Origin of the sequence: Pseudoponticoccus marisrubri (genome assembly GCF_001482405.1) — a bacterium.
GTDB classification, from domain to species: Bacteria; Pseudomonadota; Alphaproteobacteria; order Rhodobacterales; family Rhodobacteraceae; genus Pseudoponticoccus; species Pseudoponticoccus marisrubri.
The window spans coordinates 1-56700 of sequence record NZ_LPXO01000005.1 but is presented as its reverse complement, the minus strand read 5'-3'; the positions used below and the strand labels follow the sequence as shown (position 1 = coordinate 56700).

The window sequence follows — 56700 nt, the reverse complement described above, 5'->3', positions numbered from 1 at the left end:
GATGCGCTACACGGCCGGCATCACGGGCGGCACATGGATCCCCATGCTGCTGTCCGATCTGGGCGGCGGGTTGTTCGACGGCGCGCACCTGGTGCAGAATTTCGAGCTGCTGAACCCGTCGCGCACCCTGTTCCGCAAATATGCCGACCTTTACCGCGATGCCGACCATGCCGAGGCGGGTTTCCTCGAGTTCGAGCGCTGGTGGGGCGGGTTCTTCCTGCTGAACGAACCCGAGATCCGCTGGATCGTCGAGCAACTCTTCGTCGGCAACCGGGTGGTCCGGAACGAGGCCCGGATCGAGCGCGGGCGGCCGGTTGATCTCAAGGCCATCCGGGCGCCGATCATCGTCTTTGCCAGCCGGGGCGACAACATCACCCCGCCGCAGCAGGCGCTGAACTGGATCACCGAGACCTATGCCGACGTGACCGAGATCCGCATCCGCGGCCAGCGGATCGTCTACATGGTGCATGAAAAGGTCGGCCACCTTGGGATCTTCGTGTCCTCGCAGATCGCCCGGCGCGAGCATACCGAGGTCGCCTCGACCCTCAAGACGATCGAGGCGCTGGCCCCGGGCCTCTACGAGATGACGATCGAGGACATCACCGAACGCGACGGCCGGACCAGCTTCACGGTGGGGTTCACCGAACGTACGCTGGACGATATCCGCGCGCTGGATGACGGCGACGCGGATGAGCGCCCCTTTGCCGCCGTCGCCCGCGCCTCCGAGATGCAGGCGCAGATCTATGACAGCCTGCTGCGTCCCGCGATCCGGGCCAGCGTCACCGGGACCACGGCCGAGATGAGCCGCGCCCTGCATCCGCAGCGTGTCTCGCGCGCGGTGATGGCCTCGCGCAACCCGCTGATGCAGCCGGTGGCCCGGGCCGCCCGGGCTGTGGCGCAGACACGCGCCAAGGCCGCGCCGGACAACCCGTTTCTCGCCGCCGAGGCGCTGTGGGTGCAGGGGATCGAGCAAGGCATCGACATGTGGCGCGACATGCGCGACATGGCGACTGAGCTGACCTTCTTCGGGATCTGGTCCAACCCGTGGATGCGCGCCTTCGGCCGCCCGTTCGAGGCGCGCCGCACGCTCAAGTCCACCGAGGAATTGCGCGCCCTGCCGGAAGTGGCTCAGGCGCTGTTCAACATCGACCGGGGCGGCTTTGTCGAGGCGGTGATCCGCATGCTGATCCTGCTGGCCGAGAACCGCGGCAATGTGCGCCGCGACCGGCTGGAACGCTCCAGCCGGGTGCTGACGCAGGACGCGCCGTTCCGCTCGCTGGGTGCCGAACGGCGCGCGATGATCATCCATGAGCAGACCCTGATCGCCAGCTACGAGCCCGAGCAGGCCATCGCGACCCTGCCGGCGCTGCTGACCACGGCCGAGGAGCGCCGCCTGGCCGCCGCGGTGGTGCGCTTCGTGCCCGGCGCGCTGGACGAGATGTCGCCGCGCACGATGGCGCTGCTGCAGCGCTTCCACGCGGTGCTGGACCTGCCCGAGATCGACGGGGACATCACCGAGGACCCGCTGGCGCCGCCTGCCTTGCCCGGGGATCAGGGCGCGGCGACAGGCGGCGCAAGGGCAGACGCGGAACGGTGACAGGGCCGACCGCGCGGTGACGGCGAGGCAAAGCCCGACCGCCTGCGCCTTCTGCTTGCCTCGCCGGGCGGTTCGGTGTTCCATGGACCGCGACGAAGCGAAAGACCGGAAGACATGTGCACCGTCTTGGGAAGATGTCCGGGCCATCCGCATGCGAAGGCCCACGCGTGGTGGCCGCCGCCCCGGCGCGGCTGATCTGCCACGCCCTATCCCGACACACTGACCGGAGACACATATGCAACCGAGCCTCAATGCCGGGGCCGACGGGGTCGAGATCCGTTGGCCCGACGGAACCGTCGGCGAATTTCCCTATATCTGGCTGCGCGACACCGACCCCGCGGGGTTCCACCCGCAGACCGGCGAGCGGGTCTTTGACCTCACGCAGGTGCCGCTCGACATCACGCCCAATGCCACGGAGCTGACGCCCGAGGCGCTGGTCGTCACCTGGGACGCCGGGTCGGTGCCCAGCCGGTTCGACCTCGACTGGATCAAGGCGCATCGCCCCGGACAGCCGCGTCCCGATGCCGCCGATCTCGCGCCCGTCGCTTGGCGCGCCGCGCTTGGCGGGGAAGGCGTGCCGCGGCACGATGCGGACAGCATCACCGGCTCGGACGCGGCGCTGGGGGCCTGGCTGCAGGACACCAAGCGCTTCGGCCTGTCGATCGTGACCGGGCTGCGTGACAGCACCGAGGCGGGGCTGGAGGTCGCCCGGCGTGTCGGCCACCTGCGAGAGACGAATTTCGGCCTGACCTTCGAGGTCGTCTCGAAGCCCGATCCCAACAACCTCGCCTATACATCGGACGCGCTGCCGCTGCATACGGACCTGACCAACCAGGAACTGCCGCCCGGCTACCAGTTCCTGCATTGTCTCGCCAACGAGGCCGAGGGCGGCGGCTCCACCTTCTGCGACGGGCTAGCCGTGGCCGAGGATCTGCGCGCGCGCGACCCGCAGGCTTTCGAGGTGCTGTCGACCGTCACGGTGCCTTTCCGGTTCCATGACAGCGTGACGGATATCCGCTCGCGCAAGACGGTCATCGCGCTGGACAGCCGCGGCCGCGTCTCCGAGATCTGCTTCAATGCGCATCTGGCCGATATCCTCGACCTCGCGCCTGCGCAGATGACACCGTTCTACCGCGCCTATCGGCAGCTGATGGAGATGACGCGCGATCCCGCCTATGGCATCGCCCTGAAACTGTCGGGCGGAGAGATGGTGGTCTTCGACAACCGCCGGGTGCTGCACGGCAGACAGGCCTTCGACCCGTCGACCGGGTTCCGGCACCTGCATGGCTGCTATGTCGACCGGGGCGAATGGGACAGCCGCCTGCGCGTGCTCGACCGCGCAGCGCGGGGCTGACAAGCCGCCGGGTCTAGCCGTGCGCGACAGCGGTGCAGAGCCGGGCCGAGGCGGCGACGCCTTCGATCAGGGGGATCCCGGCCCGGGCCGACAGCGCCGGTTCCAGATGCGCCATGCCGGCGCATCCGAGGATGGCACAGGCCGCCGCGTCCTCGCGCGCCGCGGCGGCGATCTCTTCCGCGATGCGGTCGATCACCGCCGCGCCGCCTTCGTCGATGGTCAGCACCGGCAGCCCGCTGGCCCGGACCGAGGCGCAGACCCCGTCAAACCCCTGCTGGCGGATATTGTCCTCGATCACCGGTATCGAGACCGGCAGCGAGGTGATCACCGAGAAGCGCAGCCCCAGCAGCTGCGCCATGACAAAGCTCGCCTGTCCGATCCCGAGCACGGGGCAGCCGGCCTCTGCCCGCGCCTCGGCCAGGCCGGTATCGTCGAAACAGGCGATCACGATGGCCCGCGCCCCCTGCGCCCGGGCCACGGGCAACAGGTCCAGCAGCCCGGGGATGGCCGCATCGCCATCCTCGCGGCCCTGGATGGCCGGCGGCGCCGTGGCGTTGGTCAACCCGATGATCTCGACACCGGGCAGGGTCGCGCGCGCCGTCGCGACGATCCCCTCGGTCATGCAGGCGCTCGAATTGGGGTTGATATAGGCGAGTGTCACACGCCTTTCCCCGCATCCGACCCCAGCCGTGCCCGGCGCTTGCCCATGATCCAGGCTCCCAGCAGGAAGGCCGCGATGATCGACAGCGAAAACAGCGTGGTCAGCGTCCCCAGCGCGTAGATCACCGGCGTCGTGACATTCGTCGTCATGCCGAAAATCTCCAGCGGCAAGGTGTTGTAACTGCCCGCCGTCAGCAGCGTGCGCGCGAACTCGTCATAGCTGAGCGTGAAGCCGAACAGCGCCACCCCGATCAGTGACGGCGCGATGATCGGCAGCACGACATGGCGGATGGTCTGCCACGCGCTGGCGCCCTGGTCGCGGGCGGCCTCTTCATAGCTCTTGTCGAAGCGGTTGAAGACCGCGAACATGATCAGCAGGCCGAAAGGCAGCGTCCATGTCAGCTGCGACCCGAAGCCCGAGGTCGCCCAGTGGATCTTCAGCCCCAGCTGATTGAAGATCAGCCCCACGCCGAGCGAAATCAGAATCGACGGGATCACCAGCGAGGTGATGGCCGCGTAGAACAGAAGGCCCGAGCCGCGAAAGCGCTTGCGGAAGGCCAGCCCCGCCATGACCGAGATCACCACAGTGCTGACCATGACCATCAGCCCCAGCGCGAAGCTGCGCCGGAACGCGCCCCAGATGTCGCCCACCGCCTGCTGCTCGAACAGGTCGCGGAACCAGTAGAGCGACACGCCGTTCATCGGGAAGGTCAGCCCGCCCTGCGGCCCCTGGAAGCTCAGGATGCCGATGGTCAGGATGGGCCCGTAAAGGAACAGGACGAACAGGCCGAAAACGGCGGCAAGAACGTAGAAACTCCGGGGGCGGCGGTCCATGTCAAAGCTCCCTGCGGATGTTGACGAAACGAAGAAGAATCGCGATCACGATCAGCACGGTGCAGAGCAGCACCACGGCGGTGGCCGCGGCCGAGGGGTATTGCAGCAGCGCGATATCGTTTGAGATCAGCCGCCCGACATTGGCCCGCTGCGAGCCCGACATGAAGCGCACGGTGATGAAATCGCCCATCACCAGCGTCACGACGAAGATCGTGCCGATCATGATCCCCGGCTTGGTCAGCGGAATGACCACATGGACCAGCGTCTGGAACCCGCTAGCACCGGCATCGCGGGCCGCCTCGAGCAGGGATCTGTCGATCCGCATCATCGTGTTGAAGATCGGCACGACCATGAAGAGCGTGTAGAGATGCACAAAGGCCAGGATCACCGCGAAATCCGAGTAGAGCAGCCATTCCAGCGGCTCGTCGATCACGCCCCACGAGATCAGCGTCTGGTTGGCGATGCCGTTGCGGCCGAGAAACGGGATCCACGAGATCATGCGGATGATGTTCGAGGTCCAGAACGGGATCGTGCAGAGCAGGAACAGCGCGACCTGCATGGTCAGGCTGCGCACGTGGAAGGCCAGGAAATAGGCCACCGTGAACCCGATGGTCAGCGTCAACGCCCAGGTGATGAGCGCGTATTTGAAGGTGGCCAGGAACACCCGGTAGGTGACCGGCGAGCCGAAGAGGAACTCGTAATTGTCGAACTGGAAGGCGGGGTAGATCGAGAATTCGGTCGCGCCCCAGAAACTGACCACGACGATCATTGCGATGGGCGCGATCAGGAACCCAAGCAGCACCGCCGCCAGGGGCGCCGCCTGAACCCATCCCGCGACATGCCTGTTGGCAAAGGCCCGGATCGCCATGCTGCGTCCCCCTTTCATCTTTCCGAAAATACTCCCGGGGGGTGCGGGGGGCAGCGCCCCCCGCGGATCGGCGCCCGAAGGGCGGCGAAACCCGGCGCGTGCCCGGCTCAGGCCGCGATGAACTCGTTCCACTTGCGGACCATGTACTGGTTCTCGTCCATCACCGCGTTCCAGCAGGCCACCGCGCCCATGCGCTCCTCGAAGGAGCCGCCGTCGCGGATCTCGCCGGCCTCGGCCAGCTTGTCGCCGGTGGGCGAGGTGATAATGTCGGTGGCGGCCTTGCCCTCGAACCAGTAGCCCCACTCGTTCTCGGTCATGAAGTCCTTCGAGGTCTCGGGCACGGCCGAGTAGTAGCCCTGGCGCATCAGGTAGCCGCCGACCCAGCCCGACAGGTACCAGTTGATGTAGTCATAGGCCGCATCCAGCTCCATGCCCGACAGCGCGTTGGACAGCCCGATCCCGCCGCCCCAGGAGCGATAACCTTCCTTCAGCGGCTGGTAGACGCAGGGAATGCCGCGCGACTTGACCGCGGTGATGGCGGGCGACCACATCGACTGGATCACCACCTCGCCGCTCGCCATCAGGTTCACGCTCTCGTCGAAGGTCTTCCAGAAGGCGCGGAACTGGCCGTTGCGCTTGGCCTCGGTGAAGATCGCCATGGTCGCGTCGATCTCGTCGCGGGTCATGTTGCCCTTGTCGCCATACTGGATCTCGCCCATCGCCTCGCAGACCATGGCCATGTCCATGATGCCGATCGACGAGATGTCGAGGATCGAGGCCTTGCCCTGGAACTCGGGGTTCAGCAGCTCGGCCCAGGACTCGATCGGGCGGCCGATCAGGTCGGGGCGGATGCCCAGCGTGTCGGCGTTGTAGATCGTCGGGATCAGCGTCATCCAGTTGGTCTCGCTGTCGGCAAAGCTGCGCGCCCCCGGCTCGGGGATGAAGCCCACCGTGTGCGGGGCCGTGCCCTGCGCGATCTCGGAGTCGGGCGTCAGCTTGCCGGATTTGAAGATGCCGACGATCTTGTCGTAATTGGCGATCCGGCTGACATCCATCGCCTGCAGGTTGCCCGTCGGCCAGACCTTCTTGCAGATCCAGTACTCGATATCGGCGATGTCGAAACTGTCGGGCTGGGTCGCCGCGCGCTGCGTGACGCTGTCGGAATCCAGCGCGGTCATCTCGAGCGTGAAGCCCAGATCCTCTTTCACCTTGTTGGCGACGTCGTTGAGGTTCGACACGCCGGTGCCGAACTGGCGCAGCACGATGTCCTTGGTCTCCTGCGCCCAGAGCATCGGTGCGGGCAGCGTGGATGCCGCGAGCGCCGCACCGCCGGCCTTGAGCAGCGAACGACGCGAGTAGCCTACCTTGGGTTTTGCCATTGTCTTTGTCCTCTCTGTGGATCGGGAAAAGGGGCCGTTTCAGGTCTTCAGGCTTCGAGGCGGTGCATCCGCCCTTCGGTCCAGCTCAGCCGGACGGCCTCGCCGGGGGATTTGGGGGAGGCGAAGAACTCCCCTTCGGGCAGCAGGGCAAGCACGTCCTCGCCGGTCTCGGTCCGGGCGGTCAGCGCGACCGAGGCGCCCTGGTACTCCACCGCCGTGACGGTGGCCGGCATGCCCTCGGTGCCCAGCGTCACCGCGTCGGCCCGCAGCGTGGCCTTGCCGTCGGGCAGCGCGATCACGTTGTGTCCGCCGATGAACCGGGCCACGAACTCGGTCCGGGGGCGTGTCCAGACCTCGCGCGCGGGGCCCGCCTGCTCGATCACGGCGTCATTCATCACGACGATCTCGTCGGCCAGGGCCAGCGCCTCGTCCTGCCCATGCGTGACATGGATGAAGGTGATCCCCAGCTCGCGCTGCAGCTTCTTCAGCTCGCTGCGCATCCGGATCCGCAGGAACGGGTCCAGCGCCGAGAGCGGCTCGTCCAGCAGCAGCACCTTGGGCTCGGTCACCAGCGCGCGAGCCAGCGCCACGCGCTGCTGCTGGCCACCCGACAGCTGCGCCGGGGACCGGTCGGCCAGGTGCGTCATGTCCACCAACGAAAGCAGCTCGTCGGCCTTGGCGTGGCGGGCGGTCTTCTCGACGCCCTTCATGCGCAACGAGAACGCCACGTTGTCGCGGACCGACAGATGCGGGAACAGCGCGTAGTTCTGGAACATCATCGCGGTGCCGCGCTGCGCCGGGGGCAGGGCCGAGATGTCCTGCCCGTCCAGCAGGATCGAGCCGTCGCTGACCTCTTCATGCCCGGCGATCATCCGCAGGGTCGAGGATTTCCCGCAGCCCGACGGCCCCAGAAGGCAGACGTAATGCCCCTTCGCGAAGACGTGGTTCAGATCGCGCACGGCGACCGTGTCGCCATAGCGCTTGGTGAGATGCACAAGCTCAACATCGTATCCCGTCCGCATCGAGACCCTCTCTGACAGCTGGGATCAGACTGTGGTGGCCCGTGGTCGGTATCAGCCGTTTTGTCGTCCGGCAGCGGGTCGACCCGCGGGACTGCCCTGTTTTTCCGCAGCGGTCGCGACATGTGCCCAAGAAACGACACAGTTTCGTATACAATCCTGTTGCGAATATCTGCGCCACGGCGCGGGCTTGCCCTGCTTTCCGCGCTTTCGCTAATTCTGGGCTGTCACCACAACCAGTCGATTCGGAGTCCATGAACGAGATCGCAGCCAAGTCCTGGACCCGCGAGACGGTGGTGGCCGACCTGGAGCGCGCCATCCTCGAACATCGCCTGCCGCCCGGCACGAAACTGGGCGAGGACGATCTGAGCGACGCCTACGGGATCAGCCGAACGATCGTGCGGGCCGCCTTGCTGGCCCTGTCCCATCGCCACCTGGTCGAGCTAAGGCGCAACCGCGGCGCCTTTGTCGCGCAACCCTCGATCCGGGACGCACGGGAAGTCTTCGAGGCGCGCGCCCTGCTGGAGCCGCGCACGGCCCGCTCGGCCGCCCTGCGCATGACCGATGACAGCCTCGACATCCTGCGCGCCAATATCCGGCAGGAGCATGACGCGCTCGACGCCGGAGAGAACGACCGCGCGCTGTTCCTCTCGGGCCGCTTCCATGTCGAGATCGCGCGCATCGCGGATCAGACCACGATCGAGAGCTTCATCTCCGAGTTGATCTCGCGCTCCTCCCTGATCATCGCGCTCTACTGGCGGCGGCGCGCGGCGCTGTGCGAGACGCAGGCCCATCACGCGTTGCTGGACGCCTTCGAGCGCAAGGATGGTGACGCGGCCGAGCAACTGATGAAGAGCCACCTTCTCGACCTGCTCGCCTCGCTGGACCTGCGCCACGTGTCGCAGCCGCCGGCCTCGCTGCGCGAGGCGTTGCAGCGATGACCGGGGCGCATTTCCGCACCGCCACGCTGGCAGAGGTGGCGCAGATGCTCGACTGGGCCGCCGAGGAGGGGTGGAACCCGGGCCTCGACGATGCCGGGGCCTTCCCCGCCGCCGACCCCGAGGGGTTCTTCGTGGCCGAGATCGACGGCAGCCCGGTCGCCGCGATCTCGGTCGTCAACCATTCCGACAGTTTCGCCTTCCTCGGTCTGTACCTGTGCCAGCCCGCCTTCCGGGGCCGCGGGATCGGCCTCGCGCTGTGGCGGCATGCGCTGGCCCATGCCGGTGACAGGAGCATCGGTCTCGACGGCGTGCCCGCGCAGCAGGCCAATTATGCCCGCTCGGGCTTTGACCTCGTGTCGCGCACGCAGCGGCTGTCGGGCCGGTTCGCGCCCGAAGCGCTGACCCTGCCGCTGGCCGGGCCCGGGGACCTTGCGGCGCTTGATCGGCTGGATCGTGTTGCGAATGGCGTGACCCGCCCGCGCTTCCTGCGGGCATGGCTGACGAACGGGCCCACGCGCAAGACCGTGATCCTGCGCGAGGGGGCAACCATCACCGGCTTTGCCACGGCGCGCGCCTGTCAGCAGGGCTGCAAGATCGGCCCGATCATCGCGCCCGGGCCGTCCGAGGCCAGCTTGCTGGCCCGACAGGCCGCGGCGGCGCTGGAGCAGGCCGAGGTCACGATCGACATCCCCGAGACCGGCAAGAGCTTCGCGCAGATGCTGCAGGGCGCGGGCTTCGAACAGGGCTTCGAGACCGCCCGCATGGTCCGGGGCCGCGTGCCAAAGGCGGGGCCGCAGTTGCAGGCCGTGGCCACGCTGGAACTCGGGTGACCAGACAGATCCGGTAGCCGCGCCACGCCCCTCAGACCGGATAGACGACGCGGAACCCGGTATGGGAGGAGGAGCTATCCGGCGTGTTACCGGTGCGGGCGGCGATCCTGTAGCGGAAGCAGTAGCTGGCATGGCACAGGAAGGACCCGCCCTTGAGCAGGCGGCGCGGCTCGGTCGAGGCCGGCTGCCGCGCGGTCTTTTTCAGGGTGCGGACACGGAACGGGTCGGCCGTCCATTCCCAGACATTGCCGACCATGTTGTAGAGGCCGTAGGCATTGGCCTCGAAGCTGATCGCGGGGGCGGTGGCGGCAAAGCCGTCGGCGCCGGTGTTCAGGTGCGGGAAATTGCCCTGCCAGATATTGCAGGGCTGGAACGTGGTGTCGTCCGGCGCCCTGTCGCCCCACGGAAAGGGCACGTCGCCAAGCCCACCGCGCGCGGCATGTTCCCATTCATGCTCTTTCGGCAGCCGCCCGCCGGCCCAGCGGGCATAGGCCGAGGCATCATGCCAGGACACGTGCACCACCGGATGATCGTCCTGCCCAGGCGCGCCATGCGGGCCGGCGGGCCTGGCCCAGTGCGCCCCTTCGACCCGGCGCCACCATTCCAGCCCGTCGATGCCCAGCGTGTGGCCCTCGGTCTCGGGCAGGTGCGAGAAGAACACGAAGGACCAGCGGAAGCGCTCGGCCTCGGTGCGATAGCCGGTGGCCGCAACGAAACGGCGGAAGGCGGCGACCGTGACGGTGCCGCGCTCCCAGTCCAGCGGTTTCACGCGACGCTCGCGCAGCGGCGATTCCCCGTCCCCCTCGATGATCGGATGGGCCGTGCCGACCAGCGCCTTGCCGCCGGGCACCCGGACGCTGTCGCGCCACTCCGACGGCATGGCGGCGATCGGCACCGCGTCGGGGGCGAGAGACGTGCCAGAGCTCCCGCGGCTGGCGCAGCATGTTTTCGGCGATCCGTCCATGGTGTCCTTATCCTGCGGTGCCGCGCTGCGCGATGCGCAGCCTGTCGACAAGGTGGCGGCCGGCGTCGCGCAAATGGGCGTGCAGGGTCTCGGCCGTGGCCTCGACGTCCTGTCGCTTGATGCAGTCGATCAGCTTGCGGTGCTCGCGGAAGATCGCCTCGCGCCGGCCGATGGCGACCGGAACGCGGGTGGAGATGGCCCAGAGGATCTCCCGGTGCTGCTGCCACAGCTTGAAGGCGACGCGGTTGTAGTGATTGCCGTAGAGCGTGGTGTGGAACTGCCGGTCGAGATCGGCATGCTGCTGCTTGTCGGCAAAGTTCAGCGCCTCGATCCGGTCCTGGATGACCTCCAGCCGGTCGATATCCTCCTGGCTGGCGGTCTCGACGAAGACGCGGACGAGATAGGGCTCGAGCTGCTGGCCGACCTCGCTGACATCGCGCACGAAATCGGTGTCGATGGCGCGCACCCGCGCGCCCTGGTTCGGCACGAAATAGACCAGCCCTTCGCCGCGCAGCTGTTGCAGCGCCTCGCGCACCGGGTTGGTCGACACGCCGTAGCGCCTGGCCAGCGCGCTGACCTTGAGGCGCTCGTTATCGGCCAGGTTCCCGGCCAGGATCTCGTGGCGGATACGGGTGAAGATGGCGTTTTCGGCTTCGTCGCCGGCCTCGACACTGATCGACAGGGGAAGGTGGGAAGCCGTCATGGGGTCGCCTGTTCTGTGTCGCTGTGCCGGGCGGCACGCGATCCGCCGCGTTGGAAATCGTGTACCATTTCCGCCTGATATGAGCAAATACAAGCCACGCAACATGCAGTTTTTCTGGGCGGTGCATTGCTTTGGCCTGAGATATGAGTGCGCCTCATCCCACTGAGGTTAAGCCACGCGAACGCTGTCGTCGGTGCCGAAGGCATTGAACCGGTTCATGAGGGCAATGCGGACGTGGACTTCGGCGGTCTGGCGGTCGGGGTCTCTCGCCATGATGCGCTCGTCGAAGGCTTTCAGGCATCGCATCCTCGCTTCGATCCCGCTGATTGCATGGTAGCCTGTCCAGCGTTTTCATAACGCCCGCCCATAGTGTTAATTGGCGCGCGGCGAGTCGTTTCATGCGCGTGCCTCTGAGCAGTCATCCTTCAATAGACGCCCGTTCCTGCGGATCAGGATGATCGAAACCGCGCCGCGCTAGATGTGGGTCCTGTGGCTGCAACGCATTTAGTTGGTACCCTTCAGGGTCACTGTGCCTGACGGTTCACCCTCCGGTATCGGCCGAGCACGTCGGGCAGCACAGGACTGGCGCCTTTGCGCCGAGATCGACAAACGGGTGAACGACTTCCGCTCTCGGCCGTTTGAAGGCGCCCGGCGCTCGCCTTTGTCGATGATGTCCCGGGAAGCGGTGTAGCTTCTCGTGGCCCTCGCGCTCACTGGCGGGTCGGAGCGCGACAGTCGCGCTGTGCAGCAGGCGGGCTGCCCAAGACATCATCGCAGACTGGCGTGAGCATCTCCAGCGTCATGTAACGGCGGCGCTGGACGGTCCATTGCTCAGTCCGCTCTATCAGGATTGCCCTGCCAGTCTCCGAATCGAGGCTTTTTTGAGGAAGATCACGACGAGGCCCGTGCGTTGGCTGATCTCACCATTCGGGCGCTCGAACGGAGTCGTGGACTGCACCTTCGCGCGATGCCGGGCCGGGAAGGTCATGCAGGCCAGCACGTCTTCCTCAGCCGAATCCTTGAGCGTTGCCAGTTTCGACGGCTTGGGCCGCATCTGGTACGCCACGAGACGCCACTGGGCCTTCGCCGCCGCATGATCCGTCTGGGCCAAGGCCGTGGCTATGAAGGTGCACACCGCCCTGCGGCGGCTCTTGCCGGCATGGGCGAACGCATTGCGACGAAAGAGAACCCGGCAGCGCTGCCGGGAGGTTGCCAGAACCCGCGCTACGGTCGCTTTGATGCCCTCATCCTCATCCCTCTTGTCTTATGACTTCCCCTACTCCCGTTGTATGGTTGGGGTTGCCGCGGCGATCATACAGTCTCTCGCGGCAGCGGGGGCCGGATCGCACCCCTCTGGGTCGCAAAAGACCTTTGCCGAGTGAGGTCGCTCCGCATTTTCTTCAGACCTGAACAAATACCTAGGCGCGAGGTCCGCAAGACAAGACGAGGTGGAGGAACATGAGAATGCAAGACACGATTGGCGTAGACGTCTCGAAGGATCATCGACGGTTTTCAAACGACGCGGCCGAGCTGACGGCTCTTCGCCGATGGATGCGCGCACGACGCGACGTGCGCGTCGTGTTTGAAGTTTCCGGAGCCTGCCACCGCGACCTCGAGCGCACTTTGTCGCGCCAGAACCTGGCTTTTGCAAAGGTCAAACCAAGGCAAGCCCGCAGGTTTGCCGAGGCGGTCGGTTAGGTGGCCAAGACCGACAGGGTCGACGCCGCGATCGTGGTCCGGATGGGAACGGCGCTGGACCTCACGCCGAGCGCGGCCCTGCCTGCATACCTAACCGAACTCCAGGATCTGTTGGTGTTCCGCCTTTGCCTCATCCGGGATCGCGCTGCGGCTCAAGACGGCTAGACCGGCCCTTCTACGCCGTCTTCGCGCTCAGCGTCTAGCGCAGATCAAGCGGCAGGTCGCTTCGCTCGACCGCGCCGTGCAGACCATCACAGACGCGGACCCGGACCTGCGCGTTTGCAAAGTGTTCATGGTTTGCACCTCGGGCATCTCGACCGTCTCAGCCCCAACGATCCTCGTGGGCATGCCCGGACTCCGCGGGATGGACGGCAAGCAGACCGCAGCCTTGGCAGGTCTGGCGCCCATGCCCCGCCGGTCCAGCCGATGGCAGGGCCAGAAGCGGATACATGGGCGAAGGTCCTCCGTTCGACGCTCTCTCTCCATGCCAGCCCTTGGCGCGATCCAGTACAACCGGCCGGAAAAGGGCGTTCCGAGCAACTCATCGCCGGGGGATGCCCCGCAACGTCGCTCTCACCGCCGTCATGCGCAACTTCATCGTCACGGCGAACGCGTTTCTGCGCGACTGTCAGAAATGGTCCGAAATCCACCCTTCATCATCACGGACACTCGGGACATTGCTTCGCCACGCACTCCCAGGCAGCGAACAGGCAGATTTGTATGGCCGCATCGGTGCATATCGCGGGTCGTCCCAACTGCCCGTCACGCGGCGCGAGCCAGGTCATGTCCTTGTCGACCCAGATCAACAGCGATCCTCTGCTTCCGCAGTGATGCGTTGTAGCTGGACCAGTTGGTGGCGCGATAGCGTGAAGGAGATAGGTTGCTAATGCCATGTGCCAAACGCCATTTCCCGGGACCGAGGTGATTGAAGATTACCGGGGCATCCTCGTCGTGACCTTTGCGACCAGCGGGTTGTGATGTGTGCTTTCGACCGGCGCGCCGATGTGGGTGATGCTCCAGATGGGACCGGCGCAAGTGGGCATCCTGCTGATGTCCGAAGTGCTGGTCGGGGCGGATCCGGCGGCCGTCATCTTGGTCAGAGGAGGGTCGGACCGCTTGCGACACGCGAAAGCAACGCCGAAGTTTTCCTCATCGGCTCACAAATATCGCGTTGTCCCCGACCCGAAAGACTCCGATCGGGGCGCACACGCTGCGAGGGGTGCCGGTACCGGCGGGCGAATGCCGCCGGTTTGCCGGTGGACGCAGGTCTCAGACGACCTCGAACTCGCGCGGGTCGGGGCCGCAGCGGTCGCCGGCGTCCAGCTTGGCGATTGCCGCCATTTCCGCCTCGGTCAGCTCGAAATCCAGCACGTCGATGTTGCTGGCGAGGTGGTCGCGCTTGGTGGAGCGGGGGATCACCGAGTGGCCCAGCTGGATATGCCACCGCAGGATGACCTGGGCGGGGCTCTTGCCGGTGCGGCTGGCCGCGTCCCGGATGGCCGGCGCGTCGAAGGACTTGCCATTGCCCAGCGGGGTCCAGGCCTGGCTGACGATGCCGCGGGCCACGTTGGCGGCACGTATCTCGGCGTTCTGGAACCGCGGGTTGATCTCGACCTGGTTGACCGCGGGGGTGACGCCGGTCTCGTCGATCAGCCGGTCGAGATGATCCGGGTTGAAGTTCGACACGCCGATGGAGCGGACCTTGCCGGCGTCGCGGGCTTCGATCAGCGCGCGCCAGGTGTCGACATACCGGTCTTGCGCCGGGCAGGGCCAGTGGATCAGCACGAGGTCGAGATAGTCGAGCCCGATGCGTTTCAGGCTGCCATCGATCGCGGCGCGGGCGGCGTCATGGCCCTGGTCGGCGTTCCAGACCTTGGAGGTGACGAACAGATCGGCGCGCGGGGCGGGGGCCTGGCGGAGGCCCTCGCCCATGCTGGCCTCGTTGCCGTAGATGAAGGCACCGTCGATCAGGCGCACGCCCAGCTCGACCGCGGTCGAGACCACGCCGGGGGTGGTGGCATCGTCGATCTGCCAGACACCGATGCCAAGCTGGGGGATGCTGCGGCCATCGTTGAGGGGGAGTTGCGGGATGGCGGTCATGGTTGAGCCTTCATGTTGAGGAATGTCTCGATCAGCGGATCGGGTACCGCGCCGGGGGCGATGTAGCGCGCGCCCTCGGGCGGGGTGGGGTCAGGGGCCTGCGGGTGGTAGAGAACCTGCATCCCCGCGGCGAGACCGGCAGCGGCGCCGGTGGGGCTGTCTTCGACCACGAGGCAATCCGCCGGTGCCACACCCAGCCATTGTGCCGCGAGCAGGTAGCCATCGGGCGCGGGCTTGCCGCGGGGCACGTCGGCGCGGGTGACGACGGTGTCCAGCAGCGTGTCCAGCCCGGTGGCGCGCATGCAGAAGCGCACCTCTTCGGGGGTGGAGTTCGACACCAATGCCATCGGGACGCCCCGCGCGCCCAGCCGCTCGGCGAGGGCAGCGGCCGGCAGGCGGGCGATCGCGTGGGCATGGCGTTCGAAGTGCCGGTGCTTGAGCCCTGTCCATTCGGCCAGCGAAAGCGGTGTGCCGGTCGCTTCCCGAAGCGCGGCAAAGACCGCGTCGCCGCTCGCGCCCAGTAGACCGTCATGCAGCCCGGCGGGCACGCTCAGCCCGGCCTCGTGCAGGGCGCTGTCGAACGCGGCCTCATGCGCGGGTTCACTGTCAACAAGTGTGCCGTCCATGTCCCAGAGGATGGCACGTGTCGTTGCGGTCATGGCAGGTCGTCCAGCTCGGGGTAGAGGTCGTTGGCGCTCTGGTAAAGGCGATCAAAGACGGGGGCCATGCGATTGTAGGTGTCGGCCCAGGCCGGATCGGGCGTGACCTCCTGAGCGTAGCGCACCATGCCCCGCGCGGCAGTGGCCAGGTCGGGCGCGTCGCCGGTGGCGGTGGCCATCAGCATCGCCGCGCCCACAACGCCGCATTCCAGTTCCTCGGGGACGAGGTAGGGCACGCCGTACATGCTGGCCTTGATCTTCAGCCAGAGCGCGTTCTTCGCCCCGCCGCTGGCCGCGACGATCCGGTCCGGGCGGCCGGCATCGCCCTGCAGCCCGTCGAGCCGCCGCCTGACCGCGAAGGCGACGCCCTCGAGCACCGCGCGGTGCAGTTCGGGCAGACCATGACCGGCGGTGAGGCCGAAGAACTGCGCGCGCGATCCCGGGTGGTGCCGTTCGCCGGAGAGATAGGGCAGGAAGAAGAGCTTGTCGGCACCCGGCTTGGCGGCCTCGGCATCGGCGGCGATCTCGGCATAGCTGCGGGCATTGTCGTGGAACGCGCGGCGCGCCCAGCGGACGGCATCGCCGCCGGCATCCAGCAGGGTCATCGCGCCCCAGGTGCCGTCGGCGGCCAGCACGTTGGAGATCTCGGGGTCGATCACCGGGGCGTCATGCATCAGGGTGATGATGGTCGAGGTGCCGGTGACGTCCGATCCCATGCCGGGCGCGATCACGCCAGAGCCGGTGAGCGCCATCGGGTAATCCCCGGCGCCGACCAGCACCGGGATCTCGGCGGACAGCCCGAGCTCGGCGGCCACCTCGGGCAGCAGCGGGCCAAGAATGTCCTGCGGGGCAAGCAGCTCGGGCAACAGCCCTTGGTCCACGCCGGTCAGACTGCACATCCGCTCCGACCAGTCGCGTGTGCGGCAGTCCATCAGGAAAGACAGCGAGGCCTCGGTCATGTCCTGTGCCCGCCGCCCGGTGAGGCGGAAATTGATCCAGTCTTTCGGCATCAGGACGGTCGTGGCACGGGCCATGGCGGCGGGATCGTTCTCGGCCAGCCAAGCCAGCTTGAAGGCGGGCCAGGCGGTGGCCGGCAGGTTGGCGGTGAGGCGCAGCACCTCCTCCGCATACATGTTCGCCGTGAACGCGGCGACCTGCGGTGCGGTGCGCTTGTCGTTCCACAGCGGCACGGTTTCGCGGGCAAGCCGGCCGTCGTCATCGACCAGCACCGTGCCATGCATCTGGCCGCAGGTGCAGATCGCCGCCACGCGGGCGGCGGCATTGTCGACCTCGGCCAGCACCTTGCGCACCACGGCGCGGGTGCCGTCCCACCAATCCGCCGGGCGCTGTTCGGACCAGCCGAACTGCGGCACGATCTGCTCGTGCTCCTGGTGACAGATCGCCTGAATGCGGCCGTCGCGCGCGACAAGAGCGGCCCGCAGGCTGCCCGTGCCGACGTCGATGGCAAGGTAGAGGTCGCGGGTCGTCAAAGCCGTGCCTCGCTGTCGATGTCGAAGAAATGCGCCTTGCTCATGTCGATCTGGACCGTGCATTCCTGACCGGGTTCGGCCGGGAAGCGCGGTTCGACCTGGGCCACGACCTTTTCTTCGCCCACATGTCCCAGCACCAGCGTATGCGCGCCAAGGGGTTCCAGCGTGTCGCAGCGCAGGGTCAGCGGGGCAGGGGCGTCGCCGCCATCCATGTGCTCGGGCCGAATGCCCAGCGTGACGCGGTCACGGGCACCGATGCGGGCAAAGGTCTCGGGCGAGAGCGGGAGGCGCTGGCCGTCGAGCCAGGCGGCGCCATCGCGGGTGGCGACCTCGAAGAAGTTCATCGCGGGCGAGCCGATGAAATTGGCGACGAAGCGATTGGCGGGTTCCTCGTACAGGCGGATCGGGGCATCCACCTGCTCGATCACGCCGGCGCGCATCACCACCACGCGGTCGGCCATTGTCATGGCCTCGACCTGGTCGTGGGTCACGTAGACCGCGGTGGTGCCGAGCCGCTTCTGCAGCAGCTTGATCTCGGTCCGCATCTCGACGCGCAGCTTGGCGTCGAGGTTCGACAGCGGCTCGTCGAAGAGGAAGACCTGCGGGTGGCGCACCAGGGCGCGCCCGATGGCGACCCGTTGGCGCTGCCCGCCCGAGAGGTTCCTGGGCTTGCGGTCGAGATAGGGCTCGAGCCCCAGCAGAGCGGCGGCCTCGCCGACCCGCGCGTCGATCTCTTCCTTCGGCGTGCCATGCACCTTCATGGCGTAGCCGATGTTTTCGCGCACGCTCATATGCGGGTAGAGCGCGTAGTTCTGGAACACCATGGCGCAATCGCGCTCACCGGGGCGGGCATGGGTCAGGTCGCGGCCCGCGATGTGCACGGCGCCGGTGGTCACGCTTTCCAGCCCGGCGAGCATGCGCAGGGTGGTGGTCTTGCCGCAGCCCGAGGGGCCGACAAGCACGATGAATTCGCCCTTGTTGATGGTGAGGTCGAGCGGCGGCACGACCTCGGTCGCCCCGAAGGACTTGGTGATCCGGTCAAAAACGATATGCGGCGTGTCGGTGCTGTCGAGCATGACGCTCTCCTCGTGCTTCTGCGTCGGGGACGGCCCCGCCCGAAGGCGGGACCGATCCTGTATCAGGTCTTACTCGAGACCCATCGCCGCGCGATAGGCGGCCAGCTGGTTGTCGCGGCCGAACTCGTCGGTCAGCTTGTCCCATTCGGCGGCGATGGCATCGAGCGCCTCCTGCGGTTCAACCTGCCCGGCAATGGCCTTGGACAGCTCGATTTCCAGCACCTCGGTGTAGGAGAAGAAGCCCGGCAGCCGCAGGTCGAGCGCGACATTCTCGGCATCCAGCGACCCGCGCTGCGCGCCCAGATAGCTCTTGGCTTCTTCCGGCGTGAAGATCGCCGACCAGTTGTCGAGGTTCTCGTAGTGGCTCAGGCGATAGGGGTTCACGCCGGTATTGGCAGTGACGATGGCCTGGCCCGAGACCTCGGGGCTGGTGACTTCGGCCACGAAGGACCACGCGGCCTCCTGGTTCTCGCTGTCGCCCGGCACTGCCAGCTGCCAGCCGCCGAAGGCAAGGAACGGAGAGGCGACGGGCGTGTCGAACGTGTCCCAGCTTTCGGTTTCCGAGTTCCAGATCTCGGTCGAGCCGGGCAGGACGGCGGTGCGGACATTGCCCGCGATGGCCCCCTCGGTCGCGCCCAGCACGCCGCTGTCGGCCCAGTCGATGTTCATCGCCACGGTCCCGCCGGCATAGAGCGGCCGCACGTCGCCCGAGCCGTTGTTCAGCGCGCCCGGCGGGTTGAATTCCAGCCCGCGCTTGTAATCCTCGAGCGCCCTGAGCCAGCCCGGGTTGTTGATCTGCGCGTCCATCGTCTCGGGGTCGAAGAACATGGCGCCGGGCGTGTTGGGGTTGTTGGTATAGCTGGCCGCATGGCTGAAGAAATACCAGAACTGCTGACCGCCCCGGCGATAGGCCTCGGCGGTGCCGTAATCCACCGCGTCGGAGCCGGTGAAGAACTCGGCGATGTCATAATACTGGTCCCATGTCACCGGCGCGGCAAGCTCGTAGCCGTACTGCTCCTTGAAGGCCGCCTTGTTGGCCTCGTCCTCGAAGAGGTCGGCGCGATAGTTCAGCATGTGCATGTCGCCATCCATCGTGGCTGACTTGATCTCGCCGCCCCAGGACATCAGCCGCTCGCGGTAGACGGGGTGGATGTCCTGCCAGTCCTCGCCCTGCTGCATCTCTTCGGGCATCACCGACAGGAAGGGGGCGAAATCGGGCACCCATGCGGGGATGAAGCCGATCACGTCGAAATCGCCGGTCTGCTGGCTCATCGCGGTCAGGAACTTGGGGTAAAGCTCGGAGAAGGGGAACTCGACGATCTCGACGGTGCCGCAGGTCTTCTGCTCCCAGCTGTCGGCGGCGGTCTTCAGCGCCGAGGCGATGAAGGGACCGTTCTGCGTCGACACGGTCAGCGTGACGCCCGAGTAGTCCGGTGCGCAGGCCGCGTTGGCGAGGCTGGCAATCGGCACGAGCGCGGTTGCGAGAAGTAGGTTTTTCACAGGTTTGGTCCTCCCTGAAAGCGCCGTCACTTGATGGATCCGGCAAGGAACCCCGAACGCATCATGCGCCCGAGAAAGATGGCGACCGCGATCATCGGGATGATCGAAATCAGCGCGGCCACGGAAATTGCCCACCACTCGTCACCGCGGGACGAATTCTGCCCGGCCATGAGGATGGGAAGGGTCTGCCACTTGGACGAGGTCAGCAGCAGCGCGAATAGAAACTCGTTCCAGATGAAGGCCAGGACGATCATCGAGGTGGCGACAAGCCCGGGCTTGGACATCGGCAACACGATCTGGAAGAAGATCCGCATCCGCCCGATATTGTCGACCATTGCGGCCTCTTCGACCTCGACCGGGACATTCGAGAAGAAGTCGCGCATCAGCCACACGGCAAAGGGCAGGCCGAAGGCGGTATAGGCGGCCACGAGCCCGGGGAAGCTGTCCAGCAGACGGACGCCCACCTTGTTCATCTCGGCATAGAGCAGGAACAGCGCGAAGGCCGAGACGATGGGCGGGAACATCCGCTGCGACACGAACCAGAAGGTCACGTCGTTGTTGCCCAGGATCGGGCCGGGCAGGTTGCGGCCGTTAAGCCAGACAGAGACGGGCAGGGCGGTGACCAGGACAAGCCCCAGCGCCTGTGGCACGCCGAACCCGGCCAGCTGGTTGAGCACGGCAAAGCCGCCGATCGACAGAAGCGCGAAGGCCAGCCCGGCCAGCAGCCGGATGCGGAACTCGAAGCGCACCAGCGCATAGGCCGCCATTGCGCCAAGGAAGACCGACAGCGCGGTCGAGACCAGCGAGACGAAGATCGAGCTGAAGATCGGCCCGGCAAAGTCGCCCCGCACCCCGGCGAAGGCATCGAGAAAGGCCTGCAGCGTCGGCTGGAAATCGACGAAGGGGATATAGGTGGCCCCGCCGCTCACCGCCGCGGGCGGCTTGAAGGCGGTGACCAGCACCCACCAGAGCGGGAAGAGGCAGAAGACAAGCCAGACAAGCGCAAGGCCGAGGCCGAGGCGGCGGAAGGTGGTGCGGTCCATCACTGGTACCTCCGGATCATGCGTTGCGCCGCGGCGAGGTAGAGCGTGCCGAACAGGATCACCACGATCAGGAACAGGAAGCTGAGCGCCGAGGTCATGCCGATGTTGAATTTCTTGAAGCCCTCGTTGTAAGCGAAGAGAGTCAATGTCTCGGTCGAGGTGCCGGGGCCCCCGCCGGTCAGGACAAAGACCGTGTCGATGATCTTGAAGCCCTCGATCAGGCGGATGAACACCACGGCGACCGACAGCGGCAGCAGCATCGGGAAGGTCAGGTCGCGGAACCGGCGCCAGGTCGAGATGTTGTCGACGCGCGCGGCCTCGAACACCTCGGAGGGCAGGCCCTGCAGCCCGGCCAGCATCAGCAGCACGACGAAGGGGGTCCATTGCCAGACCTCGACCGTGATCAGCGTCGCGATGGCAAAGCTGGGTGAGGTCAGGAAGGGCAGGTTCTCCAGCCCGAACAGCGTGAAGAACTCGTTCACCGGGCCCAGCACCGGGTGGAACAGCATCCGCGCGATCAGCGCCACGCTGACCGGGGCCAGGAACATCGGCAGCAGGAAGCTCACGCGATACAGGCTGGCGCCCGGCACGTTGTGGTGCAGCGTCAGCGCAAGGGCAAAGCCGAGGACATATTGCAGCGCGACCGAGATGAAGACGATCACGGCGGTGACCTGGATCGAGCCCCAGAAGCGCGCCGAGCCCAGGATCTCGGTGTAATTGTCGAAGCCCACGAATCTCGGCGGGATCGGCGGCACGATCCTGATCGTCTGGAACGAGACGACCAGCGCGTAGATCAGCGGGAACAGGGTGATCGTCAGCACCAGCAGGAAGGCCGGCAATATGAAGGCGTACTTCACCCGATCGGGCTGTGGGGAATGGCTCATGGGGTTTGTCCTCCGTTGGCGGCCACCATGGCGGAGCTTCGGTTTTGGCGCAAGAGAAAAAAGTAGGAAAACTACCTTTGGGGTGTTTCGCGGGGTTTTCCTGCCCTGATTTGGTGCTGCGTAATTTTCTCATACGTAGTGAATCTTGTGCGCAGTGGGTGGCCGGGATGCACGAATTGAGCAATTTCTCGTAAACTCAGGCGCCTGGTTGGATCGACTGGCCGCCAGCAAGCCCGCAAAAGGTAGAAAAACTACGAATAATGATTGCGCGACAGGCTCCGGTTGTGTAGCTAGGCTACCAAATCGGAACGGGAGCCCCCAATGCACCAAACACCTACAGCGCATCGAATCGACCCCGCGACAGGGGCGATGAGCCATGCCGCCGGGCAGTACGAGAAACGCCTGCGCGACCTTGCCGGGATCTACGGCGATGCCGGGGCATTCGACCGCGCGACCGCGGCCGAGGGGGATCGCATCGTCTACCGCGTGCATGACGTCCGTCCCGCCGCAAAGCATGGCGACCTGATCTTCGGCACCACCTTCATGGAGCCCGGCCGGATCGGCGACGAGTTCTACATGACCCGCGGACATATCCACGCCACGGCCAACCGCCCCGAGACCTATTACGGCGAAAGCGGGCAGGGGGTGATGCTGCTGGAGACGCCCGAGGGCGAGACCGAGGTCATCGAGATCGGCCCCCGGACGCTGGTCTACGTGCCGCCGATGTGGATTCACCGCTCGGTCAACACGGGCTCCGAGCCGCTGGTGATGAGCTTCTGCTACCCCAGCGATTCCGGCCAGGATTACGAGATCATTGCCCGCGCCGGCGGCATGGCCAAGCGCATCGTCGCTGACGGCGAGGGATGGGCCGCGATCGACAACCCCGATTACCGCCCGCGCGATGCCGAAGAGATCGCGCGCGTCTATGCAACCACCGACTGACGGACCGTTTTCATGAGCATTTTCGACACGCTTTCCACCTATGGCGTCGTTCCGGTCATCGCCATCGACGATGCCGAAGCCGCGCTCCCGCTGGCCGACGCCCTGATCGCTGGCGGCCTGCCCGTGGCCGAGATCACCTTCCGCACCGAGGCCGCGCGCGATGTCATCGCCCGGATCGCCGCCGACCGCCCCTACATGATCGTCGGCGCCGGCACCGTGCTGACCGAGGATCAGGCCGACGCGGCGCTGGCCGCCGGCGCGCGGTTTGCCCTGTCGCCGGGGATCGACGCAGCCGTTCTGGCGCATGCCAAGCAAATCGGTCTGCCGTTCGCGCCGGGGATCATGAGCCCCTCGGAACTGCAGATCGCGCTGCGCCACGGCTGCGAGATGGTCAAGTTCTTCCCGGCCATGCCCGCGGGCGGGCCGAACATGCTGAAGAACATCGCCGCGCCCTATGCGCATACCGGCATCGGCTTCAACCCGACCGGGGGTGTCACGCCCGACAACCTGTCCGACTGGCTGGCCGTGCCGCAGGTGCGCGCGGTGGGCGGCACCTGGATCGCCAAGCGCGACGACATTGCCGCGGGCAACTGGGACGCGATCACCGAAAACGCCCGCGCCGCCGTGGCGCGCGTGCGCGAGATCCGGGGGGCGTGATGCAGCTGACCCCCGCCACCCGCCCGACTTTCTATTTCATCGGCGTCACCACCGGCAGTTCCTCGATCATGCGGGTGTTTCCGAAATGGGCCGAGTACCTGAACCTCGGCGATGTCGAGATCAAGGGTATCGACATGGTGCCGCATGACACGGCCGAGAACTATCGCGCCGTCGTGGACTTCCTAAAGACCGACCCGCTGTCGCTGGGCGCGCTGGTCACCACGCACAAGCTCGACCTTTATGCCGCTTGCCGCGACATGTTCGACGTGATCGACCCGCATGCCGCGCTGATGGCCGAGACCTCCTGCCTGTCGAAGCGCGACGGCAAGCTGATCTGCCACGCCAAGGACCCGATCTCTTCGGGGCTGGCGCTGGACGGCTTCCTGCCGACCGATCACTTTGCAAAGACCGGCGCCGAGGTGCTGTCGATGGGGGCCGGCGGTTCGACCATCGCGCTGACCTGGCACCTGATGCAGGCGTCGCGCGGGGCCAACCGGCCCAGCCGGATCGTCGTCACCAACCGCAGCGCGCCGCGGCTGGACCACATCCGCGAGATCCACCAACAGATCGGCGGCGACATTCCCTGCGACTACGTGGTGGCTGCGACGCCTGAGGAGAATGACCGCGCCATGGCCGGGCTGAAGCCCGGATCGCTGGTGATCAATGCCACCGGGCTGGGCAAGGACGCACCGGGCTCGCCGCTGACCTTCGACGGCGCCTTTCCGCAGAACGGCATCGTCTGGGAGCTGAACTATCGCGGCGATCTGGTCTTTCTCGACCAGGCCCGGGCGCAGGAAGGCGACCGCGCGCTGCAGATCGAGGATGGCTGGACCTATTTCATCCACGGCTGGACACAGGTGATCGCTGAGGTCTTCGACATCGAGATCGCCACCTCCGGCCCGCAATTCGACGAGATTTCGCGGATTGCCGCAGAGGCCACGGGGCGCACGTCATGAGCCGCATCCTGATCACCCCCCGTTCGCTCTCGTCCGGCGGTCATCCCGCGCTGGCCCGGCTGGAAGAGGCCGGTTTCGAGCTGGTCATGCCGGCCCCCGGCAAGACGCCCACGGAAGCCGAGTTGCTGGCCGCGGTGCCGGGCTGCGTCGGATGGCTGGCCGGGGTGGAGCCGGTGTCGGAGGCGGTGATTGCCGCCGCCACCGACCTGCGCGTCATCAGCCGCAATGGCTCGGGCATCGACAACCTGCCGCTCAAGGCGCTGGAGCGGCAGGGCATCCTGCTGCGCCGGGCCGAGGGGACCAATGCGCGCGGCGTCGCGGAACTGGCGCTGACCCTTGCGCTGTCGGGGCTGCGGGACATCGTGCCGACCCATGCAGGGCTGCAACAGGGCAACTGGCCGCGGCGCACGGGTTTCGAGATCCAGGGCGCGCCCGTCGGGGTCATCGGGCTGGGCGCGATCGGGGGCAGCTTTGCCGAGTTCTGCCTGACCCTCGGCGCAGAGGTGCGCGGCTTCGATCCCTTCGCCCCGGACGACCGGCTGGCGCATCCGGCCTTTCGCCGTACCGACCTGGCCGAGACCCTGCGCGACACCAGCGTGGTCAGCCTGCACGCACCGATGCCGGAGGATGGCAGCCCCATGCTTGGCAAGGACGAGTTGGCGCTGCTGGCGCCGGGGGCGGTCGTGGTCAACACGGCGCGTGCGGGGCTGGTGGACGATGCGGCAATGATCGCCGCGCTCGACAGCGGGCAGGTCGGCACCTATGCCACGGACGTCTTCCACACCGAGCCACCGCAGATGACGGCGCTGCTGCGCCACCCGCGCGTGATCACCACCTCGCATATCGGCGGCTTCACCCGGCAATCGGTCGAGCGCTCGACCCGCTGCGCCGTCGATCACCTGCTTGACGTGCTGACCCGCCATGCGGCTTGACCACGCAGAGGGCTTCCCCGAGGCCGGCACGCCGGCGCTGTACTGGCTGGGGCAGGCGGGGTTCTGGATCGACACGGGCACGCATCGGCTGCTGATCGATCCCTACCTGTCGGACAGTCTCGCCCGGAAATATGCCGGCACCGCCCATCCGCATCTGCGCATGATGCCGCCGCCGGTGACGATGGAGGCGCTGCCCCGGCCCGACCTCGTGCTGGTGACCCACGCGCATACCGATCACATGGACCCCGATACGCTCGGCCCCCTCCACCGGCGGTTTCCCGATCTGCCTTTCGTCGTGCCTGCGGCGGTGGAGGATGTCGCGCGACAGCGCATCGGGGCGGACGCGCCGCTGCGCAAAGTGGTCGCGGGTGAGACGGTTTCGCCACTGCCGGGGCTCGATCTGACGGTCTTTCCGGCCGCGCACGAGACGCGCGAACGCGATGACCAAGGGCGTGACAGGTTCCTGGGCTACGGGCTTACCACCGGCGCCCTGCGGCTCTACCATTCCGGCGACAGCGTGCCGTTCGACGCGCTCGACGCGCAGGTGCAGGCTTTTGCCCCGCAGATCGCCCTGCTGCCCGTCAACGGCCGCGATCCGGCGCGGCGGGCGGCAGGCATTCCGGGCAACTTCACGCTGGACGAGGCGCTGCATCTCGCCCGCGAATGCGCCTTTCTCGTGCCGCATCACTTCGATATGTTCGCGTTCAACACAATCGACCCCGCCCGGATCGACAGCGCCGCTGCCCGGTCGCGTCGGCCGCGGATCATTCGCCCCGCGGCAGGTGGTCACCTACGGATCGGGCCTTGAAGGACGCAACCGATGGATCAGACCGCCACCGGCCTTGATGACAACCTGCTGGAAGTGATCCTGCGCCAGAAGGACGACCTGCGCAAATCCGACCGGCGCGTGGCCGAGGTGGTGCTGGCCTCTCCGGGCGAGGTGGTCGCGATGACGCTGGCGCAGCTGGCCAAGGAAGCGGGGGTGAGCGAGCCCACGGTGATCCGCTTCTGCACCGCCATCGGCTGCGAGGGCTATCGCGACCTGCGCGTGAAACTGGCGCGGTCCATGGCCTTCGCGCGCTCGACCTCGCATACCGCGATCACCTCGGATGACGATTTGGGCGCGCTGATCACCAAGATCTTCGACTACAACCTGTCCAACCTGAACTGGGCGCAGAGCAAGCTGGACGAGGCGGCCGTGCGCGCCGCCGTCGACCTTCTGGCCGGTGCCCGGCGGATCGAGTTCTTCGGCTTCGGCGCTTCCGGCATCGTGGCGCGCGATGCGCAGCAGAAATTCCCGCTTTTCGGCACGCCCTGCGGGGCGCCCTCGGATGCGCACCAGATGTACATGACCGCCGAGATGCTGTGCGCGGAGGACGTGGCCGTCGGGATCTCCAACACCGGCCACACCCGCGAGATCGTCGATGCGCTGCAGGTCGCCCGCGGCAACGGCGCCGGCACCATCGGCATCGCGGGACAGCCCAGCCCGATGCTCGATCATTGCGACGTGCCTCTCGTGGTCGAGACGCTGGAGAACACCGACCTGTTCACCCCCACGGTATCGCGCCTGTCGCATCTCGTGGTGATCGACATCCTGTCCACCGCGGTCAGCCTGCGCCGCGATGAGACGCACCACCAGCGCATCACCCGCATGAAGGCGAGATTGGCCCAACGGCGTGGCAAGCTGAACCCTACGAGCACCTCTGATTCATCTGCCGGGTAGAGGCCGCGCAGCGAACGCCCTGCACAGAGTGCAACACGCGGATACCTGTTCTTGCTGGACCGGTTCAGATGGACTTGAAGGCCCATCCGGTGTGGCTCTGTTCGCCGCGATACCAGATCACGTAACCTTCTCCGTTCTTGCCGTGGTTCCCGCGTTGCTTGAAGCGCTGTTGCAGAGCGTCGCGTGCAAAAGCGCGACGGAACGCCGATGGATACGGAGAACGGCGGGCAGCGCTCGAGGTGATCCATCGGCACCCTGCCGGCTCGACCCAGCGACTGACGCTTGGGGTGGACAAGGGATACGACAGCGTCGAGTTCGTCGTCGCACTTAGGCGGATGTTCGTGACCTTGCATGTGGCACAGAAGGCAAGGCATTGAGCCATCGACGGCCGGCCCACTCATCATCTTGGCTATACTCAGTCCCGGCGGGGTCCAAAAAGCGACGAAAACCCATTCGGCTGGTCCAAGACCGTGGGAGGCATGGCCCAGATCGTTCACCGTGGCCTCGACAGGGTCCGCGCGCAGTTCTCGTTGATTTAGGCGGCCTGCAACCTGGACAAGGCACCGGGGCCCATTGCCGCCTGACGAAAGCAGCGAGCCGGACCCGCCGAGCCCGCGCCTTCAGATCTCACTGGCAGGCATGGCGTCCTTCCAGCCAAACTTCCTTTTCAGGCTGTCAGATCACTGCGCCCGACCCGGGGCGCCCGTGCGCTTGGGCGCGCGATGGCCTTGGTCTTCAACGCTCGTCCAGAACCCGCCGGGCCACGCGGAAGCATTCGAGGGCCTGTGGAACACCGCAATAGATGCCGATGACGTGAATGATCGCGCGGATCTCATCCGTGGTGACGCCATTGTTGAGCGCTCCGCGGCAATGGGTTTCCCATTCGTGCATCTTGCCCAGGGCGCCGATCATCGACAGGTTCATCATGCTGCGTGTCCTGGCGTCGATCGTATCGTCACCCCAGCCAAAGCCCCAGCACCAGGCGGTCATCGCTTCCTGGAAGGGGCGGGTGAAGTCATCGGCGGCGGCGAGGTTCCTTTCGACATACTCGGCACCCAGCGTGGCCTTGCGCTGCTCCAACCCCTTCAGAAACAGCTCCTCGTCGAATGCGCTCATGGTGTTTTCCTTTCAGCCGGATCGCGGCGATTCTGGTCCGCATGTCATGCCACGGTGTTCCGTGGTCCATTGAGTTGCCCAGGCGGGATGTGGGCGCCCGTCACGGCCACGGGGTCGTCGATCCGACCAGCGGCGCCATCGACGGGATCCAGCCCAAGGGGTGCAGGTCAGCCATCCACGGCCTCGCGCATCCAGCGTTGCAGATGCATGACCGAGTGTTCGGAACTCACCCCGCAGGCGGGATCGACCACGAGGGGCCCCGGCACGTATCCGCGGGACTTGAGACCCCTGTGCACGCTTTCGACGAGATGGATGTCTTCCTCGACGGTCGTGGCGCGATCCTGCTGGGCCATGCGACGGACGGTTTCGTTGTCATATCCGCCCACGGAATACCAACCGCGCCAGACGACCACGTGATCGGCATCGACCGGGCGCCAGTGATAAGTGTTCAGGAGGTTGCCGGGATAGACCTGGAAGGAAAACATCGGCCAGAGGAACCATGACGAGTACTTGTCATTGTTGGCGAACCCGCTGTTGATGTCATAGGTCATCTGGCTGAGATCATTGCAGCCGGTGGTGTGACGCAGGCAGTAGCCCTGCGGCTGGATGTCATAGGTCTCCGGCCGGATCACGCCTGTGGAAAAGGTCGGGTGGTTCAGGGTGCAATGGTAGCATTCGGAGTAATTCTCGACCGAGACCTTCCAGTTGCAGTTCTCGGGGATCTCCACCCATTCCAGCGGTTTCAGATCGGCCCAGTTGGGCACGAAGCCTTCGAGGTCGGTGCGCGCGTTGGGGAACCAGTCGTCCATCGGCGCGGCATCGGGATCGAGGTTGACGAAGACGAAGCCGAGGAACAGCTCGGTGCGCACTTCGGTCAGGCAGATTTTCGAGCCATCAAAGCCGGGGACGGATTTGGCATTGGGCGCGGCGCGCAGCTTGCCGGTCAGTTCATAGGTCCAGGCGTGATAGGGGCAGACGACCACGCGGGTCGACCCTTCGCCGCTCACGAGTTGATGCGCCCGATGCTGGCAGACGTTGTAGAAGGTGCGGATTTCGCCATCCCGCCCCTTGATCGAGAACAGGCTGTCATCGCCCAGTTCGAAGGCCACGTAATCGCCCGGGTTCTCCAACTGGCTGGCGTGGCAGGCGAATTGCCAGCTTCGGGCCAGCAATCCGGTCTTTTCGACCTCGAAGATCCGCGGATCGGTGTAATACCGCGCATCAAGCGCCCGGACCGGACCCGTTTCATCCTTCATTCCGGCTCCTCCATGTAGATCCCAAGCTGATGTCGGCGGTGGTGAAATCTTTCGACCCGGTCCACGATCTCGTCGCTGGCCACTGCGATCACGAAGCTGAGCAGCGTCTCGAGCAGCGCGATGGTCGAGACCGAGGACGGGAAGAATTGCGGCGTGTCCACCGCGACGACAAAGCCATGATCGGCCGCGCGAATGACGGGGCTGGCGGGGCTGTCGCTGAGGCCGATGATGGTCACGCCCTGTTCGCGGGCGACCTCGATGGCGGCCACGACCTCGCTGCGATAGGGGCGCATGGACATGGCGATCAGGACATCGCGCGTGTCTGCCCAGGCCAGATCGTCGGTGGGCGTTGAGCCGGGGCGCGGAATGGCGTGGAACTGCACCATGCCGGTCGAGGCGAGGTAGGTGAAGTTGCGCGCATTGGCGTTGTTCACACCGACACCCAGGGTAAAGACCTGCCGGCTGGCCCAGATCGCCTCTGCCGCCGCTTTCAGCGCTTCGGCGTCGATGCCGGCAAAGGTCTCTTCCAGATTGCGGATCGCGCCCAGGGCCATGTCGGCATAAAGCCCGCCCAGATCGCCCGATTTGCGGATGTCCTGCAGCCAGCGCGCCCGGTCGGGAAAGCTGACGGCCCCCTTGCGGATCGCCTCGCGGAAGGGGGCGCGGAAATCCTCGTAGCCCTCGAAGCCCACCTGCCGGGCCATGCGCACAAAGGTGTTGGGCTTCACATTGGCCGCCTCGGCAATCTCGCGAACGGTGGAGACCCCGACATCATTCGGGTTCTCCAGCACGTAGCGCGCCGCCTTCTGCGCCTCGGGTGTCAGGGCGTCCCATTCTTCGGCAAGGCGCTCAAGGACCGTTTGTGATACATCTGTGCCATTCATAATTGACATTGGTACATACGTCCACTTAGCCTGTCCACAAGTTTTGCTCACCGCACAAAGGACGCGACCATGTCGGACACTCCCTTTCCCAGCCACGCCCGCGTGGTCATTGTTGGCGGTGGCGTGATGGGGGTCGGACTGGCCTATCACCTCGCGCATGAAGGCTGGGGCCCCGAGGTGGTCTTGCTGGAAAAGGCCGAACTGACCTCGGGGAGCACGTGGCATGCGGCCGGGCAGATCACGCATTCGACCAGCAGCTTCTCCCTTGGCAAATGCGTGGATTACAATATCGGGCTCTATTCCGGCGGGCTGGAGGCCGAGACGGGGCAAGCCGTGACCTGGCATGGCTGCGGGTCGTTCCGCCTGGCCTATACCCGGGACGAGATGGACTGGCTGCGCCACACGCTTTCGGTCGGGCGGTCGCTGGGGTTCAACATCGAACTGGTTGGCCCGGACCGGGTCGCGGAATTGCATCCTTTCTACAACCTGGAAGGCGTGCTGGGGGCGTTGCACACGCCCGATGACGGACATGTGGATCCCACGAACGTGACCATGGCGATGGCGGCCGGAGCACGGGCCAAGGGCGCGCGGATCATCCGCCGCTGCCGTGCGACCAACATCACGCAGGCGGACAATGGCGAATGGGTGGTGGAGACCGACAAAGGCACAATCCGTTGCGAACACGTTGTCAATGCGGGGGGGACCTATGCGCGGCAGATGGGCGAATGGTCGGGTCTGCAACTGCCCATGACGTCGATGACACATCATTATTTCGTCACCGACGAGGTGCCGGAATTCCGCGACCTCGAGCGCGAGCTGCCGGTGATCCGCGATGACCGCAAGGTCTCGGGCTATATCCGGATGGAGCAAAAAAAGGGCCTGATCGGCATCTACGAGAAGTCCAACCCCAACACCGTGTGGGAGGATCACTGCCCCTGGGAGGCCGAGAACGAGCTGTTCGAGGCCGATTATGACCGTGTCATGCCGTGGCTGGAGGAAAGCCTGAACCGCATGCCGATCTTTGCCGATCTCGGCATCACCCGCGATGTGCATGGCGCGATCAGCCACCCGCCCGACGGCAACCCGCTAATCGGCCCCGCGCCGGGCGTGCGCAACTACTGGTGCTGCTGCGGCACCCAGATCGGGATCGGCTGGGGGCCGGGGCTGACGCGGGAACTGGCGCGCTGGATGGTGCATGGCGCGGCGGATATTTCGATGCGCGATTACGACCCGCGCCGCTTCGGCAGCTACGCCACCAAGGATTGGCAGGTGGTGAAGGCGAAAGAGGATTACTGCCTGCGCCACGAAATCCCGTTTCCGCATTTCAACCGGCTGGCTGGGCGCCCCATCAAGCCCTCGCCGCTCCATGACACGCTGAAGGCCAGGGGCGCGGTGTTCGAAGAGGTCTACGGGTTCGAGCGCCCGCGCTGGTTTGCCAAGGACGGTATCGCGCAGGAGGATCACTATTCTTTCCGCCGCACCGTGGTCGACGACATGGTCGCCGCCGAGGTGAAGGCCGTGCGCGAGCGGGTCGGCATCATGGATGTGACCGCCTTTACCAAGGTGCTGGTCGAAGGGCCGGGCGCTTTCGCGCTGCTCGACCGGCTGACCGCCAACCGGATGCCGCAAAAGGTGGGCTCGATCACCCTGACACATATGCTCAACCGCGCCGGACGGATCGAGCTGGAAACGACCATCGTGCGGATGGGCGAGGAGAGCTTCTACCTCGTCTGCGCGGCCTTCTTCGAACAGCGGCTGCTCGATCACCTCGCGCAGCAGCGCGACGGGGAGGATGCGCGGGTCACGGCCTTGTCGGACAGCTGGGGGGCGCTGTCCCTGAACGGCCCTAGGTCCCGCGATGTACTTGCAGACTGCACGGACGCGCGGCTCGACAATGCGGCCTTCCGCTGGCTGTCGGCGCGGCAGATCAGCGTCGCCGGGCACGATGTCTGGGCCTTGCGCATGTCCTATGCGGGGGAGCTGGGTTGGGAGCTGCACATGCCGTTCGAGGCGATGGCAGATGTCCATGCAGTGCTCTGGCAGGCGGGTGAGGCCCATGGCATCGCCGATTACGGCAGCTTCGCGATGAACGTGATGCGGATGGAGAAGGGCTTCAAGGGCGCGGGCGAGCTGACCAACGAGGTCACCCTGGCCGAAGCCGACGTGCTGCGCTTTGCCCGGACGGACAAGGACTACCTGGGCAAGGAAACGACACTGAATACCGATCTGCCCTGGATCTGTGCCTACCTTGAGATCGAGCCCGATGGCGATATCGACGGGCACGGCGGCGAGGCGGTGATGCTGGATGGCACGGTCGTCGGCTCGACCGCGTCGGTCGCCTACGGGCATACGGTCGGCAAGATCCTCGCCTTCGCCTATGTCAAACCCCATGCGGCGGCGCCCGGCACCGCGCTGCAGGTGATCATACACGGCACACCGCGCGCCGCGCGCGTGCTGGGCGCGCCGGCCTACGATCCGCAAAGCCTGTTGCCGCGCGCCGATGCGGTACACGAGCCCGCGGAATGAACCGGATCCTCGCGCCCTCCCTGTCCCCGGTCGGGATTGAACAGCGCATCACGCGGCTGCGGCTCTGGCACGTGCCGCTGACCAGCCACACGGCCTATTACATGGCCGAGGGCAAGACATGTGACACGGTGGAAACGGTTGTCATTGCGCTCGAGACCGATGCCGGTCTGACAGGGTGGGGCGAGGTTTGCCCGATCCCGCATTACCTGCCGGCCTACGCCCGGGGCGTGGCACCGGCCTTGCAGGAGCTTGCGCCCGTCATCCTTGGCGGTGATCCTGTCGGGTCCGAGGCGCTGATGGCCCGGGCCGATGCCGTCCTGCCCGGACATGTCTACGCGAAATCCGCACTGGACATCGCGCTGTGGGACATCACCGGGCAAACTGCCGGGCTGCCGGTTCACGCCCTGATGGGGGGACGGCGGCAGGACAGCTTGCCGCTCTACCACTCGATCACCTGTGTTGAGCCGGACGAGATGGCCCGCATCGCGCGCGATGCGCAGTCGAAGGGCATCAGCCAGTTTCAGGCCAAGCTGGGGGCCTCGGGCGACTGGCAGACCGATGTCGAACGGCTGGCAAAGGTACGCGAGGCGGTGGGCCCCGGTCCGTTGGTCTATGGCGACTGGAATTGCGGCGCGACCACGCTGGACGCGATCCGCGTCGGACGCGGCGCCGCGCACCTGGACGTGATGCTGGAAGCGCCCTGCCGCACGCTGGAGGATTGCGCGCGGGTGCAGCGCGCCACGGGCATGCCGATGAAGATGGACGAACTGGCGCATGACACGGCCTCGTTGCTGCAGGCCCACGGGCTTGGCATCATGGATGTCGTCGCGCTGAAGCTGTCGAAATTCGGCGGGCTTTCGGCCACGCGCCGGGCGCGCGACCTGTGCCTGCATCTCGGGGCGAAGATGTGCATCGAATGTACCTGGGGCAGCGATATCGTGACGGCCGCCGCGCTGCATCTGGGGGTGGCAACGTCGCCTTCGCAGGTGCTGAACGTTTGCGATCTGTCGGGCTATGTCAGCCCGCGCCTCGCGCCGGATGCCCCGTCGCGCGCGGGCAGCCGGATCGTTCCCCCCGATGGGCCCGGCCTCGGCATCACGGTGGATCAAGACCGCCTCGGCACGCCCGACCTGATACTGGATTGACGACATGAACCGCATTCACTCGCAGACCGATTGGATTGCCCGCGCCCGCGAGGTGCTTCCCGCCGCCGGTTTCGGCAATTTCGACGCCTCCATCGTGATCGCGCGGGGCGACGGCGCCCGCGTCTGGGACGAGGATGGCAATGAATATGTCGACTACCTGATCGGCTCCGGCCCGATGCTGTTGGGGCATGGCCACCCCGAGGTCATGGAGGCGGTGCTGGAGCAGCTGCCCAGGGGCATGACGTTTTTCGCCAACAACGCCAAGGGGATCGAACTGGCCGAGGCGATCGCCCGCGCCGTGCCGTGTTGCGAGCAGATCCGGTTCGTCACCTCCGGTGGCGAGGCGGACATGTATGCCATCCGCCTTGCCCGTGCCTATACCGGCAAGCCGAAGATCCTGAAATTCGAAGGCGGCTATCACGGCATGTCCGCCGAGGCGCAGATGAGCCTTGCCCCGTCCAGGCAGGTCAACTTCCCGGAAGCGGTGCCCGATAGTGCGGGCATCCCGCAGGGCGTGGCCGACGAGATGCTGATCGCGCCTTTCAACGATCTCGACGCGGTCGCCTCGCTTCTGGCAGAACATCAGGACATTGCGGCGATCATCGCAGAACCCCTGCAGCGCATCATCCCCGCGCGGCCCGGCTTTCTGCAAGGGTTGCGCGATCTGTGCGACAGGCACGGCGTGCTGCTGATCTTCGACGAGATCGTCACCGGTTTCCGCCTTGCCTATGGCGGTGCCCAGGAACGCTATGGCGTGGTGCCCGACATCTGCACCCTGGGCAAGATCATCGGCGGCGGCTTTCCCCTGGCCGCTCTCGGGGCAAGCGCCGAAATCATGGCGCATTTCGACAAGGCGGTTGTCGGCGCTGAAAAGTGGCTCATGCAGCTTGGCACGCTCTCGGGCAATCCGGTGGCCTCTGTTGCGGGTCTCAAGACGATGGAAATCCTCAGGCGTCCGGGCCAGTATGACAGGCTGCGCGAGCTCGGTCAGAGCTTGATGGACATGCAATCCGCTGCCCTGACCGAACGCGCGATCGACCACCGCATCTGCGGCGACCCGACCCTGTTCGACATCTACTTCACCGATGCCGATCCGGTCGATTACCGATCCGCCCGGCATCGCGATGCCAGGATCAACGAGATCTGGAACACCGCTTTGCGCACCAACGGCGTCTTCAAATCGCCCGGGAAACTCTACCCGTCGCTGGCATTGCAAAGCGCCGATCTGGAGCTCACCAGATCCGCCATTCAGCACGCGGCAAAATCCGTCTCGGAACATCGCATGGCGCCTCTGTGATCCGAATGCGCGCTTTTGACTGACCGCGATGAACCCGGGCCGGAGGCCAGCCCATGCTGATCGAGCGGCCTTGGTTTGCCTGACCCTGCCAGCGATGGCCGGTCTGATTATGCTGCGCCGTAGCGCTCAGCCAAGAGGCTGACGGACATCCGGGGCCGTCATGCGCTGCAATACCTGTCCGGTCATTGCAACCTCAGAGGTCGATCTGTTCGATGTCTTTCAGCACCGCATGCACGGCGCGGCCCGCCTTGGTCAGGCCATAGGTCACCTTTGGCGGTATGGAATTCTCCTGTTCGCGCCAGACCAGCCCATCGGCTTCCAACTCGCGCAAGCGGGTAGTCAGCACCTTGGGCGAGATGCCGGCGATCCTGCGGCGCAACACGCCGAAGCGGCAGGCCTGCTGTTCGCCCAGCACGTAGATCACGTGGGTTTTCCATTGCCCCCACAGCTTGCGCAGCAGCCTGTCGGCCGCGCATGGGATGCCGGCATCGGTCGCCTCGGCGGGGGTCTTTTCCTGGGTGGTTTCCATTTGGTAACGACTTTCACCTGGTAACTTGCGCCATACATAAGCCTCCAACCGGCAGACACAATACGCCGAGGGGCCGTCGCGCCTCTTGGCGCCGAAAGGAGATCACCATGTCGCAAGGCACATCCCCGGCCATTCCCGGCCTGCATCACGTCACCGCAATATCTGGCCCGCCTCAGGACAATCTCGACTTCTGGGTGTCCACGCTCGGCCAGCGCCTGGTCAAGCGCACCGTGAATTTCGACGATCCCGGCACCTATCACCTGTATTACGGCGACCGGGATGCCGCGCCGGGCTCGATCATGACCTTCTTTCCCTTCGTGGATGCCGGCCATGGCCGTGCGGGGCCGGGCATGGCCTCGGCGGTCGCCTATGCGGTCCCCGATCTGGACCTGCGCATGGAGCAACTGGCGGAGGCCGCGATCGATTTCGAAGGGCCGTTCGAGCGCTTCGGTGAACGGGCCATCGCGCTGCGCGATCCCGACGGGCTGCGGGTCGAACTGATCGAGGGCGGCGCGCGGGACGAGGGGTTTCACAGCGTGACCCTCTGGCTCGAAGAGGTCGCGTCCACCGCCGAGGTGCTCGAGGCGATGGGATACGCGCGCGAGGACGAGGAGCACGGCGCGACCGGCGGCACGGGCGGGGCAGAGGCCCGCATCCGATATCGCTCGACCGACCCCGACCGTGGCTCCGCCGTTGACCTGATGACCGCGCAGGCCCGCTCCATCGGGCGCTCCGGCGCCGGCACCATCCACCACGTCGCCTTCCGGGCCCGCGACCGTGAGGAGCAACTGGCCTGGCGCGCGCGTCTGGCGGCCGCTGGCCATCAGGTCACCCCGGTGATCGACCGGCAGTATTTCGACGCGATCTACTTCCGCACGCCCGGCGGGGTGCTGTTCGAGATCGCCACCGACCCGCCGGGATTTGCCGTGGACGAAGACCCGGCCCATCTGGGCGCGGCGCTGAAGCTGCCGGAGAAATACGAGGCGCACCGCGCCCGTATCGAGCAGGTCTTGCCGCAGATCCGGGTGCCGTCATGAGCGGGCTGGCGGCCGAGACACGCGGCACCGGTCCGCATGCGGGGCAGAGGCTGGTCATCGCCGGCGCCCCGCTGGAGCGCGCGCGCCTTGCCCTGGTGATGCTCCATGGCCGCGGTGGTGCGCCCGAGGACATGATCGGCCTGGCCCACCACCTTGCGCTGCCGGATCTTGCCATTCTCGCCCCGCAGGCAGCGGAACGTTCGTGGTGGCCGGACAGTTTCCTCGCGCCGCTGGAGGCCAATGAACCGGGGCTGACCAGCGGGCTGAGCGTCGTCTCGTCCCTGCTGGAGGACTTGGCAGGGCAAGGGGTCGACGCAACGCGTGTGGCCTTGGTGGGGTTCTCGCAAGGGGCCTGTCTTGCACTGGAGGCGGCGGCGCGGCTGGCCCGTCCGTTCCACGCGGTGGCCGCGCTTTCGGGCGGGCTGGTCGGCACGGGCGAGGCGGGCGGCGCCCCGCGCGCGGATCTCTATGGCCGACCCGCCAAGACATTCGACTACGCGGGCCGGCTCGCCGATGTGCCGGTGCTGATTGGCTGCCACGAGCAGGATCCCCATATCCCGCTGGCGCGGGTGCATGAAAGCGCCGGCATCCTGCGGGACATGGGGGCCGGGGTCGAGACGCATGTCATTCCCGGCGCCGGGCATGGCATCGTCGAGCACGAGGCCGCGTGGCTGCGCGCGCAGCTGAACACCAAGGGGTAAGGGAGAGCTTTCATGGAAACCGAGATCGAAATCACCCGCGAAGAGGGCGACAGCAAGGGCCGCTATGTCGCGGTGGTCGATGGCCATGTGGCCGAGATGACCTATTCCCGCCTTGGCGCCAGCACGATCATCATCGACCACACCGGCGTGCCGGATGCTCTGCGGGGCCGTGGCTATTCAAACCGACGCCACGGCTCAGCAGCCAGCCGGACCGCAGAGGCCAGTTGGCGCGACAAAAGGATTGTCACGTGGCCTGTTTCTGGCCATCTTTGAATCGAGCGGCACACAATTTGGTAAATTGCGCTTGAGTACCGGAGGCCAAAGATGATGTTGTCAATGCACTCGTTCAAACCTCTTCTCATCGCCGTCATCTTTTTCAGCGGCCTGCAAACCCCGACCGACGCGCGAGAAGTGCCAGATAGCCTCTACGAGCTGCTAGAAGGCATGCAGCTCGAGATCGACAGCCTAGAAGCGGTGATTGATCGTGTCGAACGGGACGTCCGGTCAGGTGCGGTGCCAAGCGACGATTTTTGGGTTTTGGAAACAGATGCGGGCTATCAGATCATAACCCGTGACGCATTAACGCGCGCGGCGACTACCGCGGCGACATTTCTCGACCTTTACCTCTCTACAGATCCGGATACCTATGCGTCCATCGCGGATCGCCTCGGCGTAGCCGTAGGGCGCTCGGTTGAGGACGGGAACAGCGGGCGGGTCTTGGGCGCTATGTTATCCGACATTCTCAGTTCGTTTCAGCCCATTCTTTCACAATCAGGTTTGATGGAAGCCGCCATTCGATCCAAGCTTTTGGAAAGAGCTGAAAGTGAGCTCGACCAGCTTGGCCTGGTCTACGGTGACCTGCGTCAGCGCCACGAGGCCGCACAGGACGGCTATTCGGTCATTGATGCAACGATTGGTGCAATTGCCGACTTGCCCGACACCTCCGAACCCGGGCATCCATCGTTTTCCTCGACGACGTTACGAAACTGCAGTTCCTCCTCGGGCAAGGTACAACTGACCGGCGGCGGCAGTTATTGGTCTGGTACTTATTCAAATGGCTACGATCTCAAGGATGGTACCGACCCGGGCGGCACACTTTCGTTTAGTTACAATGTCTCCGATGACAGCTTTTCCGGCGAATGGGCCCAACCCTCTGTCGGACGAGAAGGAGTCTTCTACGATATTTCTGTGGGTGATGACGGCAAGACACTCGCCATTTCATACAAATACGAAGTTACAGTGCGAGGGGACCAAAGTAAGGTCAGGGGTAGCATGACCAGGGAAGGATACCGTTCACACGACACGATCACCTGCAGCTATGGCGGGTAGGTAACGGAGCCGGGATTACGCCTTTTCGGATTCTCGCCGTCATGCAGGGCCGCCTACTCATAGCCACGGTCGCCAGCACGCCCGCCATGGAATGCTGTCGCCTGTCAAGTTCGAGCGGAAGCAGAAACTGAGACAAACTGTCGTCTAGGAAACTCGGGGCTATTCGGCGTGGCGCTCGTGCGCCGGGACGTGGAGGACGCCCGCGCCGAGGGGCGCAAGATCGTGCCGCTCTGTCCCTTCGCAAAGGCGCAGATCGCCCGCCACCCCGACTGGCAGGATGTCCTGCAACAGGGGCGCTGACATCAGACCCGCCCTGGTCGGGCGCGCGGGTCCCGATCCGCGCGCCCATCTCTGGCCTTCTCGACCGCACCGTGAGGAACGCGAGGCTGCATGACCGCCGAAGGTGCCTGCGACACCCGCACATGTCCCGACGCGATCTCCCGGATTGAACCCGGCACACCCGGCCAACGGCGGGGCGGTCCGCCCGCAGCATTCCGGGTCGGGTGCGACGCGGCATGTCAGATTGGGCAGAATTTCTCTTGACCCGATATGGAACGTTCCAGTACAGAATATGGAACGTTCCAAACAGGAGATTCTGCGGTGAACTGGGCACTCTTCGGCGCAAGCACAATTGCCAGCCAGTACATGATTTCCGCGATCCGGGCGAATGCGGGGCAGGTGTCCTGGGTGGTCAGCGGCTCTCGCGACCGGGCGGAGCGCTATGCCCGGGACAACGGGATCGCCCGCGGCACGTCGGAGATGGAGGAGGCCTTGAACGACCCCTCGGTCGACGCGGTCTACATCTCGTCGACCAACGAGAAGCACAAGGACCAGGCGCTGGCCGCGATCGCGGCCGGCAAGCACGTCCTGTGCGAAAAGCCGTTGGCGATGACCCTGTCCGACGCCGCCCGGATGGTCGCGGCCGCCCGCGAGAAGGGCGTCACGCTGATGGTAAATCACCACCTGCGTTGCGCCGGAAGTCATCGGGCGATCCGGAAACTGATCGCCGAGGGCGCGATCGGCGCGCTGCGATCGGTGCGCGTGTTCCATGCGGTTCACCTGCCCGAACACCTTCGCGGCTGGCGCCTCGACAATCCCGGTGCCGGGGGTGGGGTCGTGCTCGACATGACCGTGCATGACACCGACACCGTCCGGTTCCTGCTGGGCGAGGATCCGGTCTCCGTCACCGCCGAAACCGATGCCACCGGCATGGGGGCCGGCGTCGAGGACAGCGCGATGTCGGTCTGGCGGATGCAGTCCGGCACGATGGTCTTCAGCCATGTGAGCTTCAACCACCCGTTCGGCACCACCGGGGTCGAGATCCATGGCTCCGACGGGGCGATCTTTGCCCCCGGTGTCATCTCGCAGGATCCCAAGGGCGAGGTCTGGCTCACCACCTCCGAGGGGCGGCGCGAGATCACATTCGACCGCGGCAACCTGTACGACTCGGTCCTGGTGGAGTTCGGAAAGGCCGTGCGCGGCGAGGCGCATTCCGGCGCCACGGGCCTTGATGGCGTGAAGTCCCTGGCGGTGGCGCTGGCTGTACGCGAGGCGGCTCGCACCGGCCAGCGCCAGCCCCTTCAATTCGAGGAAATCGCATGACCAAGGTTACCAGCGCAGAAGACGCCGTCGTCCGCATTGCGGACAATGCCGTCATCACCGTTTCGTCCTCCTCGGCGCTTGGCTGCCCGGACCTCGTGCTGAAAGCCATCGGCGACCGGTTCGACGCCGAGGGCCATCCGACGAACCTGACCACCATCCACCCCATCGCCGCCGGCGACATGTATGGCGTGAAAGGTGTCGATCACATTGCCAAGGACGGCCTGTTGGCGCGGATTCTTGGCGGGTCCTACCCGTCGGGGCCGTCCTCCAAGCCGATGCCGGAAATCTGGAAGATGGTGGTCGAGAACCGGGTCGCCGCCTACAACGTGCCCTCGGGCATCCTGTTCGACATGACCCGGGAAGCCGCGGCCAACCGCCCCGGCGTGCTGACCAAGGTCGGGCTCGAGACCTTTGTCGATCCGGTCCGCGAGGGCTGTGCGATGAACGACAAGGGCGCGGCGGCCCCCATCGTGTCCCGCGTCGAGTTCGCCGGCGACACTTGGCTGCATTTCCCAAATATCGTGCCGAATGTCGCCATCCTGCGGGCCACCACGGCGGATGAATTCGGCAACCTGACCTATGAGCACGAGGGCGCCTATCTTGGCGGGCTGGAACAGGCGATCTGCGTGCGCAACCATGGCGGTCTGGTGATCGCGCAGGTCAGCCGCGTGACCAAGCGCGGCTCGCTGCGGCCGCATGACGTGCGGGTGCCGGGGCACCTGGTGGATGTCGTGGTGGTCGATCCCGACCAGAAGCAGACCTGCGAGACGCCCTACGATCCGTCGATTTCGGGCCAGGTCATGCGCCCTTGGGACGATTTCTCGCTCGCCGAGCATGGCGTTGAGAAGATCATCGCCCGGCGCGCCGCGATGGAGCTGAACCCCGGCATGACCGCCAATCTCGGCTTCGGCATCAGCGCCATGGTGCCGCGCATCCTGATCGAGGAGGGCCACCCCGAGGCGGTGACCTGGGCGGTGGAGCAGGGCGCCGTGGGCGGTGTGCCGCTGACCGGTTTCGCCTTTGGCTGCGCGTCGAACGCCGATGCCTTCGTGCCCTCGCCGCAGCAGTTCATCTATTTCCAGGGCGGTGGCTTCGACGTGTCGTTCCTCTCCTTCCTCGAGGTCGACATCGAGGGCAATGTCAACGTCTCCAAGCTGGGCAAGAAGCCCTATCTGACCGCGGGCTGCGGCGGCTTCGTGGACATCACCTCGGGGGCGAGGAAGATCGTCTTTTCCGGCTGGTTCGAAGCCGGGGCGCAGATCGCGCTGACGGACAAGGGTATCGAGGTTACGGCGCCCGGCAAATTCACCAAGATGGTCGAGGCGGTCGAGCATGTGACCTTCTCGGGCAAGCGTGCGCGAGAGATGGGGCAGGAGGTGCTCTATATCACCGAGCGCTGTGTCATGCGTCTGCGCGACAGCGGCCTTGTGGCCACCGAGATCATGCCCGGCATCGACCCCGAACGCGATATCGTGGCGGCGTCCGGGGGCAGGGTGGCCGTGGCCGAAGATGCCGTCACCCTGCCGCTGTCGCTGCTGGCCGATGCGCCGATGGGATGGGGGCAATGAGCGCCGTTCACCTGATCCGTCACGACCGGATTGCCGAGCTGCGGCTCGACAACCCGGCCAAGATGAACGCCTTCACCGTCGTGATGCTGGAGCAGCTGGCGGGCCATCTGAAGGTCATCGAGCGCGATACCGGGATCGCCGCGGTGATGCTGACCGCCGAGGGTGACCGCGCCTTTTGCACCGGGGCCGACATCAACGGTTGGGGTGACCTGACCCCGGCGGAATTCGCCCGGCACTGGGTGCGGGACGGGCATCGCATCTTCGACAGGCTGGCGCGGCTTTCGAAACCCACCGTGGCGGTGCTGCAGGGCCATGCCTTCGGCGGGGGGCTGGAGTTGGCCGCGGCCTGCGATCTGCGTGTGATGGCCCCCAAGGCGGCGCTGGCCCTGCCCGAGGCGGGCGTCGGCATCGTGCCCGGCTGGTCGGGCACGCAGCGGCTGCTCAGGCTCCTGCCCGAGGCGATGGTCAAGGAAATGGCGCTGTTCGGGCACCGCATCAAGGCCGACCGGGCACTGGCCTGCGGCTTTGCCGCAGCGGTGGACGAGGACCCGCGTGCCGCGGCGCAAGCTCTGCTTGAGCGGGCCATCACGCTGTCGCCGCGCGCCGTCGAAATTTCGAAATCCATGATCCACGCCGCGCAGGGCGAAGACCGCGGGGCCATGGTCGAAGCGCTGGGAAGCGCCGCCATCGCCGCCAGTGACGACAGGGCCGAGGGCGTCGCCGCCTTCCGCGCCAAACGCAAACCGGAATTTTCGGGGAAGTAACACATGCTGGATCTCAACATCCTTGCCGAGCAGACCGTCGACATGCCCGAGGCGCCCTACCACGCGCGGCATTTCATCGACGGTGTGTTTGCCGACAGCGCCGATGGCCGGACCTCCGAGCGGGTCTCGCCCTCGCACGGCATCGTCGTCAGCCAGGCCGCGCTCGGCTCCGAGGCCGAGACGGAGGCGGCGATCAGATCCGCCCGTGCGGCGTTCGATGATGGCCGCTGGAGCGGCCTGTCGGGCAAGGACCGGGCAGTGATCCTCAACAAGGTGGCCGACCTGATCGAGGCCAGTGAAGAGCGGCTCGCGGTGATCGAAACGCTGGAAAGCGGCAAGCCGATCAGCCAGTCGCGCGGCGAATGCGGCGGCGCGGCGGATCTCTGGCGCTACGCGGCGTCGCTGGCGCGCACGATGCATGGCGACAGCCACAACACGCTGGGCGAGGACATCCTCGGCGTCGTGCTCAAGGAGCCGATCGGCGTCGTGTCGATCATCACGCCATGGAACTTCCCGTTCTGGATCCTCAGCCAGAAGCTGCCCTTTGCGCTGGCCGCCGGGTGTACCTGCGTCGTCAAACCCTCCGAGGTGACGCCATCGACCACCGCCATGCTGGGCGAGATGCTGGCCGAGGCCGGCCTGCCCGCGGGTGTCTGCAACATCGTGCTGGGCTACGGCGATCCCGTCGGCAGCCTGATGAGCACGCACCGGGACGTCGACATGGTCAGCTTCACCGGCTCGACCGCCGTGGGCAAGCGGATCACCAAGTCGGCGGGCGATACGCTCAAGAAGGTCGCGCTGGAGCTTGGCGGAAAGAACCCGCAAGTGATCTTCCCCGATGCCAACCTCGATGACGCGGCCGACGCGGTGACCTTCGGTGTCCATTTCAATGTCGGACAATGCTGCAACTCGTCCAGCCGCATCATCGTGCACGAGGATATTGCCGACGAGTTCGTGGCGCGGGTCGTCGCGCTGTCGCGCAAGGTGGTGTTCGGCAACCCGATGCACCCCGACACCCAGGTCGGCGCGATCGTGACCGAGGAACACCGGTCCAAGATCGACGGCTATGTCAACGACGCGGTCGCGGCGGGGGCCGAGGTCTGTCTTGGCGGCGGCGTGCTGGACGTGCCGGGGCTGGGCAACCAGTTCTACCAGCCCACCGTCGTGCGCGGCGTGACGCCCGACATGCCGATCGTCCGCGAAGAGGTGTTCGGCCCGGTGCTGACGGTGCTGACGTTCCGCGATTTCGAAGAGGCCGTTGCTCTGGCGAACGACTCGACCTACGGTCTGTCCGCGGGCGTCTGGAGCGAGAACGTCCATACCTGCCTTGCTTTCAGCCGCAAGGCCCAAGCCGGCACGGTCTGGACCAATACCTGGATGGACGGATTTCCCGAGCTCGCCTTCGGCGGGATGAAGGAATCCGGCCAGGGTCGCGAAATCGGGCGCTACGGGTTTGAGGAATTCCTCGAGGTGAAATCCTTGGTCATGCGCATCGGTCGCACCAGGGCACCTTGGGTGAAAACGGCCTGACATCCCTGGCAGGGATGCCGGTCAACCAACGCAAGAATGGGAGGAGACCTTTATGCGTGGATACTTCGGAAAGACGACAACTCTGGCGGCCGCACTGATGGCCTCGGCGTCCATGGCGCAGGCCGCGGACGTTGAGGTTCTGCACTGGTGGACGTCGGGCGGCGAGGCCGCGGCGCTGAACGTGCTGAAGGACGACCTGTCGGGCCAGGACATCGGCTGGCAGGACATGCCGGTCGCCGGTGGCGGCGGCACCCAGGCGATGACCGTGCTGCGCGCCCGTGTCACCTCGGGCAACCCGCCCACTGCCGTGCAGATGCTGGGCTTCGACATCACCGACTGGGCGAAGCAGGACGCGCTGGCCAACCTCAACGAGATTGCCGAAGAGGGCAACTGGAACGAGGTGATCCCCGCGGCGCTGCAGAAATTCGCCACCTATGACGGGCAGTGGGTCTCGGCGCCGGTGAACGTGCACTCGACCAACTGGGTCTGGGCCAACAAGGCCATCATGGACGAGCTGGGCCTGTCGGAGCCGCAGACCTGGGACGAGTTCACCGCGGCGCTGCAGGCGGCCGAGGACGCGGGCTATACCGCGCTGGCCCATGGTGGCCAGGCCTGGCAGGAGGCCACCTTCTTCGATGCGGTGGTGCTGTCCGTCGGCGGCCCCGAGTTCTACCAGGCGTCGATGATCGACCTCGACCCCGAGGCGCTGGGTTCGGACCAGATGAAAGAGGTCTTCGACCGCATGGGCACCCTGCGCGGTTATGTCGACGACAACTTCTCGGGCCGCGACTGGAACCTTGCCACCGCGATGGTGATCAACAAGGAAGCGGCGTTCCAGCTGATGGGCGACTGGGCCAAGGGCGAGTTCCTCAATGCCGGCAAGGTCCCGGGCGAGGATTTCCTCTGCTTCCGCTTCCCGGGCAGCCAGGACCAGGTGACCTTCAACTCCGACCAGTTCGCCATGTTCGCGCAGGGTGACAGCGTCTCGGACGAGCAGGCCGCGCTGGCAAAGGCGATCATGTCGCCGGGCTTCCAGATCGCGTTCAACAAGGTCAAGGGCTCGGTCCCGGCGCGCACCGACCTCGACGCGGGCGAGCTCGATGCCTGCGGCCAGAAGGCCTACGAGGACTTCAAGGCGGCCGCGTCGAGCGGCAATCTCTATGGCTCGATGGGCCACGGGCACGCCAACCCGGCTTCGGTCAAGAACGCGATGTATGACGTCATCACCGCGCATTTCAACGGTGAATACGACAGCGAAACCGCCGTCGAAGAGTTGGTGCTCGCGGTCGAGCTCTCGCAGTAACCCGCACCTTTCGGGAAAGCGCCGCCCGGCGCTTTCCCACGCCTCCCATGGAGAAATGCCATGACTCAGATCGCACCCGACGTGCGTGAGGTATCCGCACGCCCGCAGAACGCCGGCAGAGACTGGCTGCGCGAAGCCCTTCCCAAGATCGTCCTCAGCCCGAGCCTCGCGATGGTGCTGATCTTCGTCTACGGCTTCATCATCTTCACCTTCTACCTTTCCTTCACCGACAGCCGCATCCTGCCATCCTATGGCTGGGAAGGCTGGAGCAACTACTCCAAGCTGTTCCGTATCCGCGCCTGGGACACGGCGGTCAGCAACCTGCTGATCTTCGGTTCGCTCTACATCGTGATCTGCTGTGCGCTGGGACTGGCCCTGGCGATCCTGCTGGACCAGAAGATCCGCGCCGAGGGCTTCATCCGCACCGTCTACCTGTATCCCATGGCGCTGTCCTTCATCGTGACCGGCACGGCGTGGAAATGGTTCCTCGATCCGGGCATCGGTCTGCAGGCCGTGGTGCGGTCCTGGGGCTGGGAAAGCTTCACCTTCGACTGGATCAAGGACGGTGACATGGCGATCTATACCATCGTCATCGCCGCGGTCTGGCAGACCTCGGGCTTCGTGATGGCGATGTTCCTCGCCGGCCTGCGCGGCATCGACAACGAGGTGCTGAAGGCGGCCCAGATCGACGGGGCCTCGAACTGGGCCCTCTACCGCCGGATCGTCATCCCGCAACTGCGCCCCGCCTTCATGTCGGCCTTTGTCGTGCTGGCGCATATGGCGATCAAGTCCTACGACCTGGTCATCGCCCTGACCGGGGGCGGGCCGGGGACGGCCACCGAGCTGCCGGCGACCTTCATGTATTCCTACACCTTCACCCGGAACCAGATGGGCATCGGCGCCGCCTCGGCCACGATCATGCTGATGGCGATTGCCGCGATCATGGTGCCGTACATCTATTCCGAGCTCAGGGAGAAGAAGTGATGTCCTCCAATGCAACCGCAACCGTGGTGCGCACCGGGGCCGGATCGCGTTTCGTGATCTACACGCTGCTCATCCTCTTCTGCCTGTACTACCTGCTGCCGCTCTACGTCATGGTGGTGAACTCGCTGAAACCGCTGAGCGAGATCCAGGCGGGCGGGATGATGTCGCTGCCCGAGGAGTGGACCGTCGCCCCCTGGGCCAGCGCGTGGTCGACCGCGCAGATCGGCGTCGAGGCCACCGGCCTGAAGCCGTTCTTCTGGAACTCCATTGTCATGGTGGTGCCGGCGGTCGCGATCTCCACCGTGCTTGGTGCGCTCAATGGCTACGTGCTGACCAAGTGGCGCTTCCGGGGCGACACGATCATCTTCGGCCTGCTGCTCTTCGGCTGCTTCATCCCGTTCCAGATGGTCCTGATCCCGATGGCGCGGATGCTCGGGATCGTCGGTCTCGCCGGCACCGTGCCGGGGCTGATCTTCGTCCACCTTGTCTACGGTATCGGATTCTCGACGCTCTACTTCCGCAACTACTACCAGCAGTTCCCGACCGAGCTGGTGCGCGCGGCGATGATCGACGGGGCCGGGTTCTTCACCATCTTCCGGCGCATCATGCTGCCCTCTTCCGGCCCGATCGCCGTGGTCTGCGTGATCTGGCAGTTCACCAATATCTGGAACGACTTCCTGTTCGGGGCCTCGTTCTCGGATTTCGACAGCCAGCCGATGACCGTGGCCCTCAACAACCTCGTCCAGTCCTCGACGGGCGTTAAGGAATACAACGTCCACTTTGCCGGCGCCATCATGGCCGCCCTGCCAACCCTGCTCGTCTACATCGTCGCCGGCCGCTACTTCGTCCGCGGTCTGATGGCTGGCTCCGTGAAAGGATAATCCCATGGGTTTTCTCGATATCAAGAACGCCACCAAGTCCTACGGTGCGGTCAAGGTGCTGCACGAGACCGACATTTCGATCGAGGAAGGAGAGTTCCTCGTGCTGGTCGGACCGTCCGGCTGCGGCAAGTCCACGCTGCTGAACATGATCGCGGGGCTGGAGAACATCACCACGGGTGATATCGCCATCAAGGGCCGCTCGATGAACGGGGTCCGCCCGGCCGATCGCAACATCGCAATGGTGTTCCAGTCCTACGCGCTCTACCCCAACATGAATGTCGGCCAGAACATCGTCTTCGGGCTGGAGATGCACGGCGTGCCCAAGCCCGAGCGCGACAAGGCCATGAAGGAGGTGGCCGAGCTGCTGCAGATCGAGCACCTGCTCGACCGCAAGCCGGGGCAGCTCTCGGGCGGGCAGCGCCAGCGCGTCGCCATGGGCCGGGCGCTGGTGCGCGACCCTGACGTGTTCCTCTTCGACGAGCCGCTGTCGAACCTCGACGCCAAGCTGCGTGTCGACATGCGGACCGAGATCAAGAAGCTGCACCAGAAGCTCAAGACCACCATCGTCTATGTCACCCATGACCAGATCGAGGCGCTGACGCTCTCGACCCGGATCGCGGTGATGTATGGCGGCCATGTCCAGCAGCTGGGCACGCCCAAGGAGATCTATGACAACCCGGCCAACATGTTCGTCGCCGGTTTCATGGGCTCGCCTTCGATGAACCTCTTTCCCGCGACCATCGCGGTGGAAAACGGCCGCGCCGTGGCCCGGACGAAACTGGTCGGCGGCGCAGAGGCGACCCTGCCTTTTGCCGAGGGGCGCGGCTTCGAACGTCACGAGGGCCGCGACATCGTCCTGGGCCTGCGTCCCGAGGCGATCACCGACCGCGACGGGGCCGACCGCAACAGCCAATCCGTGCACGTGGTCGAGGCGCATGTGGAGGTGACCGAACCGGCCGGGTCCGACACGTTTGTCGTCACCCAGATGGGCGGCAAGGAGGTCACCGGCCGGTTCCGGGCCGACGTGGACGTGCAGGCCGGGCAGAGCTTCCCCTTTGCCATCAACATGGACAAGGCGGTGGTTTTCGATCCCGAGACCGAAGCGCGGATCTCCTGAATGAGCGATGCGGCGGATATCGTGATTGTCGGGTCGGGCATGGGCGGGGCGACGCTTGCCGCCACCCTTGCCCCGACCGGTCGCCGCATCGTGATCCTCGAGCGGGGGGATCACCTGCGCCCCTCGGCGCATGACCGCGACGACGAGGCGATCTTCGTCAGGGGCCATTACCGCCCGTCGGAGGAATGGCTGGACGGATCCGGCACGCCCTTCAACCCGGGCAATTACTACAATGTCGGCGGCAACTCGAAATTCTACGGCGCGGTGCTGCTGCGCTACCGCGCCGAGGATTTCCGCCCGCTGCGTCACATGGGCGGCACGACAACGGGCTGGCCGATCTCCTATGACGCGCTCGAGCCGTTCTACGGCAAGGCGGAGCAGCTTTACGCTGTGCGCGGGCGTTCGGGCGAAGACCCGACCGACCCCGCGCGTTCCTCGGATTATGCATTCGGGCCGGTCCCGGATGAGCCCGCGATCTCTGATCTGCGGGCGCGGTTGTCATCGGTCGGGTTGCACCCCGCCTCCCTCCCGCTCGGGGTGGATCTCGACCGATGGCTGTCGCGGGCCAAGACGCCCTGGGATGCCTTTCCCGACACCACCGGGGGCAAGCTGGACGCCGAAAGCGGCGGATTGCGCGCGGCCCTCGCGCATCGCAACGTGTCGCTGCGGACGAACAGCCGGGTGTCACGGCTGCGTGTTGCCCGGGACGGCCGATTGACGGGGGTGGAACTCGACACCGGCGAGGTCATCACGGCAAAGACCGTCGTCCTATCCGCGGGCGCGGTACAAAGCGCAGCACTGCTTCTGGCCTCGGCGGACGCGGCGCATCCGAACGGTCTGGCCAACAGCTCCGACCAGGTCGGGCGCAACTTCATGAACCACAACTGTTCGGCCGTTCTGGCGCTGCATCCGTTGCGCAGGAACCCGTCGGTCTACCAGAAGACGCTGATGGTCAACGATTTCTACCTGACCGGCGGCCCGAATGGCGAGCCGCTGGGCAATATCCAGCTTCTGGGCAAGATCTCCGGGCCGATCCTGCGGGCCGCGTCGCCGCTGCCGGGCCCGGTGGCAACCTGGATCGCGCGGCGGTCGGTGGATCTCTATGCGATGTCCGAGGATCTGCCGAACCCCGAAAGCCGCGTGACTCTAAACAACGGTAGGATCGTGCTGGACTGGAAGCGGTCGAACTGGGAGGCGCATCTGGCGCTGGTGGCCAGGTTGAAGCGCGCCCTGCGCAAGGCGGGCTATCCGATCGTGATCTCGCGCCCCTTCGACCGGCGCACGCCCTCGCATCAATGCGGCACGACGCGGATGGGAACCGACCCCGCCACCAGCGTGACCGACAGTTTCGGGCGCAGCCACGATCACCGGAACCTCTTCATCCTCGATGCCTCGATCCTGCCGACATCGGCCGCGGTCAACCCCGCGCTGACCATCGCAGCGCTCGCCATCCGCGCGGGCGAGCACATCGCTCAACACGACCTCGCGGCGTAGCAGGCGGCCGCCCGCCACATCCGCCGCAACTTTCAGGAAAGCACCATGTCCAAAGGCTACGATTTCATCATCATCGGCGGCGGCTCGGCCGGGTCCGTCCTCGCCGGACGCCTCTCCGAAGATCCCTCGGTCGAAGTCCTGTTGCTGGAAGCGGGCGGCAGCGACCGGCACCCGTTCTATCATCTGCCAGCGGGCTTTGCGAAGATGACCAAGGGCATCGGGTCCTGGGGCTGGGACACGGTTCCGCAAAAGCACATGGCAAACAAGGTGTTCCGCTACACACAGGCCAAGGTGATCGGTGGTGGGTCGGCGATAAACGCCCAGATCTACACCCGCGGGAATCCGCAGGATTACGACGACTGGCGGCAGATGGGCTGCGATGGTTGGGGCTATGACGACGTGCTGCCCTATTTCAGGAAGGCCGAAGACAACCAGACCTGGGAGAACCACTATCACGGCAAGGGCGGCCCGCTGGGGGTCAGCGAGCCGCGTGCGCCGCTGCCGATCTGCGAGGCCTATTTCGAGGCGGCGGCCGAGCTGGGCATCCCGCGCAACCATGACATCAACGGCGAAAAACAGGACGGCGTCTGCTACTACCAGCTGACGCAGCGCAATGTGCGGCGCTCCTCGGCGGCGATGGCCTATGTCACGCCGAACCGCAATCGCCCGAACCTGACGGTGAAGCTGGGCGCGCAGGTGCGTCGGCTGGTGGTCGAGAAGGGCCGCGCCACCGGTGTCGAACTGGCCGACGGCACGCGCTTGGCGGCCAAGAGCGAAGTTCTGCTCTGCTCCGGCGCCGTCGGCTCGCCGCGGCTGCTGCAACTCTCGGGCATCGGCCCGGCGGATCACCTGTCAGAGCTGGGCATCGACGTGGTCCACGACCAGCCGCAGATCGGCGCCAACCTGCAGGACCATCTGGACCTCTACTGCATCAGCGAACTCAGCGGGCCCTACAGCTATGACCGCTATGCCAAGCCGCATTGGGCGGCGGTTGCGGGGCTGCAGTACCTGTTCGGCCGCAAGGGCCCGGTGGCCTCGTCGCTCTTTGAAACCGGCGGCTTCTGGTACGCAGACCCCGACGCGCGCTCGCCCGACATCCAGTTCCATCTCGGGCTGGGCACCGGCATCGAACATGGCGTCGCGGCGATGCCGCAGGGCGGTGTGACGCTGAACTCCTGCTACCTGCGCCCGCGGTCGCGGGGCACGGTGCGGCTGCAAAGCGCCGATCCCGCCAAGGCGCCGCTGATCGACCCGAACTACCTGGCCGACCCGCTGGATCGCGAGATGTCGATCCGCGGGCTGAAGCTGACGCAGGAAATCCTCGCGCAGGGCCCGCTCAAGAAATACATCCTCGCCGAACGCCTGCCCGGGCCGGAGGTGAAGACCGATCAGGAGTATTTCGACTTCATCTGCGTCCATTCCAAGACCTCGCACCATTGCGCGGGGACCTGCCGCATGGGGCCGGACGCGGCCGCCGTCGTCGACACGCGGCTGCGGTTCAACGGGATCGAGGGGCTGCGCGTGGTCGACAATTCGATCATGCCGACGGTGATTTCCTCCAACACGAACGCGGCCGCCATCATGATCGGCGAAAAGGCCGCCGACATGATCAAAGAAGACAACATGATGGGATAAGACATGATCCGACATATCGTATTGATCCGGTTCCGCCCCGACGTGAGCGAGGCGAAAATCGCCGAACTCTTCGAGGAACTGCACCGGATCGAGGACAAGCTGCCCGGTCTGATCGGCATCACCTCAGGACGCAGCGATAGCCCGGAGAAGATGGAGCGCGGCTACATGCACGGCTTCGTTGCGGATTTTAGTGATTGGGACGGGTTGCAGGCCTACCAGGATCATCCCGAGCATCAGGCGCTTGGCGCGAAGCTGGTGGACCACGCGGTGGACGGCAAGGAGGGTATCCTCTGCTTCGATCTGCCGGTCGACGTCTAGGGAATTGCGGCCGCGGGTCGCCTCGGTCTAAAGACGGGAGAGGCCCGGCTGCGGGGCCCGGCGGCGCCATAACGGGGTTGAACGAACATGACGGCTGGCCGACGCCCGACGATCATCGATGTGGCAAAGCATGCGGGCGTGTCGAAATCCACGGTCAGCCTTGTGTTGCAGAACAGCCCCTCGGTGCGCGAGGAAACCCGCAAGCATGTCCGGGCGGCGATGGCCGAGATCGGCTATGTCTACAACCGCTCTGCGGCCAACATGCGCTCGTCCAATGCCGGGCTGATCGGTCTGGTGATCAACGATCTGCGCAACCCGTTCTTCACCGAATTCGCCACCTCTCTCCAGATGGCGCTGTCCGAACGGGGGTATTCGGCGGTCGTCGCCAACACCGACGAACGCCCCGAGCTGCAGGACCAGGTGGTCAGCGCGATGATCGAACACGGTGTCTCGGCGCTGATCCTCTGCCCGGCCTATGGTCCGTCAGGCACTTTCGATGCGATCGCCCGCGCGGGGATCCCGGCCCTGCAGATGCTGCGGCGCATCGATGACCGGACAGAACTGTTTCCCTTCTCCGCGCCCGATTACGTCGCCGGCAGTCGCGCCGCGAGCGAGCATCTGATCAAGCTGGGCGCGCGCCGCATCGCATTTGTCGGCGGTTTGGACGGGCGCGAGGTGACCGAGGAACGCAAGGCCGGATACCTCGACGTGCTGCGGGAACACGGGCTGGAGCCCTGTGTCCTGACCGGCCGCGCAACGCGGGCCTTCGGGCGGGATGCGGCACGGCTCCTGTCCGCCGAGCATCCGGACGTGGACGCCGCGGTTTGTTTCAACGACTTGGTGGCGCTCGGGCTGCTCTCGGGTTGTTACGAGACCGGGCGAGAGGTGGGCCGGGATGTCCGCATCGTCGGTTTCGACGATATCGAGGAGGTGGCCCAGACCTACCCGGCGCTGAGCTCGGTGCGCTGTGACATTGCCGCGATCGGCCAGACGGCGGCCTGCAAGGTGGTGACATGGTTGGAGGACGGCAAGACACCGCCCCCTGAGACCCGCACCCCGGTCAGCCTTGCCGTCCGGGCCTCGAGCGACCCGGACAGCTGACGGCGCGGTTCAACTAGGCGGGATGTCGACCCAGGCTTGTGTCCGCGAGGATTCCATGCAGGCATCAACGATCTGGGCGATGTGGTGACCGGTCTCGAAGGTCGGCCATTGCGGCTGCCCGGACGTGATGGAGCGGATGACCTCGGCCGCCTCGATGATCTTCGACTCGTTATAGCCCAATGCGAAATTCGGCAGCGGCAGGAAGGCCCGGAAGGTCTCGTTTTCCGGCCCCACGTCGATATGGCGGAAGCCCTGCCGGCCGGTGCGGTCGTCGTTGGAATAGACGCGCAGCCGGTTCACCTCGTCATAGGTATAGGCGAGGCTGCCCCTGGTGCCGTAGATCTCGTAGGTCTGCATGAACTTGCGACCGGTCGCCACGCGGCTGAAATCGACCACGCCACTGGCGCCGTTCTCGAACCGGCAGAGGAGGTTGGTGGCATCCGGATTGGTCACCTCGGCCCAGTCCTCGGAGCCATCCAGCTGTCCCTGTTCGCCATAGCCGACCCCGTCCACCACCGGGCGGCGCGGCGTGACGATCAGGTTGTCGGCGATCAGGCGGCTGACCCGGCCGACAAGGAAATCCATGAAGCTGAAGACATGTGACCCGGTATCGCCAACGATCCCGGTCGGGGCCTTGGTGCCATCGGCGCGCCACATGAAGGGCGCCAGCGGATCGCCGTACATGTCGACATGCTGGCAACCGCGGAACATCTTGATCTCGCCGATCTCGCCGGCGTCGATGATCTCCTTGGCCAGGTGGTGCACGGGGTTGCAGGGAAAGGCATGGCCGACCCGCGTGATGACGCCCTTTTCCCGCGCGATATCTGCCAGTTCGCGGGCCTCCGCGGCGGTGTCGGCCAGCGGCTTCTCGCAATAGACATGCTTGCCGGCCAGAAGGGCGGCCTTGGCCACCTCATGGTGCAGGCTGTCGGGCAGACAGATGTCGATCAGGTCGATCTCGGGATCGGCGATGGCCTCCTGCCAGTTCTGCGTGATTATCGCGCCCGGCGCCCGTGCCTGCAGGTCCTTGGCGGCCGCGGGATTGGCCTCGACGATCATCGCGACCTCGGCGGTGCCACCGGAGGGGCCGAAGAAATGCGGGAATGTCTGATAGGCCATTGTGTGCACCTTGCCCATCCACCCGGACCCGCCGAGAACGGCAACCTTGATCGGTGTCATACGCGCTTGTCCTTTCATCCGTGAACTGGAACGTTCCATACTCGATGGATAATGGAACGTTCCAAATCGGTCAAGCAGAGAGGTTGACGCCCCGCGAACGCGCATGCTACCTGATTTGGAACGTTCCATCAGCTATGGATGAGTCCAGTGACGAACCGCATCCCGCAAGACATTCTCGACGCGCTGACCGATGTGGACATGCCGCGCCTGGTTCCGCCTTCGGAGCTGGACGAGACGATCCGTCTGGACGGGCACGTGGTGCCGGTTCATCGCTGTGGCTGCGTCATTGTCGGCAGCGGCGCTGCCGGGTTGCGCGCTGCCGTCGAGCTGAAACGCCGCGGCGGCGACGTCACGGTGATCAGCCAGAGCGCCTGGGGCGGCACCTCTGCCTGCTCGGGCTCGGACAAGCAGACATTGCACACCGCCAACACCTCGGACCAGGGCGACGATTTCAAGGCGATGGCGCGCGCGATCCGCGCCGGCGGGGCGATGGACGAGGACACGGCCTATATCGAGGCGGTCGGGTCGACCCGCGCCATGGCGTCGCTGCAATATCTCGGCCTGCCGCTGCCGCAGGATGCGCTTGGCGGCACGCTCCGCTACAAGACCGACCATGACGAGACTGGCCGGGCCACCAGCTGTGGCCCGCGCACCTCGCGCCTGATGGTCAAGGTGCTCGCGCAAGAGGCGATCCGGCTTGGCATCCCGTTCTTCAACCAGACCACCGCCGTGAAGATCTTGACCGAAGGTGCGGGGGCAACGCGCCACACCGTCGGCATCCTCGCGATCCAGCCAAGGTTTCAGACCGACGACAACCCGCTGGGCCTTGTCGCGTTCCAATCCGGGGCGCTCATCCTCGCCGCCGGTGGGCCCGGCGAGCTCTACCGCGACAGCGTCTTTCCCAACGGCTGTTTCGGCTCGCTCGGGATGGCGCTGGAGGCCGGGCTCGAACTCGTCAACCTGACCGAAAGCCAGTTCGGCATCGGCACGCGGCGCGAGGGGTTTCCGTGGAACCTGTCGGGCACCTATGTGCAGGCGATCCCGCATATCTACTCGGTGGACGAGACGGGGACCGAACACCACTTCCTTGCAGACTACTATCGCACCACGCAGGAGCTGGCCTCGAACGTCTTCCGCAAAGGCTATCAATGGCCGTTCCATGCCACCCGGATGCTGGATTTCAGATCGAGCCTCGTCGATCTGGCCATCTTCCGGGAGGGCCAGAAGGGCCGGCGGGTGTTCATGGATTTCAACCGCAACCCCTTGCCCGTGCCGGGGGATCTGCCCTTCAGCCTCGACCGGCTGGACGAGGATGTCGCGACCTATCTCGGCACCGCGGGGGCCGACCAGGTGCAACCGATCGACCGGCTGCGGCACATGAACCCGCTCGCGATCGAGCTCTATCGCCGCTACAAGGTCGACATCGCCGCCGATCCGCTGGAATTCGCTGTCAACAACCAGCACATGAACGGCGGCATTGCCGTCGACACCTGGGGGCGGAGCAACATCTCCGGCATCTACGCGGTCGGTGAAGCCGCCGGCACCCACGGTGTCACACGCCCAGGCGGGTCTGCCCTAAATGCTGGCCAGGTCTTCGGCACCCGGGTCGCCGAACATCTGGCGGCCAGTGGCCGGTCCGCGCATCCGGCAGATGGCGACATCACAACAGTGATTTCAGGCGCCGTGGCCGATATCACCTCGGCTCTCTCCACCGACAGCCCCTTGTCCTACCGCGATGTCCGCGCCGAAGTGCAGGCGCGGATGAGCGATCATGCCGGGATCATCTGCACGCCCGACGCGGTCCGCAATGCGCTGAAGGCCGCCACGGCCCTCAATGGCGCGATCCGGCAGAACGGTCTCGGCCATGACCGGCCCGGCCAGGTTGCCCGCGTGCTGCAATGGCAGCAGATGGCGCTGGCCTCCGAGGCCGTGCTCGCGGCGCTGAACCACTACATCGAGAACGGCGGCGGCAGCCGCGGCGCGCGCGCGATCTGCGAGCCCGACGGCGATGCGCTGCCGCAGGCCCGCTCCGGACCGCTGGACGCCTACCGCTTTCGCAGCGAGCGGCAGGCCGACCAGAAAGAGCAGATCCTCGTGCGGCTCGACCAAGGTCGGATCAAGGTCTCGACCCGACCCAACCGACCCTTCGACGAGACCGCGAAAGCCTTTTTCGAACGCGACTGGCCGGCCTGGCTGACCGGGGGCATCTACGACCTGCAAGACACACCGGGATCCACCGGCTGAGCGATATCTGGCGTATTCGGGACAGATCCGCGGCGCTGCAAGGCTTGCCTCGTGGTCATGCCGGCCCCGTTGGGTCTGGGCCCTGATTACTCCGACCGCTGTTCTGCCGCCGAGCCCCGCACACGGGCCATCGATATTGCAGACGTCGGTCTACCTGTCGATGCCGTTACGGGCCGCGGACCCGGTGTCGAAGATATCGAGGTCGAAGTACTCGCGCTTCACGAAGCCCCTTTGGACCTGTCCCGTTTTTGCGCCGCGCCAGGTGCTCGTTTAGGCCACTTTTCTTTCGAAGACGACGGGGCTTTTGCAGCCCAAAGCTGAGTGTCTCCGGCGCGGGTTGTAGAAGCCATT

The 56700-nt window shown here is 65.9% G+C and carries 51 protein-coding genes and 6 pseudogenes (1 of these 57 only partly in view); 35 read left to right on the top strand and 22 right to left on the bottom strand.

Features of this window, described 5'->3' with window-relative positions; all coding sequences use genetic code 11:
- Positions 1–1597, top strand: partial view of a DUF3141 domain-containing protein gene (locus AVJ23_RS09955; protein WP_084794439.1) — the 3' portion only. Its footprint begins 854 nt before the window's first position; the window shows 1597 of its 2451 coding nt (coding positions 855–2451); its start codon lies off the left edge, out of view; it ends in the stop codon at positions 1595–1597.
- 235 nt (positions 1598–1832) lie between these two features.
- Positions 1833–2951: a TauD/TfdA family dioxygenase gene (locus tag AVJ23_RS09950; RefSeq protein WP_058862042.1), complete on the top strand. Its 1119-nt coding sequence runs from the start codon at positions 1833–1835 to the stop codon at positions 2949–2951.
- Between the two features lie 13 nt (positions 2952–2964).
- Here AVJ23_RS09950 and AVJ23_RS09945 read toward each other — a convergent pair whose 3' ends face one another.
- The 5 genes from AVJ23_RS09945 to AVJ23_RS09925 all read right to left on the bottom strand — a co-directional run bounded on the left by AVJ23_RS09945 (position 2965) and on the right by AVJ23_RS09925 (position 7714).
- Positions 2965–3612 (bottom strand): aspartate/glutamate racemase family protein, encoded by a 648-nt coding sequence (locus tag AVJ23_RS09945; RefSeq protein WP_058862041.1) that lies wholly within the window; start codon positions 3610–3612, stop codon positions 2965–2967.
- Positions 3609–4445, bottom strand: a complete 837-nt coding sequence (locus AVJ23_RS09940; RefSeq protein ID WP_058862040.1) for an ABC transporter permease — start codon at positions 4443–4445, stop codon at positions 3609–3611. The genes AVJ23_RS09945 and AVJ23_RS09940 overlap by 4 nt, the downstream gene beginning before the upstream one ends.
- A gap of 1 nt (position 4446) precedes the next feature.
- Positions 4447–5313 carry an ABC transporter permease gene (locus AVJ23_RS09935; protein ID WP_058862039.1) on the bottom strand — a complete coding sequence of 289 codons (867 nt, stop codon included), beginning with the start codon at positions 5311–5313 and terminating at the stop codon, positions 4447–4449.
- 107 nt (positions 5314–5420) lie between these two features.
- Complete coding sequence (locus AVJ23_RS09930; protein WP_058862038.1) at positions 5421–6692, bottom strand: ABC transporter substrate-binding protein; 1272 nt, start codon at positions 6690–6692, stop codon at positions 5421–5423.
- 47 nt (positions 6693–6739) lie between these two features.
- Entirely contained in the window at positions 6740–7714 is a 975-nt protein-coding gene (locus AVJ23_RS09925) for an ABC transporter ATP-binding protein (protein ID WP_058862037.1), read from the bottom strand.
- Between the two features lie 251 nt (positions 7715–7965).
- Between AVJ23_RS09925 and AVJ23_RS09920 the strand changes: the two genes are divergently transcribed.
- Together AVJ23_RS09920 and AVJ23_RS09915 are read left to right on the top strand one after the other, a co-directional pair.
- Positions 7966–8652, top strand: a complete 687-nt coding sequence (locus tag AVJ23_RS09920) for a GntR family transcriptional regulator (protein ID WP_058862036.1) — start codon at positions 7966–7968, stop codon at positions 8650–8652.
- On the top strand, positions 8649–9482 hold the full coding sequence (locus tag AVJ23_RS09915; protein ID WP_058862035.1) for a GNAT family N-acetyltransferase: 834 nt from the start codon (positions 8649–8651) through the stop codon (positions 9480–9482). Before AVJ23_RS09920 ends, AVJ23_RS09915 begins: the two co-directional genes overlap by 4 nt.
- A gap of 31 nt (positions 9483–9513) precedes the next feature.
- Here AVJ23_RS09915 and AVJ23_RS09910 read toward each other — a convergent pair whose 3' ends face one another.
- From AVJ23_RS09910 to AVJ23_RS22240, 4 genes and pseudogenes are all read right to left on the bottom strand, one after another.
- Positions 9514–10377: a formylglycine-generating enzyme family protein gene (locus AVJ23_RS09910; RefSeq protein ID WP_240484591.1), complete on the bottom strand. Its 864-nt coding sequence runs from the start codon at positions 10375–10377 to the stop codon at positions 9514–9516.
- Positions 10378–10453: 76 nt separating this feature from the next.
- Positions 10454–11149, bottom strand: a complete 696-nt coding sequence (locus AVJ23_RS09905) for a GntR family transcriptional regulator (RefSeq protein WP_058862034.1) — start codon at positions 11147–11149, stop codon at positions 10454–10456.
- A 168-nt stretch (positions 11150–11317) separates the two neighbouring features.
- Positions 11318–11500 (bottom strand): annotated as a pseudogene (locus AVJ23_RS23640) (IS5/IS1182 family transposase); the annotation flags it as partial.
- Positions 11501–11859: 359 nt separating this feature from the next.
- Positions 11860–12404 (bottom strand): annotated as a pseudogene (locus tag AVJ23_RS22240) (transposase); the annotation flags it as partial.
- Between the two features lie 209 nt (positions 12405–12613).
- On the opposite strand from AVJ23_RS22240, the gene AVJ23_RS22810 reads away from it, so the two are divergent.
- The 3 genes and pseudogenes from AVJ23_RS22810 to AVJ23_RS23575 all read left to right on the top strand — a co-directional run.
- Positions 12614–12847: a hypothetical protein gene (locus AVJ23_RS22810; protein WP_157772653.1), complete on the top strand. Its 234-nt coding sequence runs from the start codon at positions 12614–12616 to the stop codon at positions 12845–12847.
- A complete protein-coding gene (locus AVJ23_RS22805) occupies positions 12848–13012 on the top strand; it encodes a hypothetical protein (RefSeq protein WP_157772652.1) in 165 nt (54 codons plus the stop codon).
- A gap of 127 nt (positions 13013–13139) precedes the next feature.
- A pseudogene (locus AVJ23_RS23575) lies at positions 13140–13355 on the top strand (transposase); the annotation flags it as partial.
- 199 nt (positions 13356–13554) lie between these two features.
- Here AVJ23_RS23575 and AVJ23_RS22230 read toward each other — a convergent pair.
- From AVJ23_RS22230 to AVJ23_RS09865, 8 genes and pseudogenes are all read right to left on the bottom strand, one after another.
- Positions 13555–13735: pseudogene (locus AVJ23_RS22230) on the bottom strand (transposase); the annotation flags it as partial.
- A 381-nt stretch (positions 13736–14116) separates the two neighbouring features.
- The gene (locus AVJ23_RS09895; protein ID WP_058862032.1) at positions 14117–14947 is read right to left on the bottom strand and encodes an aldo/keto reductase; all 831 of its coding nucleotides are present in this window, start codon (positions 14945–14947) and stop codon (positions 14117–14119) included.
- Complete coding sequence (locus tag AVJ23_RS09890; protein ID WP_084794433.1) at positions 14944–15606, bottom strand: HAD family hydrolase; 663 nt, start codon at positions 15604–15606, stop codon at positions 14944–14946. Before AVJ23_RS09890 ends, AVJ23_RS09895 begins: the two co-directional genes overlap by 4 nt.
- Positions 15603–17096 (bottom strand): xylulokinase, encoded by a 1494-nt coding sequence (locus tag AVJ23_RS09885; RefSeq protein ID WP_058862030.1) that lies wholly within the window; start codon positions 17094–17096, stop codon positions 15603–15605. Before AVJ23_RS09885 ends, AVJ23_RS09890 begins: the two co-directional genes overlap by 4 nt.
- Complete coding sequence (locus AVJ23_RS09880; protein ID WP_058862029.1) at positions 17093–18172, bottom strand: ABC transporter ATP-binding protein; 1080 nt, start codon at positions 18170–18172, stop codon at positions 17093–17095. Before AVJ23_RS09880 ends, AVJ23_RS09885 begins: the two co-directional genes overlap by 4 nt.
- A 69-nt stretch (positions 18173–18241) precedes the next feature.
- Entirely contained in the window at positions 18242–19672 is a 1431-nt protein-coding gene (locus tag AVJ23_RS09875; protein ID WP_058862028.1) for an extracellular solute-binding protein, read from the bottom strand.
- A 26-nt stretch (positions 19673–19698) separates the two neighbouring features.
- The gene (locus AVJ23_RS09870; RefSeq protein WP_058862027.1) at positions 19699–20715 is read right to left on the bottom strand and encodes a carbohydrate ABC transporter permease; all 1017 of its coding nucleotides are present in this window, start codon (positions 20713–20715) and stop codon (positions 19699–19701) included.
- Complete coding sequence (locus tag AVJ23_RS09865; RefSeq protein WP_058862026.1) at positions 20715–21599, bottom strand: carbohydrate ABC transporter permease; 885 nt, start codon at positions 21597–21599, stop codon at positions 20715–20717. The genes AVJ23_RS09870 and AVJ23_RS09865 overlap by 1 nt, the downstream gene beginning before the upstream one ends.
- A 369-nt stretch (positions 21600–21968) precedes the next feature.
- Between AVJ23_RS09865 and AVJ23_RS09860 the strand changes: the two genes are divergently transcribed.
- The 7 genes and pseudogenes from AVJ23_RS09860 to AVJ23_RS23075 form a co-directional block, all read left to right on the top strand.
- Complete coding sequence (locus AVJ23_RS09860; protein WP_240484589.1) at positions 21969–22541, top strand: glucose-6-phosphate isomerase family protein; 573 nt, start codon at positions 21969–21971, stop codon at positions 22539–22541.
- 12 nt (positions 22542–22553) lie between these two features.
- Positions 22554–23198, top strand: a complete 645-nt coding sequence (gene eda / locus AVJ23_RS09855) for a bifunctional 4-hydroxy-2-oxoglutarate aldolase/2-dehydro-3-deoxy-phosphogluconate aldolase (protein WP_058862024.1) — start codon at positions 22554–22556, stop codon at positions 23196–23198.
- Positions 23198–24154 (top strand): shikimate dehydrogenase family protein, encoded by a 957-nt coding sequence (locus AVJ23_RS09850; RefSeq protein ID WP_240484586.1) that lies wholly within the window; start codon positions 23198–23200, stop codon positions 24152–24154. The genes eda and AVJ23_RS09850 overlap by 1 nt, the downstream gene beginning before the upstream one ends.
- Positions 24151–25086, top strand: coding sequence for a phosphoglycerate dehydrogenase (locus tag AVJ23_RS09845; protein ID WP_058862022.1), 936 nt, complete (start codon positions 24151–24153; stop codon positions 25084–25086). The genes AVJ23_RS09850 and AVJ23_RS09845 overlap by 4 nt, the downstream gene beginning before the upstream one ends.
- Positions 25076–25894, top strand: a complete 819-nt coding sequence (locus AVJ23_RS09840; RefSeq protein WP_058862021.1) for an MBL fold metallo-hydrolase — start codon at positions 25076–25078, stop codon at positions 25892–25894. Before AVJ23_RS09845 ends, AVJ23_RS09840 begins: the two co-directional genes overlap by 11 nt.
- A gap of 12 nt (positions 25895–25906) precedes the next feature.
- Positions 25907–26809 (top strand): MurR/RpiR family transcriptional regulator, encoded by a 903-nt coding sequence (locus tag AVJ23_RS09835; protein WP_058862020.1) that lies wholly within the window; start codon positions 25907–25909, stop codon positions 26807–26809.
- A gap of 200 nt (positions 26810–27009) precedes the next feature.
- Positions 27010–27348: pseudogene (locus AVJ23_RS23075) on the top strand (IS5/IS1182 family transposase); the annotation flags it as partial.
- Positions 27349–27544: 196 nt separating this feature from the next.
- On the opposite strand, the gene AVJ23_RS09830 reads toward AVJ23_RS23075, so the two are convergent.
- From AVJ23_RS09830 to AVJ23_RS09820, 3 genes are all read right to left on the bottom strand, one after another.
- Positions 27545–27925, bottom strand: coding sequence for a carboxymuconolactone decarboxylase family protein (locus tag AVJ23_RS09830; RefSeq protein WP_058862019.1), 381 nt, complete (start codon positions 27923–27925; stop codon positions 27545–27547).
- A gap of 167 nt (positions 27926–28092) precedes the next feature.
- On the bottom strand, positions 28093–29181 hold the full coding sequence (locus AVJ23_RS09825) for an aromatic ring-hydroxylating oxygenase subunit alpha (RefSeq protein WP_058862018.1): 1089 nt from the start codon (positions 29179–29181) through the stop codon (positions 28093–28095).
- A complete protein-coding gene (locus AVJ23_RS09820; protein ID WP_058862017.1) occupies positions 29178–30065 on the bottom strand; it encodes a MurR/RpiR family transcriptional regulator in 888 nt (295 codons plus the stop codon). Before AVJ23_RS09820 ends, AVJ23_RS09825 begins: the two co-directional genes overlap by 4 nt.
- A 69-nt stretch (positions 30066–30134) precedes the next feature.
- Here AVJ23_RS09820 and AVJ23_RS09815 point away from each other — a divergent pair, with 69 nt between their 5' ends.
- From AVJ23_RS09815 to AVJ23_RS09805, 3 genes are read left to right on the top strand one after another with little or no spacing between them, the layout of a single operon-like run.
- The gene (locus AVJ23_RS09815) at positions 30135–32591 is read left to right on the top strand and encodes an FAD-dependent oxidoreductase (protein ID WP_058862016.1); all 2457 of its coding nucleotides are present in this window, start codon (positions 30135–30137) and stop codon (positions 32589–32591) included.
- Positions 32588–33736 carry a mandelate racemase/muconate lactonizing enzyme family protein gene (locus tag AVJ23_RS09810; RefSeq protein ID WP_058862015.1) on the top strand — a complete coding sequence of 383 codons (1149 nt, stop codon included), beginning with the start codon at positions 32588–32590 and terminating at the stop codon, positions 33734–33736. The genes AVJ23_RS09815 and AVJ23_RS09810 overlap by 4 nt, the downstream gene beginning before the upstream one ends.
- A 4-nt stretch (positions 33737–33740) precedes the next feature.
- The gene (locus AVJ23_RS09805; protein WP_058862014.1) at positions 33741–35033 is read left to right on the top strand and encodes an aspartate aminotransferase family protein; all 1293 of its coding nucleotides are present in this window, start codon (positions 33741–33743) and stop codon (positions 35031–35033) included.
- A gap of 193 nt (positions 35034–35226) precedes the next feature.
- Here the strand turns inward: AVJ23_RS09805 and AVJ23_RS09800 are convergent, their stop codons facing one another.
- Positions 35227–35610 (bottom strand): winged helix-turn-helix transcriptional regulator, encoded by a 384-nt coding sequence (locus AVJ23_RS09800; RefSeq protein ID WP_205626847.1) that lies wholly within the window; start codon positions 35608–35610, stop codon positions 35227–35229.
- A 59-nt stretch (positions 35611–35669) separates the two neighbouring features.
- Here AVJ23_RS09800 and AVJ23_RS09795 point away from each other — a divergent pair, with 59 nt between their 5' ends.
- From AVJ23_RS09795 to AVJ23_RS09715, 17 genes and pseudogenes are all read left to right on the top strand, one after another.
- Positions 35670–36599 carry a ring-cleaving dioxygenase gene (locus AVJ23_RS09795; protein WP_058862013.1) on the top strand — a complete coding sequence of 310 codons (930 nt, stop codon included), beginning with the start codon at positions 35670–35672 and terminating at the stop codon, positions 36597–36599.
- A complete protein-coding gene (locus AVJ23_RS09790) occupies positions 36596–37300 on the top strand; it encodes an alpha/beta hydrolase (protein ID WP_058862012.1) in 705 nt (234 codons plus the stop codon). Before AVJ23_RS09795 ends, AVJ23_RS09790 begins: the two co-directional genes overlap by 4 nt.
- A 12-nt stretch (positions 37301–37312) precedes the next feature.
- Entirely contained in the window at positions 37313–37573 is a 261-nt protein-coding gene (locus AVJ23_RS09785) for a GNAT family N-acetyltransferase (RefSeq protein WP_058862011.1), read from the top strand.
- Between the two features lie 51 nt (positions 37574–37624).
- Positions 37625–38629, top strand: a complete 1005-nt coding sequence (locus tag AVJ23_RS09780) for a hypothetical protein (RefSeq protein ID WP_058862010.1) — start codon at positions 37625–37627, stop codon at positions 38627–38629.
- A gap of 135 nt (positions 38630–38764) precedes the next feature.
- A pseudogene (locus AVJ23_RS09775) lies at positions 38765–38929 on the top strand (GNAT family N-acetyltransferase); the annotation flags it as partial.
- A 300-nt stretch (positions 38930–39229) separates the two neighbouring features.
- The gene (locus tag AVJ23_RS09770; RefSeq protein WP_240484585.1) at positions 39230–40231 is read left to right on the top strand and encodes a Gfo/Idh/MocA family protein; all 1002 of its coding nucleotides are present in this window, start codon (positions 39230–39232) and stop codon (positions 40229–40231) included.
- Complete coding sequence (locus tag AVJ23_RS09765; RefSeq protein WP_058862008.1) at positions 40228–41799, top strand: acyl CoA:acetate/3-ketoacid CoA transferase; 1572 nt, start codon at positions 40228–40230, stop codon at positions 41797–41799. The genes AVJ23_RS09770 and AVJ23_RS09765 overlap by 4 nt, the downstream gene beginning before the upstream one ends.
- On the top strand, positions 41796–42563 hold the full coding sequence (locus AVJ23_RS09760; RefSeq protein WP_058862007.1) for an enoyl-CoA hydratase/isomerase family protein: 768 nt from the start codon (positions 41796–41798) through the stop codon (positions 42561–42563). Before AVJ23_RS09765 ends, AVJ23_RS09760 begins: the two co-directional genes overlap by 4 nt.
- Positions 42564–42566: 3 nt before the next feature.
- Positions 42567–44093, top strand: a complete 1527-nt coding sequence (locus AVJ23_RS09755; RefSeq protein WP_058862006.1) for an aldehyde dehydrogenase family protein — start codon at positions 42567–42569, stop codon at positions 44091–44093.
- A gap of 52 nt (positions 44094–44145) precedes the next feature.
- A complete protein-coding gene (locus AVJ23_RS09750; protein WP_058862005.1) occupies positions 44146–45396 on the top strand; it encodes an ABC transporter substrate-binding protein in 1251 nt (416 codons plus the stop codon).
- Positions 45397–45567: 171 nt separating this feature from the next.
- Positions 45568–46380, top strand: a complete 813-nt coding sequence (locus tag AVJ23_RS09745) for a carbohydrate ABC transporter permease (protein ID WP_240484609.1) — start codon at positions 45568–45570, stop codon at positions 46378–46380.
- Positions 46380–47261 (top strand): carbohydrate ABC transporter permease, encoded by an 882-nt coding sequence (locus AVJ23_RS09740; protein WP_058862003.1) that lies wholly within the window; start codon positions 46380–46382, stop codon positions 47259–47261. Before AVJ23_RS09745 ends, AVJ23_RS09740 begins: the two co-directional genes overlap by 1 nt.
- Positions 47262–47265: 4 nt before the next feature.
- Positions 47266–48378, top strand: coding sequence for an ABC transporter ATP-binding protein (locus tag AVJ23_RS09735; protein WP_058862002.1), 1113 nt, complete (start codon positions 47266–47268; stop codon positions 48376–48378).
- The gene (locus AVJ23_RS09730; protein WP_058862001.1) at positions 48379–49872 is read left to right on the top strand and encodes an FAD-dependent oxidoreductase; all 1494 of its coding nucleotides are present in this window, start codon (positions 48379–48381) and stop codon (positions 49870–49872) included.
- A gap of 45 nt (positions 49873–49917) precedes the next feature.
- A complete protein-coding gene (locus AVJ23_RS09725; RefSeq protein ID WP_058862000.1) occupies positions 49918–51507 on the top strand; it encodes a GMC family oxidoreductase in 1590 nt (529 codons plus the stop codon).
- A 3-nt stretch (positions 51508–51510) separates the two neighbouring features.
- Positions 51511–51825, top strand: a complete 315-nt coding sequence (locus tag AVJ23_RS09720) for a Dabb family protein (protein ID WP_058861999.1) — start codon at positions 51511–51513, stop codon at positions 51823–51825.
- A gap of 87 nt (positions 51826–51912) precedes the next feature.
- Positions 51913–52926, top strand: coding sequence for a LacI family DNA-binding transcriptional regulator (locus AVJ23_RS09715; RefSeq protein ID WP_058861998.1), 1014 nt, complete (start codon positions 51913–51915; stop codon positions 52924–52926).
- Between the two features lie 9 nt (positions 52927–52935).
- Here the strand turns inward: AVJ23_RS09715 and AVJ23_RS09710 are convergent, their stop codons facing one another.
- Positions 52936–54105 carry a Gfo/Idh/MocA family protein gene (locus tag AVJ23_RS09710; RefSeq protein WP_058861997.1) on the bottom strand — a complete coding sequence of 390 codons (1170 nt, stop codon included), beginning with the start codon at positions 54103–54105 and terminating at the stop codon, positions 52936–52938.
- Between the two features lie 138 nt (positions 54106–54243).
- On the opposite strand from AVJ23_RS09710, the gene AVJ23_RS09705 reads away from it, so the two are divergent.
- Positions 54244–56349 carry an FAD-dependent oxidoreductase gene (locus AVJ23_RS09705; RefSeq protein ID WP_205626846.1) on the top strand — a complete coding sequence of 702 codons (2106 nt, stop codon included), beginning with the start codon at positions 54244–54246 and terminating at the stop codon, positions 56347–56349.
- The last annotated feature ends 351 nt before the right edge of the window (positions 56350–56700 follow it).

Coding starts and splice junctions, on each gene's coding strand:
- AVJ23_RS09950 (WP_058862042.1), top strand. CDS start 1,833: ATGCAACCGAGCCTCAATGCCGGGGCCGACGGGGTCGAGATCCGTTGG.
- AVJ23_RS09940 (WP_058862040.1), bottom strand. CDS start 4,445: ATGGACCGCCGCCCCCGGAGTTTCTACGTTCTTGCCGCCGTTTTCGGC.
- AVJ23_RS09935 (WP_058862039.1), bottom strand. CDS start 5,313: ATGGCGATCCGGGCCTTTGCCAACAGGCATGTCGCGGGATGGGTTCAG.
- AVJ23_RS09930 (WP_058862038.1), bottom strand. CDS start 6,692: ATGGCAAAACCCAAGGTAGGCTACTCGCGTCGTTCGCTGCTCAAGGCC.
- AVJ23_RS09925 (WP_058862037.1), bottom strand. CDS start 7,714: ATGCGGACGGGATACGATGTTGAGCTTGTGCATCTCACCAAGCGCTAT.
- AVJ23_RS09920 (WP_058862036.1), top strand. CDS start 7,966: ATGAACGAGATCGCAGCCAAGTCCTGGACCCGCGAGACGGTGGTGGCC.
- AVJ23_RS09915 (WP_058862035.1), top strand. CDS start 8,649: ATGACCGGGGCGCATTTCCGCACCGCCACGCTGGCAGAGGTGGCGCAG.
- AVJ23_RS09905 (WP_058862034.1), bottom strand. CDS start 11,149: ATGACGGCTTCCCACCTTCCCCTGTCGATCAGTGTCGAGGCCGGCGAC.
- AVJ23_RS22810 (WP_157772653.1), top strand. CDS start 12,614: ATGCAAGACACGATTGGCGTAGACGTCTCGAAGGATCATCGACGGTTT.
- AVJ23_RS09895 (WP_058862032.1), bottom strand. CDS start 14,947: ATGACCGCCATCCCGCAACTCCCCCTCAACGATGGCCGCAGCATCCCC.
- AVJ23_RS09890 (WP_084794433.1), bottom strand. CDS start 15,606: ATGACCGCAACGACACGTGCCATCCTCTGGGACATGGACGGCACACTT.
- AVJ23_RS09880 (WP_058862029.1), bottom strand. CDS start 18,172: ATGCTCGACAGCACCGACACGCCGCATATCGTTTTTGACCGGATCACC.
- AVJ23_RS09870 (WP_058862027.1), bottom strand. CDS start 20,715: ATGGACCGCACCACCTTCCGCCGCCTCGGCCTCGGCCTTGCGCTTGTC.
- AVJ23_RS09865 (WP_058862026.1), bottom strand. CDS start 21,599: ATGAGCCATTCCCCACAGCCCGATCGGGTGAAGTACGCCTTCATATTG.
- AVJ23_RS09860 (WP_240484589.1), top strand. CDS start 21,969: ATGAGCCATGCCGCCGGGCAGTACGAGAAACGCCTGCGCGACCTTGCC.
- eda (WP_058862024.1), top strand. CDS start 22,554: ATGAGCATTTTCGACACGCTTTCCACCTATGGCGTCGTTCCGGTCATC.
- AVJ23_RS09850 (WP_240484586.1), top strand. CDS start 23,198: ATGCAGCTGACCCCCGCCACCCGCCCGACTTTCTATTTCATCGGCGTC.
- AVJ23_RS09845 (WP_058862022.1), top strand. CDS start 24,151: ATGAGCCGCATCCTGATCACCCCCCGTTCGCTCTCGTCCGGCGGTCAT.
- AVJ23_RS09840 (WP_058862021.1), top strand. CDS start 25,076: ATGCGGCTTGACCACGCAGAGGGCTTCCCCGAGGCCGGCACGCCGGCG.
- AVJ23_RS09835 (WP_058862020.1), top strand. CDS start 25,907: ATGGATCAGACCGCCACCGGCCTTGATGACAACCTGCTGGAAGTGATC.
- AVJ23_RS09830 (WP_058862019.1), bottom strand. CDS start 27,925: ATGAGCGCATTCGACGAGGAGCTGTTTCTGAAGGGGTTGGAGCAGCGC.
- AVJ23_RS09825 (WP_058862018.1), bottom strand. CDS start 29,181: ATGAAGGATGAAACGGGTCCGGTCCGGGCGCTTGATGCGCGGTATTAC.
- AVJ23_RS09820 (WP_058862017.1), bottom strand. CDS start 30,065: ATGAATGGCACAGATGTATCACAAACGGTCCTTGAGCGCCTTGCCGAA.
- AVJ23_RS09815 (WP_058862016.1), top strand. CDS start 30,135: ATGTCGGACACTCCCTTTCCCAGCCACGCCCGCGTGGTCATTGTTGGC.
- AVJ23_RS09810 (WP_058862015.1), top strand. CDS start 32,588: ATGAACCGGATCCTCGCGCCCTCCCTGTCCCCGGTCGGGATTGAACAG.
- AVJ23_RS09805 (WP_058862014.1), top strand. CDS start 33,741: ATGAACCGCATTCACTCGCAGACCGATTGGATTGCCCGCGCCCGCGAG.
- AVJ23_RS09795 (WP_058862013.1), top strand. CDS start 35,670: ATGTCGCAAGGCACATCCCCGGCCATTCCCGGCCTGCATCACGTCACC.
- AVJ23_RS09790 (WP_058862012.1), top strand. CDS start 36,596: ATGAGCGGGCTGGCGGCCGAGACACGCGGCACCGGTCCGCATGCGGGG.
- AVJ23_RS09785 (WP_058862011.1), top strand. CDS start 37,313: ATGGAAACCGAGATCGAAATCACCCGCGAAGAGGGCGACAGCAAGGGC.
- AVJ23_RS09780 (WP_058862010.1), top strand. CDS start 37,625: ATGATGTTGTCAATGCACTCGTTCAAACCTCTTCTCATCGCCGTCATC.
- AVJ23_RS09765 (WP_058862008.1), top strand. CDS start 40,228: ATGACCAAGGTTACCAGCGCAGAAGACGCCGTCGTCCGCATTGCGGAC.
- AVJ23_RS09760 (WP_058862007.1), top strand. CDS start 41,796: ATGAGCGCCGTTCACCTGATCCGTCACGACCGGATTGCCGAGCTGCGG.
- AVJ23_RS09755 (WP_058862006.1), top strand. CDS start 42,567: ATGCTGGATCTCAACATCCTTGCCGAGCAGACCGTCGACATGCCCGAG.
- AVJ23_RS09750 (WP_058862005.1), top strand. CDS start 44,146: ATGCGTGGATACTTCGGAAAGACGACAACTCTGGCGGCCGCACTGATG.
- AVJ23_RS09745 (WP_240484609.1), top strand. CDS start 45,568: ATGGTGCTGATCTTCGTCTACGGCTTCATCATCTTCACCTTCTACCTT.
- AVJ23_RS09740 (WP_058862003.1), top strand. CDS start 46,380: ATGTCCTCCAATGCAACCGCAACCGTGGTGCGCACCGGGGCCGGATCG.
- AVJ23_RS09735 (WP_058862002.1), top strand. CDS start 47,266: ATGGGTTTTCTCGATATCAAGAACGCCACCAAGTCCTACGGTGCGGTC.
- AVJ23_RS09730 (WP_058862001.1), top strand. CDS start 48,379: ATGAGCGATGCGGCGGATATCGTGATTGTCGGGTCGGGCATGGGCGGG.
- AVJ23_RS09725 (WP_058862000.1), top strand. CDS start 49,918: ATGTCCAAAGGCTACGATTTCATCATCATCGGCGGCGGCTCGGCCGGG.
- AVJ23_RS09720 (WP_058861999.1), top strand. CDS start 51,511: ATGATCCGACATATCGTATTGATCCGGTTCCGCCCCGACGTGAGCGAG.
- AVJ23_RS09715 (WP_058861998.1), top strand. CDS start 51,913: ATGACGGCTGGCCGACGCCCGACGATCATCGATGTGGCAAAGCATGCG.
- AVJ23_RS09710 (WP_058861997.1), bottom strand. CDS start 54,105: ATGACACCGATCAAGGTTGCCGTTCTCGGCGGGTCCGGGTGGATGGGC.
- AVJ23_RS09705 (WP_205626846.1), top strand. CDS start 54,244: ATGAGTCCAGTGACGAACCGCATCCCGCAAGACATTCTCGACGCGCTG.